The organism is Cognatundibacterium squillarum (assembly GCF_014652435.1).
GTDB classification, from domain to species: domain Bacteria; phylum Pseudomonadota; class Gammaproteobacteria; order Burkholderiales; family Burkholderiaceae_D; genus Undibacterium; species Undibacterium squillarum.
The window spans coordinates 288,358-346,028 of record NZ_BMYU01000002.1 but is presented as its reverse complement, the minus strand read 5'-3'; the positions used below and the strand labels follow the sequence as shown (position 1 = coordinate 346,028).

General features: G+C 53.1%; 43 protein-coding genes and 3 pseudogenes (2 of these 46 only partly in view). 28 read left to right on the top strand and 18 right to left on the bottom strand.

Annotated elements, in window-relative coordinates:
- The 6 genes from IE092_RS05760 to IE092_RS05735 form a co-directional block, all read left to right on the top strand.
- A protein-coding gene (locus IE092_RS05760) for an ROK family protein (protein ID WP_229793081.1) crosses the window boundary here: on the top strand, positions 1-710 show its 3' portion. 169 nt of this gene lie to the left of the window's left edge; only the last 710 of its 879 coding nucleotides appear in the window; the start codon falls outside the window, past its left edge; the stop codon is at positions 708-710.
- Complete coding sequence (locus IE092_RS05755; RefSeq protein ID WP_189356078.1) at positions 707-1,822, top strand: sialate O-acetylesterase; 1,116 nt, start codon at positions 707-709, stop codon at positions 1,820-1,822. The genes IE092_RS05760 and IE092_RS05755 overlap by 4 nt, the downstream gene beginning before the upstream one ends.
- A gap of 17 nt (positions 1,823-1,839) precedes the next feature.
- Positions 1,840-3,474 carry a methyl-accepting chemotaxis protein gene (locus tag IE092_RS05750; protein ID WP_189356077.1) on the top strand — a complete coding sequence of 545 codons (1,635 nt, stop codon included), beginning with the start codon at positions 1,840-1,842 and terminating at the stop codon, positions 3,472-3,474.
- Positions 3,475-3,905: 431 nt separating this feature from the next.
- Positions 3,906-4,271 carry a GntR family transcriptional regulator gene (locus IE092_RS05745; protein ID WP_189356076.1) on the top strand — a complete coding sequence of 122 codons (366 nt, stop codon included), beginning with the start codon at positions 3,906-3,908 and terminating at the stop codon, positions 4,269-4,271.
- Complete coding sequence (locus IE092_RS05740) at positions 4,271-5,128, top strand: ABC transporter ATP-binding protein (RefSeq protein WP_189356075.1); 858 nt, start codon at positions 4,271-4,273, stop codon at positions 5,126-5,128. The genes IE092_RS05745 and IE092_RS05740 overlap by 1 nt, the downstream gene beginning before the upstream one ends.
- Positions 5,125-6,111 carry a hypothetical protein gene (locus IE092_RS05735; protein ID WP_189356074.1) on the top strand — a complete coding sequence of 329 codons (987 nt, stop codon included), beginning with the start codon at positions 5,125-5,127 and terminating at the stop codon, positions 6,109-6,111. The genes IE092_RS05740 and IE092_RS05735 overlap by 4 nt, the downstream gene beginning before the upstream one ends.
- A gap of 153 nt (positions 6,112-6,264) precedes the next feature.
- On the opposite strand, the gene IE092_RS05730 is transcribed toward IE092_RS05735, so the two are convergent.
- From IE092_RS05730 to IE092_RS05695, 8 genes are all read right to left on the bottom strand, one after another.
- Positions 6,265-7,476, bottom strand: a complete 1,212-nt coding sequence (locus tag IE092_RS05730) for a sialidase family protein (RefSeq protein WP_189356073.1) — start codon at positions 7,474-7,476, stop codon at positions 6,265-6,267.
- A 165-nt stretch (positions 7,477-7,641) separates the two neighbouring features.
- Entirely contained in the window at positions 7,642-8,790 is a 1,149-nt protein-coding gene (locus IE092_RS05725; protein ID WP_189356072.1) for a sialidase family protein, read from the bottom strand.
- A gap of 252 nt (positions 8,791-9,042) precedes the next feature.
- Positions 9,043-10,065, bottom strand: a complete 1,023-nt coding sequence (locus IE092_RS05720; RefSeq protein ID WP_189356071.1) for an SIS domain-containing protein — start codon at positions 10,063-10,065, stop codon at positions 9,043-9,045.
- On the bottom strand, positions 10,049-11,155 hold the full coding sequence (gene nagA, locus IE092_RS05715) for an N-acetylglucosamine-6-phosphate deacetylase (protein WP_189356070.1): 1,107 nt from the start codon (positions 11,153-11,155) through the stop codon (positions 10,049-10,051). The genes IE092_RS05720 and nagA overlap by 17 nt, the downstream gene beginning before the upstream one ends.
- 134 nt (positions 11,156-11,289) lie before the next feature.
- Positions 11,290-12,441: an N-acetylneuraminate epimerase gene (locus tag IE092_RS05710; RefSeq protein WP_189356069.1), complete on the bottom strand. Its 1,152-nt coding sequence runs from the start codon at positions 12,439-12,441 to the stop codon at positions 11,290-11,292.
- A gap of 139 nt (positions 12,442-12,580) precedes the next feature.
- Positions 12,581-13,717 (bottom strand): porin, encoded by a 1,137-nt coding sequence (locus IE092_RS05705; RefSeq protein ID WP_189356068.1) that lies wholly within the window; start codon positions 13,715-13,717, stop codon positions 12,581-12,583.
- 672 nt (positions 13,718-14,389) lie between these two features.
- Complete coding sequence (locus IE092_RS05700) at positions 14,390-15,109, bottom strand: hypothetical protein (protein ID WP_229793054.1); 720 nt, start codon at positions 15,107-15,109, stop codon at positions 14,390-14,392.
- A gap of 2 nt (positions 15,110-15,111) precedes the next feature.
- Complete coding sequence (locus IE092_RS05695; RefSeq protein WP_189356066.1) at positions 15,112-15,756, bottom strand: DUF4291 domain-containing protein; 645 nt, start codon at positions 15,754-15,756, stop codon at positions 15,112-15,114.
- Between the two features lie 527 nt (positions 15,757-16,283).
- Between IE092_RS05695 and IE092_RS05690 the strand changes: the two genes are divergently transcribed.
- The 6 genes and pseudogenes from IE092_RS05690 to IE092_RS05660 all read left to right on the top strand — a co-directional run bounded on the left by IE092_RS05690 (position 16,284) and on the right by IE092_RS05660 (position 23,067).
- Entirely contained in the window at positions 16,284-17,912 is a 1,629-nt protein-coding gene (locus IE092_RS05690; RefSeq protein ID WP_189356065.1) for a DUF418 domain-containing protein, read from the top strand.
- A gap of 194 nt (positions 17,913-18,106) precedes the next feature.
- On the top strand, positions 18,107-19,063 hold the full coding sequence (locus tag IE092_RS05685; protein WP_189356337.1) for a DMT family transporter: 957 nt from the start codon (positions 18,107-18,109) through the stop codon (positions 19,061-19,063).
- 317 nt (positions 19,064-19,380) lie between these two features.
- Positions 19,381-19,698: pseudogene (locus IE092_RS18770) on the top strand (IS3 family transposase); the annotation flags it as partial.
- A 740-nt stretch (positions 19,699-20,438) separates the two neighbouring features.
- Positions 20,439-20,839: pseudogene (locus IE092_RS18765) on the top strand (IS5 family transposase); the annotation flags it as partial.
- Between the two features lie 318 nt (positions 20,840-21,157).
- Complete coding sequence (locus tag IE092_RS05665; RefSeq protein ID WP_189356062.1) at positions 21,158-22,087, top strand: lipase family alpha/beta hydrolase; 930 nt, start codon at positions 21,158-21,160, stop codon at positions 22,085-22,087.
- Positions 22,087-23,067 (top strand): lipase secretion chaperone, encoded by a 981-nt coding sequence (locus tag IE092_RS05660; protein WP_189356061.1) that lies wholly within the window; start codon positions 22,087-22,089, stop codon positions 23,065-23,067. The genes IE092_RS05665 and IE092_RS05660 overlap by 1 nt, the downstream gene beginning before the upstream one ends.
- An 80-nt stretch (positions 23,068-23,147) precedes the next feature.
- On the opposite strand, the gene IE092_RS05655 is transcribed toward IE092_RS05660, so the two are convergent.
- On the bottom strand, positions 23,148-23,414 hold the full coding sequence (locus IE092_RS05655) for a hypothetical protein (RefSeq protein WP_189356060.1): 267 nt from the start codon (positions 23,412-23,414) through the stop codon (positions 23,148-23,150).
- A gap of 308 nt (positions 23,415-23,722) precedes the next feature.
- Between IE092_RS05655 and IE092_RS05650 the strand changes: the two genes are divergently transcribed.
- The 3 genes from IE092_RS05650 to IE092_RS05640 are packed head-to-tail and all read left to right on the top strand — an operon-like array spanning position 23,723 to position 26,881.
- On the top strand, positions 23,723-24,937 hold the full coding sequence (locus IE092_RS05650) for an efflux RND transporter periplasmic adaptor subunit (RefSeq protein ID WP_189356059.1): 1,215 nt from the start codon (positions 23,723-23,725) through the stop codon (positions 24,935-24,937).
- Between the two features lie 11 nt (positions 24,938-24,948).
- Positions 24,949-26,163 carry an ABC transporter permease gene (locus IE092_RS05645; RefSeq protein WP_189356058.1) on the top strand — a complete coding sequence of 405 codons (1,215 nt, stop codon included), beginning with the start codon at positions 24,949-24,951 and terminating at the stop codon, positions 26,161-26,163.
- A gap of 10 nt (positions 26,164-26,173) precedes the next feature.
- Positions 26,174-26,881 (top strand): ABC transporter ATP-binding protein, encoded by a 708-nt coding sequence (locus IE092_RS05640; protein WP_189356057.1) that lies wholly within the window; start codon positions 26,174-26,176, stop codon positions 26,879-26,881.
- 76 nt (positions 26,882-26,957) lie between these two features.
- On the opposite strand, the gene IE092_RS05635 is transcribed toward IE092_RS05640, so the two are convergent.
- Positions 26,958-28,160, bottom strand: coding sequence for an MFS transporter (locus IE092_RS05635; RefSeq protein ID WP_189356056.1), 1,203 nt, complete (start codon positions 28,158-28,160; stop codon positions 26,958-26,960).
- Positions 28,161-28,257: 97 nt separating this feature from the next.
- Here IE092_RS05635 and IE092_RS05630 point away from each other — a divergent pair, with 97 nt between their 5' ends.
- The 3 genes and pseudogenes from IE092_RS05630 to IE092_RS18760 form a co-directional block, all read left to right on the top strand.
- Positions 28,258-29,172 carry a LysR family transcriptional regulator gene (locus IE092_RS05630; protein WP_189356055.1) on the top strand — a complete coding sequence of 305 codons (915 nt, stop codon included), beginning with the start codon at positions 28,258-28,260 and terminating at the stop codon, positions 29,170-29,172.
- A gap of 138 nt (positions 29,173-29,310) precedes the next feature.
- Positions 29,311-30,177, top strand: a complete 867-nt coding sequence (locus IE092_RS05625) for a prolyl hydroxylase family protein (protein WP_189356054.1) — start codon at positions 29,311-29,313, stop codon at positions 30,175-30,177.
- A 50-nt stretch (positions 30,178-30,227) separates the two neighbouring features.
- Positions 30,228-30,447 (top strand): annotated as a pseudogene (locus IE092_RS18760) (PLP-dependent transferase); the annotation flags it as partial.
- 220 nt (positions 30,448-30,667) lie between these two features.
- On the opposite strand, the gene IE092_RS05620 reads toward IE092_RS18760, so the two are convergent.
- Positions 30,668-31,483, bottom strand: a complete 816-nt coding sequence (locus IE092_RS05620; protein ID WP_189356053.1) for a substrate-binding periplasmic protein — start codon at positions 31,481-31,483, stop codon at positions 30,668-30,670.
- Positions 31,484-31,770: 287 nt separating this feature from the next.
- Here IE092_RS05620 and IE092_RS05615 point away from each other — a divergent pair, with 287 nt between their 5' ends.
- From IE092_RS05615 to IE092_RS05605, 3 genes are all read left to right on the top strand, one after another.
- Positions 31,771-34,068, top strand: coding sequence for a sensor domain-containing diguanylate cyclase (locus IE092_RS05615; protein WP_189356052.1), 2,298 nt, complete (start codon positions 31,771-31,773; stop codon positions 34,066-34,068).
- Between the two features lie 177 nt (positions 34,069-34,245).
- Positions 34,246-36,456 carry a catalase/peroxidase HPI gene (gene katG, locus IE092_RS05610; protein ID WP_189356051.1) on the top strand — a complete coding sequence of 737 codons (2,211 nt, stop codon included), beginning with the start codon at positions 34,246-34,248 and terminating at the stop codon, positions 36,454-36,456.
- Positions 36,457-36,621: 165 nt separating this feature from the next.
- Positions 36,622-37,278, top strand: a complete 657-nt coding sequence (locus IE092_RS05605) for a hypothetical protein (protein ID WP_189356050.1) — start codon at positions 36,622-36,624, stop codon at positions 37,276-37,278.
- 98 nt (positions 37,279-37,376) lie between these two features.
- Here IE092_RS05605 and IE092_RS05600 read toward each other — a convergent pair whose 3' ends face one another.
- A complete protein-coding gene (locus IE092_RS05600) occupies positions 37,377-39,380 on the bottom strand; it encodes a S9 family peptidase (RefSeq protein ID WP_189356049.1) in 2,004 nt (667 codons plus the stop codon).
- A gap of 402 nt (positions 39,381-39,782) precedes the next feature.
- Here IE092_RS05600 and IE092_RS05595 point away from each other — a divergent pair, with 402 nt between their 5' ends.
- The gene (locus tag IE092_RS05595) at positions 39,783-41,267 is read left to right on the top strand and encodes a hypothetical protein (RefSeq protein ID WP_189356048.1); all 1,485 of its coding nucleotides are present in this window, start codon (positions 39,783-39,785) and stop codon (positions 41,265-41,267) included.
- Between the two features lie 224 nt (positions 41,268-41,491).
- Entirely contained in the window at positions 41,492-43,069 is a 1,578-nt protein-coding gene (locus tag IE092_RS05590; RefSeq protein WP_189356047.1) for a sensor domain-containing diguanylate cyclase, read from the top strand.
- Between the two features lie 179 nt (positions 43,070-43,248).
- Here the strand turns inward: IE092_RS05590 and IE092_RS05585 are convergent, their stop codons facing one another.
- Positions 43,249-44,511 (bottom strand): GNAT family N-acetyltransferase, encoded by a 1,263-nt coding sequence (locus tag IE092_RS05585; RefSeq protein ID WP_189356046.1) that lies wholly within the window; start codon positions 44,509-44,511, stop codon positions 43,249-43,251.
- A 183-nt stretch (positions 44,512-44,694) separates the two neighbouring features.
- On the bottom strand, positions 44,695-45,498 hold the full coding sequence (locus IE092_RS05580) for a helix-turn-helix domain-containing protein (protein ID WP_189356045.1): 804 nt from the start codon (positions 45,496-45,498) through the stop codon (positions 44,695-44,697).
- A 243-nt stretch (positions 45,499-45,741) separates the two neighbouring features.
- On the opposite strand from IE092_RS05580, the gene IE092_RS05575 reads away from it, so the two are divergent.
- Positions 45,742-46,134, top strand: coding sequence for a DUF3224 domain-containing protein (locus IE092_RS05575; RefSeq protein WP_189356044.1), 393 nt, complete (start codon positions 45,742-45,744; stop codon positions 46,132-46,134).
- 239 nt (positions 46,135-46,373) lie between these two features.
- On the opposite strand, the gene IE092_RS05570 is transcribed toward IE092_RS05575, so the two are convergent.
- The 3 genes from IE092_RS05570 to IE092_RS05560 all read right to left on the bottom strand — a co-directional run bounded on the left by IE092_RS05570 (position 46,374) and on the right by IE092_RS05560 (position 48,076).
- Positions 46,374-47,369, bottom strand: coding sequence for an alpha/beta fold hydrolase (locus tag IE092_RS05570; protein ID WP_189356043.1), 996 nt, complete (start codon positions 47,367-47,369; stop codon positions 46,374-46,376).
- 114 nt (positions 47,370-47,483) lie between these two features.
- A complete protein-coding gene (locus tag IE092_RS05565; protein ID WP_189356042.1) occupies positions 47,484-47,675 on the bottom strand; it encodes a helix-turn-helix transcriptional regulator in 192 nt (63 codons plus the stop codon).
- Positions 47,672-48,076 carry a hypothetical protein gene (locus IE092_RS05560; protein ID WP_189356041.1) on the bottom strand — a complete coding sequence of 135 codons (405 nt, stop codon included), beginning with the start codon at positions 48,074-48,076 and terminating at the stop codon, positions 47,672-47,674. Before IE092_RS05560 ends, IE092_RS05565 begins: the two co-directional genes overlap by 4 nt.
- 485 nt (positions 48,077-48,561) lie before the next feature.
- Between IE092_RS05560 and IE092_RS05555 the strand changes: the two genes are divergently transcribed.
- The 4 genes from IE092_RS05555 (at position 48,562) to IE092_RS05540 (ending at position 56,196) form a co-directional block, all read left to right on the top strand.
- Positions 48,562-51,846, top strand: coding sequence for a hypothetical protein (locus IE092_RS05555; protein WP_189356040.1), 3,285 nt, complete (start codon positions 48,562-48,564; stop codon positions 51,844-51,846).
- Entirely contained in the window at positions 51,843-53,495 is a 1,653-nt protein-coding gene (locus IE092_RS05550; protein ID WP_189356039.1) for an SWIM zinc finger family protein, read from the top strand. The genes IE092_RS05555 and IE092_RS05550 overlap by 4 nt, the downstream gene beginning before the upstream one ends.
- Before the next feature lie 363 nt (positions 53,496-53,858).
- On the top strand, positions 53,859-55,775 hold the full coding sequence (locus tag IE092_RS05545) for a reverse transcriptase family protein (protein ID WP_189356038.1): 1,917 nt from the start codon (positions 53,859-53,861) through the stop codon (positions 55,773-55,775).
- 142 nt (positions 55,776-55,917) lie between these two features.
- Positions 55,918-56,196, top strand: a complete 279-nt coding sequence (locus tag IE092_RS05540) for a hypothetical protein (protein ID WP_189356037.1) — start codon at positions 55,918-55,920, stop codon at positions 56,194-56,196.
- A gap of 344 nt (positions 56,197-56,540) precedes the next feature.
- On the opposite strand, the gene IE092_RS05535 is transcribed toward IE092_RS05540, so the two are convergent.
- Positions 56,541-57,671, bottom strand: partial view of an acid phosphatase gene (locus IE092_RS05535; protein ID WP_189356036.1) — the 3' portion only. 534 nt of this gene lie beyond the right edge of the window; only the last 1,131 of its 1,665 coding nucleotides appear in the window; the start codon falls outside the window, past its right edge; its stop codon occupies positions 56,541-56,543.

Below are 57,671 nucleotides of genomic sequence, written 5' to 3'. Positions count from 1 at the left end.
CAACCACCGGTTATGTGCAGCAGGGCAGGGTCTTTTCCGTGAATCACGACATTATCGGTTTCTGGAACGGACTTCCCTTGCAGGAAATTCTGCGCGGCATCATGGATGTACCGGTAGTCATGCTGAACGATGCGCAGGCTGCAGCATGGGGCGAATATCTGGCACGTCAGCAGGATGGCAACGGCCCTGCAGATCTGATGTTCGTGACGTTATCGACCGGCATAGGCGGCGGTGTTGTACTGAATCACCGCTTACGTACCGGTCAGTCCGGACTGGCGGGGCATATCGGTCATATCCCCTCGCATTTTCGTAGTTGCGACGGAGAATCGCAGTGCGGATGCGGACAGACTGGCTGTCTGGAACTGATTGCTTCCGGTACCGGTCTCGCAAGGCAGGCCAGTGCCTTATTCGGTGAAGCCTGCGACAGCCGCCGCTTGTTCAGTCTGGCCTCGCAATTGCCCGGCGCAGAGCACTTGATTCAGCATGCGGCAGAGGCGGTGGCAGCGATGCTCGCCGGTCAGCATCTGGCACTGGATTTGCAGGAAATTGTAATCGGCGGCAGCGTTGGTCTTGCGCCCGGTATGCTGGAGCGCATACAACATGCATTCCGTCGCATTCCGGTGCCGGCACCGCCGCGTATCAGCGCCGCACGCTGCGGGGCGGACGCAGGACTGGCCGGCATCATGCACTGGGCAGGAGCCAGTTCATGACACCGCGTCGCTGGTTTGTGCTGGTGATTGCGGGGCAATCGAATGCACAGGGATTTGCCGAAGCATTGCCGGAACCGGCGGATCTGGAAATCTCAGAGCGCATCTGTCAGCTCGGACGTTACCGTGGCATGCGTCCTGACGGCGCAAGGGAAGACCGCTGGAACAAAATTCTTCCGGCAACGCATGTGCTGGATGATGTGAAAGACATGCGATTTGCGAACCGGCGCGGCAATACTAAACTGCGCTACAGCGGCACAATTGGTCCGGGCTTGTTCATTGCACGCAGGCTGCTACCGCTGCTGCCGGAAGATTACGGAATCCTGTTGCTGCCACAGGCACATGGTGGTGCGGGTATGGTGACGGGCCAGCGCGGCACTTATCTTTCAGAGACTGAGTCCGGGCAATACCTGCAACCCGGGGCATCAGTCGGGCGTGCGGTGTATCACTATCCCGGTGTCGCAGATCAGAACAGTAACGGTGCCATGTGCTGGGGTTGCACAGACGCACCTTTGTATCTGGATACGCTGCACCGCATACGTTATGCACTCAATCTGCATCCGGATAACCGTTTGCTCGGCGTTGTCTGGTGTCAGGGCGAAAGCGATGCACATGCAGGAACGGAAGCTGCCCGCCGGCATGGTGCTGCATTTACTGCGATGCTGGATCGTTTCGGGAAAGATCTGGCGGATCATCAGGCGCAGATGCCGCAAAGGAGCTGGGATGCGGTGCCGTGGCTGCTTATGGCAGCAACGTACTGGTGGGACGACTGCAAAGCGACCCATGCCATGGTGCTGAATACTTACCGGCGTCTGGCCAGGCAGAGACCACAACAATGCATCTGGATGGATATGCGGCTGCAAAGCGATGGTCAGCCGCAGACAACCAATGCTGATTTCTGGCTGCCCGCGCACCAGTGGCCTGTGGCGGCGCAGGCGGATCAGTTACCGGCGGCCGTCACGGATGCGCGAACCTGTCCGCCAGAAATGGCACACATCCATTTATCAGCTGAAGCTTATCGTGGTGAAGTGTCTGCACGACTTGCGGCCGCACTGCGTCCTCATCTGCAAGCCCTGCTGGCAGAGGCCGGCAGCACATCCCTAACTGAAATGTGAATCACAGGAGACTGAGCATGGCAGCAGGCATTACCGCATACTGGGCTGAACGCTGGCATCGTATCGAAACCCGTCTGAACCTTGCCACGATGTCGCTGGCCTTGCTGGCGCTGGTCGCGGCGATGACGGGCATCCTTGCTCTACACCATTTTCGGGTTCAGGTCAGGGAGCTGACGGGTACACAGTTTGCGCAGCGCGAACTGTTGTCCGGTCAGCAGCAAAACCTGCAACTGATTGCGGTCAGCATACGTCACCTTGCGTTACTGACCGATGCGGATGCACTTGCCGCAGAAAAAAATAAACTGCGTGATTTGCAAACAAAAGAACAGCATGATTTGCAGGCAATATTGCGCCAGGCGGATTTCACCGACATCAAGGCAGGGGATGTCGCATCATCGCCCTCAGCCCCTTCAAAAGACGCTTTGCTGGTGCATAGTCAGGCCTACGCATCGGCAGTCAGGCAGGCCCTGCAGTACGCTGAGTCCGGCGGCATTATGGAGGCGGCAAACTTTGTTACCCAGCATCTGGAACCGGTACAAAACCGTTACTTTGCCAGTCTGGGTGCACTGATCAGCATGCAGGACCAGCGACTGGATAACAGCATCGCTGCGCTGGAAAAACAGGGCAGTCGTGTTATCAGCGGTATGCTGCTGATCTCTGCATTCTTGCTGATTGCGGGTTTCTTTATTTCACGGCGGCTGGCCGCATCGATTATTCAGCCTTTACAAAGCTGTATGCAGGTGGCAGATGCGATCAGCCACGGCAGGCTGAATCAGCCAGTACGGGTGCAAAGTAAAGGCGAGCTCGGTGAGTTACAGCAATCCATTCTGCGTATGCGTGGTGTGCTGATACAAATGGTGGAACTGATGCAGACACAGGCAGGCGAATTGCAGCATACCGGCAGCGGACTGCAAATCAGCAGTGCGGACAGCCATGATGCCGCTGAACATCAGATCAGCGTACTGCATCAGGTACTTGACGCCAATCAGCGTCTGGAAAACACGGTGCAGGAGAATCAGGCCCGTGCAGTATCGGCCGACGAACGCGCAGGGCAGGCAGCGCGTTCTGCCAGCGGATGTGAAGCAACGATCCGCGATTTATTGCAGACGATGCAGGCGATACAGTCCAGCGCGGAGCAGATCGGGCAGCTCACGGGTGAAGCAGACAGCATCGCGATGCAGACCAATATGCTGGCGATAAACGCGACGATTGAAGCAGCACACGCCGGTGAAGCGGGCAAAGGTTTTGTTGTTGTCGCCGGTGAAGTCCGTGCACTGGCGCAACGCAGCGCCCGTGCAGCCGCGATGATCCGGCAACTGGTGGAACGCAGTCAGCACAGTGTCAGCAGCGGCGATTTGCTGGTGAAAGAGATGCATCAGCGGGTGAGCAGCATTGTGTCCGGCACCGGCGATGTCAGTCGCGACATGGCTGGTATCCGCGAGCGCTGTGAACAGCAGCGCACGCAGATTGATGAAACCTCTGCCTTACTGCGTGCATTGCAGGAGCAGGCAGCGAACAGCATGACAAAACTGCAGCAGCAGCAAATTTCGGCCAGTATGCTCGGCGAGCAAGCTGCCAGCTTGCAGCAAGTGATTGACTTTTTTGAAAAAGAGCACCGGACCCGGGTTTCGCTGCAAACCACCCAGCGCTGACACAGCGGTGCCGGCCGCTGCGCGCCGGTTTCGGCAAATTTTGTGACTGCTGATCCGGACACACCGTGCTCAGCATTGTGCGTTAATCGTCATTTCCTGTTTTCCGAAGCCCGGACTTTCTGCCGACGACCGCCAGATTACTATGCAAAAATCCGCATTTTCCCCTTTTTAGCCCGGTTCGGGCCGCATGCACTCCCTTTCTGATTCGGCCGTCATGACATATGGCAGAGCCGTATTGCTTTCTTCTTTTTTCACCCCCGCGAATCCGGCAATGGCATCACCCGGTTGCACACGACGAGCTTGTTTAAAAATAAATATTGCAAATAATCAATTGGGTAATTTGCAATTCGATGTAATGGTGTTATAGTTAACTAACACACCAACACAACGGGAGTACGGGAATGTTGCATGGATAAGCGAAAAGGATAGCGATGGGACAAAACTGGCATGACAACGCACCGATTTACCGGCAGTTAAAGGAAAAAGTGGTGCAAATGATTCTGCAGGCACAACTGGCACCGGGTGATGCTTTGCCCTCAGTCAGGCAGATTGCGGCAGATTTTGAACTGAACCCGCTGACCGTATCACGGGCGTATCAGGAATTAGTGGATGAAGGGATCATAGAGATGAAGAGGGGGCTCGGGATGTTTGTTTTAGATGGTGCAAAAGACCGCTTACTGCAAAGCGAACGCGAGCGTTTCCTGCAGGAAGAGTGGCCTGCAGTTCTGAAAAAAATGCAGAGTCTGGGTATCAGAATTGATGACCTGATTGCTGACAAAGACCAGGGAGGCATCTGATGGATGTGATGATCTCCGCCAGTGGTCTGAGCAAGTCATATGGCAAGACGGAAGTTCTGAAACAATTGAATTTCAATATTGAGCGCGGACGCATACTGGGCATCATTGGCCCGAACGGCTCCGGCAAAACCACGCTGCTGAAAGCCATTCTCGGTATGACACCGTTTAATGGCGAGTTGTCAGTACTCGGTCTGAACCCGGAAACGCAGCGCGATGCTCTGATGAATGACGTATGTTTTGTCGCCGACGTTGCCGTCCTGCCGCGCTGGATCAAAGTCAGTCAGGCACTGGATTTTGTGCAAGGTGTGCATCCGCGCTTTAACCGTGCCAAAGCCGAGCGCTACATCGCCGCGACCAAGTTAACACCGTCAATGAAAGTCAAAGAAATGTCGAAAGGCATGCTGGCGCAATTTCATCTGGCACTGGTAATGGCAATTGATGCGCAGTTGCTGGTGCTGGATGAGCCAACGCTGGGGCTGGACATCATGTACCGCAAAATGTTTTACCGGCATCTGATTGAAGATTACTACGATGCACAACGTACCATCATCATCACCACGCATCAGGTCGAAGAAATCGAAAACATCTTATCGGATGTGATGTTTATACAAAACGGCGAAATCGTTTTGCACGAAACGATGGACAAACTGCAGCAGCGTTTTATTGCAGTTGCTATTAAACCGGAAAATCTGGAACAGGCGCTGGCTTTAAAACCGGTTGATCAGCGAAAAACACTGGGCAGTCAGATCATGTTATTTGATGGTGTCGATGCGGAAACGCTGATGGCGCTGGGAGAGTTGCAGACATGTAATGTTGCAGATGTATTTATTCAGGCTATGAAGGGAAATTATCAATGAAGACTTCATCGGATCTTGGAACCCTGAACCAGATGGCGATTCCAAAAAATAATACAAGTAATCGTCGTTTCAGCCAGATACATGTATTCAAGCAATTGCTGATAAAGGAATTTTGGGAAAACAAGCAGTTTTTTTTCTGGTTGCCAATAATATTTTTCGCAGTTTTTTTGGCATTTTTTATATTTACATGTATATATTTTGCGCCAGTTGATCTGTATAGAAATTTGATAACTGTATTCAACGAGCGTTTGGTAAATGATTTATCTTACGAACTAATGATTACGGCTTCTTTCAGCGCGATGCTTTCTTTAATGTATGTGATGGGGGGCTTACATTCGGATCGCCTTGATCGCAGTATCTTATTTTGGAAGTCGCTGCCTGTGCCGGACTGGCTTACCGTACTGTCAAAGCTGTTTTACCCATTACTGTATGGGCCTGTCAGCGTCATTCTGGTTTGCCTGCTGTTATTCTTTGTGAAAAGCATGGCATTTCTTATCCTGACTCAGCAGTTAAGTCCGGCACAGATTGCCAGCGTATTGTTCAATCCAAAAATATGGCAGGATTTCACTCGAATTTTTGTGATGCTTCCTTTGTACATCCTTTTCGCACTGCCGTCAGTTTCGTGGATGCTGATGATGTCAGCGCTGTGTAAATCACGTGTTTTTCCCTGGGCGGTCGGAGTGCCATTTCTTTTTGAATTTGTAGTGCTTATCTCAGATGCAGTGGAGAAACTCGGATGGAATACTTTCGAATTTACATACCAGATATTTGTACGCGGTATCTGCAGTTTAATTCCGGGTAGTTGGTATTTTGCTGCAAATGTAACTCGAAAAAATACGACTGTACCGGGGTTTACTCTGGAAAACACTTATCAGCAAGCGTTGATCGAATATGTTAGCCCGGGTTTATGGATCGGTGTCCTGTGTTCTTTTATCATGATTGCGATTGCCGTCCGCCAACGCCGCTACGCAGACGTGATCTGACTCCCAGAAATTTATTAATCCCCGTTTTCACCGTGGTTTTTCCCGTTCAGTTGAAAAAGCTGAACGGGCTTTTTATTGCACAAATAAAAAAACGGACAAAGCCCAGTCAAGCTTTGTCCGTAACCCACTTTGGAGAAGTTGGAGGCAAAAAAATTACTTAATGATTGAGTTCAGTGGCACACGCATGAAACGGATACCGTTACTGCCATTTTCGTAAATAACACCAATGGTATTCGGGTCGACCAGCGTTAAATCGCTGTAGGCGGAGGCATCTGCGGTTACGAGCATGCTGTAAGGCCAGCTTTTACCATCGTCGGGGCTGATTCTGATGGTCAGACGGTTCCGGCCCGAGGTACTGGCCGGATTCGAAAACGCCAGATATTTTTTCCCCTGCCAGACGATATTGAGTAAGCTGCCCTCACATACCGGGTCGGGCAAAGTGCTGTCGGGCATGGCGGTTCCGAAATTCGCACCGCCATCGCTGCTGACTGCGACGATACGGCGACGGCTGGCACCGCTCTGGTCACGACTGTTCAGCATGACTTTGCCATCACTGAGTTCTGCAGCAGTCGTTTCATTAGCGCCCGGATAAGCTGAAGGTTCTCCTATCTTAAAACTGTCGCCGTGATCATCGCTGTAAAATACATAGGCACGGTTGTCAGCATAGGCCGCCAGCGGTGGGCCAGCGGTGAAATTGCCGGGTATGACCAGTCTGCCGCCGGAGTGCATTAAGCCGTGTCCGGGGCCCATGGCCAGGGTACGCCAGTCTGCCGCATTGTTATATGGTGCTGCGCCGATTTTTGCGGTCTGACTGGTGATATTTCGTGGGGTGCTCCAGCTTTGTCCGTTATCTGTGCTGGAAATAACATATTGCTCGCGCAGACCGGCTCCACCGTTGCGTATAGTGGATTCCGGCGCATTTCCGGTGTTATAGAAGAGAAACAGCCTGCCACCGGGAAAGCGCGGATCTTTCGTGTCCAGTAAAGGAACGGCATTGCCAGCCTGCTTACTGGCGTTGCGTGCCACCACGACCTGCTCGGACCAGCTTGCGCCGGCATCAGTGCTGCGCTTCATAACAATCTGAATATTGCCATAATCAGCACAACCTGCAGGGCGTCCTTCGCTGAATGCAAGAATATCGCCGTTCGGCATGCGTATGATGGCAGGGATCCGGTAGCAGCCATAATTCGCATCTGATGCCGGAAATGGGGTGCTGCTGAGCGCGGTCAGGGCGACTTGCTGATTCCCGCCAGCAGAAGAGTTACCGCTCCCGGTATCAACAGGAACAGGATTATTGCTGCTCCCGCCACCGCAAGCACACAGAATAGCTGCAGTAAGGGAGATGGTGACTGATCTGATTTTCATGTGGGTATCAAAACTAAAAAACCAGTTTATACAGGAAACGCCGATCAGCGGATATTGTACTAACGTGCAGTATCCATTTTTGAATAAAAAAACGGACAAAGCCCAGTCAAGCTTTGTCCGTAACCCACTTTGGAGAAGTTGGGGGTAAAAGGAAAAAACAGGTGATTACTTAATAATCATGTTTAAAGGCAGGCGCATGAAGCGGATACCGTTGCCACCGTTCTCATAGATGATGCCGACATTGTTGGCATCCACCAGTGTCAGATCGCTGTATGCGGAAGCGCCGGACGTGATCAGGATGGAGTAGGGCCAGGTTTTGCCATCGTCGGCGCTGGCGCGTATGGTCAGGTTAGAGCGGCTGGTGGTGGAGGCCGGATTCGCGTGCAGCAGATATTTTTTACCGTTCCAGACAATATTCAGCAGGCTGCCTTCGCATACAGGATCAATCAGATTCTGATCCGGTGCAGCCGTAGCAAAATTCTGGCCGCCATCAGCACTGTTTGCAACGATACGGCGTTTGCTGGTGCCACTCTGATCGCGGCTGTTCAGCATCACCATCGTGTCGCTGAGCTCTGCGGCTGTGGATTCATTCGCGCCCGGATAGGAGGCAGGATTGCCGATTTTGAATGTGTCGCCGTGATCATCGCTGTAAAACACGTAAGCGCGACCGTCGGCAAAACCTGCAAGCGGCGGACCTGCAGTGAAATTACCCGGCACGATCAGACGTCCGCTGGAGTGTTGCAAACCGTGACCCGGTCCCATTGCCAGCGTGCGCCAGCCTGCCGGATCGTTATACGGTGCCTGCGCCATTTTTGCCGTTTGTGCTGTGATATTGCGCGGCGTATCCCAGGTCAAACCATTGTCGGTGGACGTGATGACATATTGCTCGCGAGAGCCTTTCCCGCCATTACGCAGCGTGCTTTCTGACACATTGCCGGTGTTATAAAACAAAAACAAACGGCCGTTCGGATAGCGCGGATCTTTCATGTCCAGCAAAGGCACGGGATTTCCAGCCTGCACTGTGCCGTTACGCGCAACGACGGTTTGTGCAGACCATGTTGTACCGCCGTCTGTACTGCGTTTCATGACGATCTGAATATTGCCAAAATCGGCGCAACCGGAAGGACGGCCTTCGCTGAACGCCAGTACATGACCATTCGGCAATGTAACGGTCGCCGGAATGCGGTAGCAGCCGTAGCTGGCATCCGATGCCGGAAATGGTGTGCTGGCCGGAATCCCGGCGCTGGCATTCAGGCTGATGCTGGCTGTTGCAAAGAATACGGCGATTGCCGGAATACTCATCTGAAATTTCATTATTGTCTCCTCCCCCTGACTTGCGGGATGCGTTAGGTATAGCCCATACCTCCGTACAGCGATATTGTCCTGATGGGCAAAGGACAAAATTCTGTGCATTTTGTTGTCAGCAAAATCTGTTTTCGTTGTATGGCGCAAACAGAGCATCCGCTCAAACCGCATATGCTGCATGGGTTGATGATTTTGCTAACGGTTGGTGTGTCGCGGGAGAAGCAGGCAAATTCGCTGTTGCGATTTGCCCGTCAAGCCGTTTCAGACGGTCTTGGTAATTTTTTTCAGATAGGCTGGTGCATCCGGGTCCATACCACGTTCGCGGGCCAGTTGTTCCACCATCAGATAAAAGCTCTGTACTGCAGAGACAGGGTCAAGATGGGCATCATCGGTGCAGGTCACTGTCAGATCGCGTTCTGCAATATCATCCGGCGCTGCCAGTAACACCCGTGCGCCGCGTTCGCGCATATCTCGGGCAAACTGCAGGCATCCCGCTTGTTCAGGACCGCGCAGAGCCAGTACCAGTACCGGATAGCCCGGCTGTATCACCTGCATAGGGCCGTGCCTGACCTCAGCACTGGAAAATGCTTCCGCCTGAATGCCGCAGGTTTCTTTCAGCTTCAGCGCACATTCACGGGCCACCGGTTCGCTGAGGCCGCGTCCTATCACATAGGCTTTATCGGCCTGACGTAATTCGCTGATTGCCGCAGACCAGTCTTGCTGACAGGCTGCTTTCAGTTTTTCCGGCAACGTTTGCAAGGCATTGATCAGGCTGGCATCGTCGCTGGCATAGGCCACAAACCGCGCTGTTGCTGTCAGCGATGCAATAAAGCTCTTACTGGCGGCCACGCTTTGTTCCACGCCGGCACATAAAGGGATATGCCACTCCGCAACTTGCTCCAGTGCGGAATGCGGCAGATTCGTCAGACTGACTGTGCGTGCGCCTTGCTGACGTAACTGGCTGATGCTGGTGATCAGATCCGGACTGGCGCCGGATTGAGAAATCGCAAACGCCCATTGCTTTTGCACCGGAAACTGGGTCTGATGCAGCGTCAGCAGGGAAGGCGGCAGCGATAACACGGGACGCTTCAGTTTCAGCATCGCCAGATAGGCAAAGTAGGCAGCAGCATGATCAGAGCTGCCGCGTGCAATCGTGATCAGGTAACAGGGCGGGCACTGATGGTAGGCAGCGCACAAATCGCGCAGTGCTTCGCTGGCCGTTTCTCCCTGAAACTGCACCACATCCGGCGCACTCAGCGCCTCTTGTTTAAGCAGTGAGCTCAATGTTTTCTCCTTCGACCCAGACTTGCCGGATCTTTAAATCGTTGTCCAGCACCACCAGATCAGCCATCATGCCGGCAGCCAGCTGGCCCCGGTCAGTCAGACCCAGATAACGGGCAGGACGCAAAGACAGGCAATCCGATGCTGTTTGCAAAGGCAGACCGATTTTCACCAGATTGCGTAAGGCCTGATCCATCGTCAGGCAGGAACCGGCCAGCGTGCCGTCTTTCAGACGCACACCGCCCATGCATTTGTGGACCTGATGGCTGCCAAGCAGATAGGTACCGTCCGGCATACCGGTTGCAGCTGTCGCATCGCTGACGCCGTACAGGCCGGGAATACTGCGTAAGGCTGCCAGTACCGCACCGGGATGCACATGCAGCAGGTCAGGAATAATTTCTGCGTATTCGGCATGTGCCAGCGCTGCGCCAACCATGCCGGGTTCGCGATGATGCAAGCCGCTCATCGCGTTAAATAAATGGGTAAAGCCACTGACACCTTGTTCCAGCGCACGTTTGCCTTGTTCGTAACTGCCGTTGCTGTGTCCGATTTGCAGACGGATACCGGCGGTGCTCAGTTCTTGCAGTAAGGCTTGATTGCTCAGCATTTCCGGCGCCAGTGTCAGAATCCGGATCGGCGCCAGTTCACATAATTCACGGATACGACTGGCATCTGCATGCTGAATCTGATCCGGCTGCGCGCCGAGTTTGACGCGGTTCAGATAAGGTCCTTCCAGATGCACACCGAGAATCCGGGCGCTTTGCGGATGTCGCGTATCGCATAAAGGCGCAATAGCAGTCAGCACCTTTTTCAGATCTTCATGCGCAGCGCTGACTGTGGTTGCCACCAGCGAGGTCGTACCGAAGCGGGCATGGGTGCGGCTGAGGATATGCGCGGCATCCGCGCCTTCCATCAGATCTGCACCGCCGCCGCCGTGGACATGCAGATCAATAAAGCCGGGCAATATCAGACGGTCCGGTACCTGATCCGCCGGTAAGCGGGTAATGCCGGTAATGCGGCCGTCTGCGCCGGTGTGTAAGCGGCCGGGTAGCATTCCCTCACGGGTATAGAGATTGCCTTCGATGGTACGCATAACGGGAAAGAATCTGAAAATTCAAAAACGGGTGCGCAGAAAAAGACGTGGTGCGTGTGCGTTGCATCACGCACCACGAAACTCGCAGCACCCAACCTACTTTGGGTTCTTCAACAACAAGCCGGAGCGACGGTTTAACGAACGATCTCGACTTGCTTGTCTTTCATACGCAGCAGAAATACATCTGCACTGGCAGCACCGCCTTGCAGCTCGCCGCCGACAATCAGCACGCCTTCATCCAGCTGAAATGCCGAGCCGTAACCCAGAGCCACCGGCAGTTTGCCAGCCAGTTTCCACTGGCCTTTGCTGTAGCTGTAGATTTCATCACGCCAGGTTTTCTTCAAACCTTTATGCGCAAAGTTTTCACCGGCGCTGAATTGCTTCCATGCACCGGGGAAGTTCGCACCGCCCGCGACCAGCAGCGTACCCTGCGCGTAACCGGCAAATGCACCGGCAGGGCCTTCCTGTGCTTCGGTCGCTGAGACAGATGGCAGCGTCTGCTGCGCTTTCCATTCCAGCTTGCCGTCTTTCAGAACCACGGTTTTGCTTTCGCGTGAACGCAGACCCGGTTTGATTTCGCCACCGGTAATGGTGATGGTGTTGCCGCTGACCGCCAGTGCCGCGCCTACGGTACCGGGATTCGGATCAATACCGACAAAGCGCCACTGGTTAGTGACCGTGTTATACGCAAGCACATACCGGTTAAACAGATAATCCGCCGGTTTGCGATCGAAGTAATGCTGCGCCACTGCATCCTGCTTTTCTTTCTGGCCGCCAGAATGCACGAAATAATCGAGGAAATAGCCGTTAAAAATTTGCTGATTCACACCGCCAAAGAAAATCACTTCCTCTTTACTGACAACAGCAGAGCTGGCCAGCAAACCGACCGGTGTGCGGGTAGGGAGTTTTTCCCAGCGGTCTTCTTTGATCAGATAACGGTAGACCGTATCAAACATTTGCAAATGTTTATCCGCCGGATCAGCTTTGCCCTGACCAGCGAAGACATAGATGGCGTCGCCCACAGTAACGGTCGTTGCTGCATCACGCGGCTGATCCGGAAACTCGGCCAGTGCCGTCCATTTGGCATCTTTGTCAGACAAATCCAGTTTGTACCAGGCTTTCCCGGCGGTACCCAGACCCACATAGATCACATTGCCGGCTTTTGCGCCGGCAGTCATTTTTGCCGCTACCGGAAAGGCCGGATAGCGTGTGCCATCTGCCAGTGCGGGCAGGGCAGTTTGCAACAGCACAGCGGCGAGCACAGTGCTCAGAAATACTTTCTTCATTGCGTTCATCTCCACAGGAAACAGCAATCAACAGAAAATTGCGAACAGAAAAGATCAGCCGAAAACGATCAATAGCAAAACGCGATCATCCTGATGCTTTTAAACATGCGGAGCGCATTCCTGCGCTCCGCCGCATGCATCAGAAGTTGCTGGTAAAGCCAACGCGCAGTTCGGTGAATTTTTCGCCGGTTGCCCATTTGCGGTACATAGGACGCGCCCACAATGTCGTAGCGCCATGCTTTTCGCCGATATTGAACTTGTAACCCAGTTCCACACGTACTTGCTGGAAGTCCGCTGTGTTTGCACCGATGCCGTCAACCTTATGATTGATGTAGACAGGGCGCAGATGGAAAGCCGGTGTCACCGCAACGTGCGCCCCCAGAATCAGCTCGGTATCTTTTACTGTATTACCGGATGGCAGCTTGGTTTTATCCTGATTGATCAGGAAACGGACTTTATGATCACCGACAGGCACCATCGCGCCCAGCGCCAGTTGTGTGGTGTCATACACGCCGTTGCCAATCACCACGCCGTCAGTCGCTTTCGCGCCGCTGAGATTTTGCTTCTGACCGCCAAAGCTGGCGTCGATACGTACCGCCGGAATTTCGTAGCGTGCAGCCAGCACATAACCGTTTGCACCTTTGGTATTTGGCGCAACGTTCGGTGCTGTGCCGGAAGCCAGTGTCTCATCATTGAAGCTGACACCATTCCAGTAATACTGACCGCGGATGGTAGTGGTGCCTGCCAGTTTCGGGCTGGTGTAGGTCAGGGAATTGTCTGCCCAGATCGCATTCGAAATACGGGTCAGACCTGCCGGATAGCCTTTGGCAACACCAGTGCCCAGTTCACTCATTTCACCGATGTTACCGCCGGAAGCATACGGGTCCATGATGTTGATATAAGTATCCACCCACTGACGACCGAAGCGGAATTTACCGAATTCATTACTGTTCAGCGCGCCCCAGGCTTCGCGGTTACCAACAGAATTGGTCCAGCTCGGGTTCGCATCGCCGGACACCAGCTTGGTCGATACAAAAATCTCGGTAGTGAAGCTGCTGGTTTTCAGCGGCAGCTGACTGCCCAGTTCCAGCAACAAGCCCGGATGGCTGCGCTGGCGGTGCTGATTGTCACCTTGCTCCTTGATACCGGCGCGGTCGCTGATCGAATACTCAAACTGGCCAAATACAGTGAACGGCAAATTCAGATCCGCTGCCAGCGCGGATGTGGAACTCAGTGCAAGGATACTGCTGCAAATCAGCTTACGCTTCAGATTCATGGTCATTCCTCTAGGTTCAGTTGTCTTGATTTTTGGTGATATTCAGTCTCCGGCCCGGCCTGCAGCAGCAAACTGTGAAACCAGTGTACAGATATATGACATCTAATGTCAAACAACAAGAAATGCGGTGTTGCGAAATTCAGCCACTTTCATGTGAAAATCCGCACCACTTCAGCGGGAATGATCAAAACTTCATGCAATTTCGCTTATTTACAATGAAATTTCGCTAATAAATCGGGTGTTTGAGCGGATGCAGAACGCGAGAAATGACTTTGTCAGACCGGACAGCAGCTATTCAGCCGCCTGTTAACTGTAAAGACCGGTGTGGCGTGTCAGATTAACGCTGATGGATAGCCTCATAAATGCGCGGTGTTCAGCACAGGAAGCTGCCGCCAGAAGCGCGCTGAGTCATCTGCGCTCTGTCTTCCGTCCGCAGCCACCATGCAGCAGATGCGGCAAGTTGAAACCCCTGTGAAGGTGTCCTGTCAGTGCCCGGTATTGTGCAAAAGTCGTCATTTGCCATTTCCGGAGAGCCGGACTTTCTGCCGACGACCGCCGGATAGCTGTGCTGAACACCGCATTTGGGGCATTTTCGGGCTTCCGAAACGAGTTTTTGGTCTTCGGACAATATCCGGCGTGCCCGGCAAATCAGGGTAGTTGTGCAGTCAGTACCTATTTTTGCTTCTTATTTTCTAATGTTGGTACGCGTTGCGTACTGGAAATACGGGTTTTAACCAGGTGTAACTGCAACTCAACAATCGCACGCTCTTGATTTTCCAGAGCAGGATCACTGATAAGGGTCTTAAAGCGCGCCTCAGCCGCTTCCCATCGTTGCAAACGACGCTCGAGCTCACCTGCAATCAACTGACGGAATATACGTTCTCTGTCATCCTTCGCTGCAATCTGTTCGAGTTGCAGGAACGCATTCAGCGCTTCTTCTGCGTAGGCCGGATATCGTTTGTCATCCGCTTCCCAGCTCGCTTTCAGCAACGCATCGGCAATCGCTTCTGGCGAGTCATTCATGTATTTCAGCAACTGCGCAATGAGGTAATAGTTTGTATGGCGTTTTGCCATCTGTTGATACCGGTCGCTGGCGACGAAAGGTTTGAGTTGCGCCAGTTCTTCATTCGTAAATTCGTCCTTGTAGATAATGAATCCATTAGACGGGCAACGGGCAACCGGCCAGGGCGAGATAATGGGGCCGTAATGCCGAAAATCCAGATTCTGCCCGTACGAAGTCCCCGAGCCTGCCAGGACTGTTTCGAATTTTTCGCCGCCAACCGGGCAGGTCAGCTTTACTTGCCTAATGGTGCTCGCACCGGCATGTGTGGCAAACATTAAGCTGGCACTTGCCAAGAGTGTTTTTAATCGCATAAAAATTCCTTTCTTCACTGTTATGTATCCGACCGGCAAGCGGGTGACATTCCGGCTGAATCAGATTGTACAGCCTGTAAATTTTCACCATACAAAGGCATGTACTCGCGTTCCTGCGGCAGCAAAGCAGCTGCCGCTGCTGTATCACCCGCCTGTAACAAGGCATATATCTGATGCGCGAGCGGTGTGACATCGCTGATGCTTTTGGTCCATGTGTTCACATACAAATTCACAGCTTCACCACTGAGGCCGATCTGAATGGCGCGGTAAGGCAGGGCTTGTAATTGCAGATCGCGTTCCGGGTCCCATTGCACACGCACCGGCTTACTGTGCTTCAGATTCAGCCATTCCTCTTTACTCATTGTGCCTTCCGCATGACTGAGGCAGCTGTGCTCCAGTGCCCATGCAAAGCCTTCGTGCGTGATATCAATCGCCAGTATACGTTGCTGTCCGCTGTCTTTGTATCCCCAGCCGGCGCGATACATCATCCATAAAAATGATGGCTTAATCCAGGTCATGCGTTCCAGTTTGAAGGGCGGCGTCACGAATTTTCCGGCACGCAAAGCCGGTTCTGCGATCTCATCAGAATAAGCCTGATAAACACGAATAGTGTGCGCGTCATATTGCGCGCGGATCTGGTGAGATGGAATATTGGTTAATGTCATGGTCTGAATCAAAGAGACGAAGGCCTTATCATGCCATGCATACTCGGCATTCGGATAGCGGCAACGCTGCGTCTGTATTTTTTGATTCAGTCATTCTTTTTCCGGAAAAATTTCCTTTCAGGGATGGCTGATTTTCTGATGGCTTTTTGTAAAACTGCATACCAGACGACACTGGCCGTTTAAGCTTGATCCGGGCTGAGCGGTAAATAGAGTTGTTTTTCTATATACCACCAATATGAATATAAATGAATTATTATTAATGATTTTTAAAGTGCGGTGTAATAGTGAGGTCGTTTTCAGCCAGCGCAGTATTTGAGAACCTGCTTCACATTTCAACATCGCACCGGTTCAATTTTTAACGCTGGCAGTGTGTCAGCGTCAGATATTTTTTTGAGAAAAATTTTATGCAGTCAGATGGACTTAGTTTAACGATGGAAGTATCCGAATCACCATCGCAGCAAAAGCAGACAGAACAGAATCAAACCGAGCCAGTGACGGAAGCGAAGCCGGTTCAGCAAACATCCAGAATGGCACCGATTGCCGGCAATGAGCGTATTGAAGTACTGGATGTGATACGCGGATTTGCGCTGATCGGTATTTTTCTGATGAATATCGAGTTTTTTAACCGCAGTACAAGTGAAATCGGAGAAGGAATTCCGCATGGCTTAACGGGACTGAACTGGCTGGCGGCATTTTGCATTGAATACTTTGTCACGGGTAAATTCTGGACTATGTTTTCTGTCCTGTTTGGTATGGGGTTTGCAGTGATGCTGACCCGTGCGCAAGCCAGAGGCAGTGAATTTTTAAAACCGTATGCCCGTCGCGTTGCTGTGCTGGCAGTGTTTGGTACCTTGCATAATATTCTTCTGTGGTCTTGCGATATCCTGCTCAGCTACGCGGCGACTGCCAGCATGTTACTACTGATTTTATTTGCGCCAGTCAGGGTTTATGTATTAGGTACGGGCTTGTTCGGCGCACTTGCTTTCATACCTGCTACGGAGAATTTTTATAGTATTGCGGCCGTATTTGCGATGGCGGGCTGGATTGCTTTGTACTTACGCAATGACAGAGGCATTGTGCATGGTTTTTATGCCGTTATTGCTTCTCTGTCTCTGTTATTCGCAGCCGGAATGGCGGTGTTTTCAGAGAAAAAGGATGTTGCGCTGATTGCTTTCCTGATTGCGGTATTTGGTTTTGTCTTGAGCTATACACTGAAACGTTTTCATCGCACGCCCGAGCAAAGACCGCTTGCCGCTGGCGTGATTTATTATCTCGGTATCTTCCTAATAGCCGTTGCAGGATACACCTATAAGTATGTGACCTTTCATTCCGAGAAAAATACCGTAGTGCAGGTTAAGCGAGATTCACAAAGTGATCAAAAAGTCGCAATTCCGGTCACGACGGTTCAGCAAGCTGAAGATAGACAAGTTCAGAATACTCTTCCAAAGAAGGAACAGAAAAATATTGAGGCGAGTGATGGAAAAAGCGGCGAGTCCGGTGAGGAAAAGCAGCTCAATCAGAAAAACTCGTATGTCGATTTGGTGAAGCTTCGCGCACGCGATTTAGCTGAAAGTTATGACGGAAGAATTTTTGCGGCACTGACGGCGATTGCCATGTTTTTAATCGGGTACGGTGTCATGCGTCTGGGAATCATGGAAAATGCAGGTGCCTATATTCCGCAGTTTAAGAAACTGGCATGGGCAGGAATATCAATCGGATGGAGTATTAATTTAGCTTCTGCCTACTTTGCGACGGAACATTTTCCGGGAAAAAATGACGAGGCTTTTGACTTGGCAAGCAGCATGCATGATCTGAGCGATTTACCTGCCTGCTTAGGCTATCTCTCATTGCTGGTCTGTTTAATGCACACCCGCTGTGCGAAGTATTTGCTCCAATTAGCCCCTTACGGACGCATGGCGCTGACCAATTATCTAGGACAAAGCCTGATCGCCAGTACGGTTTTTTATGGCTATGGTCTGGGCTGGTATGGCATGGAGCGCGCTAAACAAGTGGTCTTCGTGTTCGCCGTCGTTCTGTTGCAAATCGCTTTCAGTCACTGGTGGCTGGCACGTTTCCGTTACGGGCCGATGGAATGGGTATGGCGTGCGATTACCTACTGGACTTTGCCTGAGAACCGGATAACGCGCACCCGCTGATCCATCGGCTGTGCCAGTATCGTCATTCACGCTTTACGGAGCCCCGCACTTTCTGCCGACGACCGCCGGATCGCTGTGCTGAACTCCGCATTTTGGCTGTTTTTTGCCTGAAAACCGGTTTTGCTGGCGGTCTTACGCGGGCTTCTGGTATGTTGGGGGATTGTGCCAGCGGGCAGGCTAGTGGCGGAGAGGGTATGGCGGCGGGGATAGGGTTTGCGCTGATTGCGGGGATGTTGTGGGGGCTGGTGTTTATCGCGCCGCTGATGCTGGCGGAGTATCCGGCGATGCTATTGTCTGCCGGGCGCTATCTGGCGTTCGGGCTGATCGCATTGCCGCTGGGCTGGCTGGACCGGCACAATCTGCGGCGTTTGTCGGCGGCAGACTGGCGCGAGGCGCTGAAGCTGGCGCTGGTGGGAAACCTGCTGTACTACCTGTGTCTGGCCAGCGCGATTCAGCGTGCCGGCGGCGCATTGCCGACCATGATCATTGGTACTTTGCCGGTGGTGATTGCGATTACCGCGAACCGGCGCAATGTGCAGCGCGACGGGCAATTGCCGTGGCGTTTGCTGGCGTTTCCGCTGGCGCTGATTCTGAGCGGCATTCTGCTGGTGAATCATGCAGAAATGCAGGGTATGCAGCAGAGTGGCGAATGGTCGCTGCAAACCTATGGCAGCGGCGTGTTGCTGGCCTGTCTGGCAGTCGTGTGCTGGACCTGGTATCCGGTGCGCAATGCAGACTGGCTGCGTAACCACCCCGACCGCAGCCCGCGCTCATGGGCCACTGCGCAAGGTTTGATGACGCTGCCGCTGTCGGCGATTCTGATGGCGGGCATCGGTTTGCTGCCGGAAAGTGGCGGCGTGGCATTTCCGTTTGGCCCGACACCGCAGAAATTCATCCTGCTGATGCTGGCGATGGGTTTACTGGCATCGTGGCTGGGCACCCTGTGCTGGAACGAAGCCAGCCAGCGCCTGCCAACTGCGCTGGCGGGACAGCTGATCGTGTTTGAAACCCTGTTTGCACTGCTGTACGCCTTTGTTTTGCGCGGTGAATTTCCACCTTTGCAGATTCTGGCAGGCATCGCTTTGCTGGTGCTGGGTGTGATTCTGGCAGTACGGATACGTCCGGTCGGTGCCGTGGAATCGGCACATTAGAGATCATTTCATAAATACCCGCGAGATGCGTTTGACCTTGCGTTGCTTCTTTCTGACTCACGGCGCAAGCGCGGCTGTGAATGAAAACGGAGTGAACTTTCTTCCCAACTGACTTGGCGCTGATGCTCATCGAAGCCGAAACCGTCTCGCAACTCCTAACGCTAGCTTGGCGCACTCCTTGCACCGTGCACCTGACCTTTCCTCTGTACGGCTCGCAAGGAGCGTGACAAGCGGATTGATGATCTCCGCAGTAGGCGGTTTTGAGCATCAAATTCACAATACAAGATATGACCCTGCGCTCTTATTCCGTAATGCATCATTCAGATCGTGGTAGTCAGTATGCGAGTAAAGCGTTTCAGAGCAAGCTCACGGAGTTTGGCATGATTTGCTCCCTGATTCGTAAGGGAAATTGCTGGGATAATGCACCGACCGAGAGCTGACTTAACAGCTTCAAAAATGAGCGATATCATGGAATTCGCTATGTAACACATGATGCTATGAAAGCGGCGAGCTTTGCATATATTGAGGTGTTTTATTATCAAACGCGGCAGCATTCCACATTAGGTTACCGCTTGCCGGTTCAATATCTGGAAGATTGGATAAAGAAACAAAATCAAGAGAATCTCGCTGCCTAACATTCGCCTTATAGTGAACTAAATACCGAGGGAAGCCCAATAACCACCTTCACATTTCCTTGAAGCGATGAATAGGAACTCTTTCATACTGAAGTCCGTTCTAAAACTAGCGATCCTTATTACGGCATCGGGAGTCGCTGGTGCGTCAAAAGCACAGGCGGGCTTCGGCACTCGCGCGAGCTCTTTCAGTACGCAGGTATTCACGGCCCCTTCGCCTACCAGCACGGTGGTTGGCGAATTGCCCGCAACCAGCCGGCTAACACGAATGGTGGAGCGAAGTTCCGATGGCCTGTGGCAACGTTCGAATGGCCCAAATGTCCAAGGCTGGATCAGGACTGCTGATCTCAGTAAAGGCGTTGACATGAGAAAAGTAGTTGGCTGCTGGCCATTCAAACAAGTCCATCCTGCAGCCGGCGAGGCAACTTTCGATCACATAGACTTTTCTCTCGATGGCAGAGCTGTACTAGTTGATGTCTACGGAAAAAGATGGCGCTCTCAAGTGTTCATTAAAGATGCGCTCGTATGGGTGAGGCCCAATTCAAACAGAAAGTCTGCACCGTTTGGGGAGTTTTTACGATATTCACAGGAGAAACGGACGTTGGAACCTGGAGCGGAAAAGCCAACTGGTTTTACTATCTATGACGATGAGAGCCTACGTGGATGTAAAGGCATAGTGACTGGGGCTGTTAACATTTAGGTAAATGAGTTTACATTCGGTATTTGAAGTATGAGATCCAGAAATGCGTTCAGTACGCAAGATATTACGCGATGACCAGCGGCAGAAATTAGCACCCTTGTTACCTGGTAAGGCAGGAGATAAAGGCCGCTCAGGGCAAGATAACAGACTTTTTATTGAAGCCGTTCTTTGGATAGTTCGTACCAGCTCGCCATGGCGGAATTTACCAGCAGAATTAGGTAATCGGCACACGACATACACGCGCTTCAAACGCTGGCGCTAAGCGGGTGTCTGGCAAAGAATCGTTGATGCTGTCAGTAATGACAGCGACATGGAGCTATTGATGATAGACAGTACGATTGCGCGTGCCCATCAGCATTCAGCCGGTGCCAAAAAAAGGCAGGCCGGCAATCGATAGGCCGTTCACGTGGAGGATTAAGCAGCAAGATTCATGTTGTGGTCGATGGGTAATCATCCCCTTTTTAATGGACGATAGAAGTAGAAGACGGGGTTGTTGCACTGCAAATAACGCCGGATTGCTGAAATATTCAGCATTTCCGGCGTTTTTGTTATCTGCGACTGGCTGATTCTGTTGCGATGCAAAATCTTTTAACGTCGCTTAAATTGCAGTTAATGTCGCGTAAACATCAGTTAATTCCAGATTAAATACTCTAAAAACACGCCGAAAACGGCATGGGATGTCACACTGTCAACGGGGGCTTCTATACTGACCGCAGCGTCACTTTGCAGTCCGTATCTACCCACAATAAACAGGAGACACCCATGCAAGTTCGTCGTATCGCAGCACTGCTGCTGGCCGCCAGCGCCACTTTCACCGCCGCCCAGACTCAGGCAGCAGGTTACACCCAGACCCGTTATCCGATTGTGCTGGTACACGGTTTGTTCGGCTTCGATAACATCGGGCCGGTGGAATATTTCTACGGCATTCCATCCGCACTGCGTTCCGGCGGCGCAACGGTGTACACGCCGCAAGTGTCGGCAGCCAACAGCACCGAAGTGCGCGGTGAACAGCTCTTGCTGGAAGTGAAAAAAATCGTCGCGGTCACAGGTAAACCGAAAGTGAACCTGATCGGTCACAGCCACGGCGGGCCTACCATCCGTTATGTGGCTTCGGTACGTCCGGATCTGGTGGCGTCGGCAACTTCAGTGGCAGGCGTTAACAAAGGTTCTGCGGTGGCGGATATTCTGCTGGGCATCGCGCCGCCGGGCAGTTTGTCACGCGATGTGATTACGACGATTGCTACTGGCCTCGGTAAATTGCTGTCGCTGCTGTCCGGCAGTTCCACATTGCCACAGAATTCACTGGCGGCCGCGCAATCTTTGTCAACGGCGGGTTCGGCAAAATTCAATGCTGCGCATCCGGCCGGTTTACCGACCACAGCTTGCGGCGAGGGCGCGTATCAGGTCAATGGTGTTGCCTATTTCTCATGGAGTGGCGCATCGAATTACACCAATGTGCTGGATATTCTGGATCCGGCGCTGGCAGTAACCGGTCTGGCTTTCGGCGGCGCGAAGAATGATGGTCTGGTGTCTTCCTGTTCCAGCCATCTGGGTAAAGTGATTCGCGATGATTATGCGATGAACCATGCGGATGAAATCAACCAGAGCGTGGGCATTGTGAATCTGTTTGAAGTGAATCCGGTGTCAGTGTTCCGCCAGCACGCCAACCGCCTGCAGGGCATGGGTCTGTAATGCGCAGCCTGCCGGTATTGCCCGCTGCGGCGGGCGTTTTTCTGACGGTGGCTGGTTTTGTCTGGTTTGTCACCGAACCGGCAGCCGGTGTGCCGGCTGCTACAGTCAGCACGCCGGCGGCGCCGGTCTTTGCTTCCAGCATGCAGGGAACACGACCGGATGGTCAACTCACGGTGCGGCAGGAGCAGTTACAAACCGATCCGGAACTGCTGTATCTGTTTGACTATTATTTGTCGGCACAGGGCGAGAAATCGCTGCCGGATATTCTGACCGCTATTCGCGCAGAGTTACGCCAGCGCTTGTCTTTGTCACCGAAAGCACTTGCGCAGGCGGAGCAATTGCTGAACCGTTATCTGCAATATAAAAAGGCGCTGGTGGTACTGGAAAAAGAAGAAGCAGAGGCGGGCAGTCAGTTATCAACTGCTGCGCGCTTACGCGCAAGGCTGGCGCGTTTGCATCAGTTGCGCGTGACTGTGTTTTCTGAAAAAGATGCGGCTGCTTTGTTTGCGCTGGAAGAGTTGCGCGACACCGATGCCTTGCGGCGTATGGAGATTTTTGAAGACAGCCAGCTGAGCGCAGAACAAAAACTGCAGGCGTATGCAAAACTGGATGCCAGTCTGCCTGCGCGTCTGAAAGAAGAACGCGAAGCGCCGCAACGGATACAGAACGTGGAACAGCAAGTGGCACAAATGCGCGTGTCCGGTGCCAGTGAGCAGGATGTGTATCAGTTCCGTGCCATGCAGTTTTCTGCCGATGCAGCTTACCGTTTACAGGAACTGGACCGCGAAGAGCAACAGTGGACGAGTCGTATTCAGCAATATCAGCTGGCATTGCGCCAGTTACTGCAATTGCCGGATGGCCCGCTGCATTTACCCGCCACGCTGACACCGGCACAGCAAATGGCGCTGCAATCGCTGCGTAATCAGTATTTCAGCCCGCAGGAACAGCAAAGGCTGGCGGCGTACGAAGGCAGAACATAAGCTTCAGCCGGGAAATTGCAGAATGCCATGCGGCATTAAGCACGCATGGCATTCGCCGGTCTGTCAGTTTTTGTGGTGTATCACACAGGTGTGATGTGTGTGATGTGCGGCGCACCTTTCAGCGGCTGATAAATCTGTACGATGGCTTCCCACTGACCAATTGCTTCACCCGGCAAGGTAGCCAGGCATTTATAGCGGTAATTGGTTCCTGCAACCAGTTGTGTGGCAACCTGTTGCGGTGTGTAGTTAACGCCGACGAAGCCATGCAGGGCTTCTGCGAAAATTGTTTTTTCTTCTGGTGTAACCGGACCCCATGCAGACCAGCCGCCAACGGTAGTTGTTGTCATTGCGATGCTCCTTGAAATGGTTAAGAAACGGGTCAGTGCGATCGGTTTCGCAGTCTGACAATACGAGTATTGCAAAGCGCGTGCCAGACCTGCGCTGATGCTATTTCAGAGCGAATTTCTTCCGATTGAATGCCTTTATCTGAAGTTAACGTGTCATTTCGGCATCACTGACATGTCAGTGACATGTGTTAACCTTGTAAATCATCTCAATACCGATTGCATTTTCCAGCTTCATTATTGTGTTGGCGCAAGTGCTTGCCGCAGTGTGACTGAAACAATATCAACAGACTTCGCCGGAGACTCTGCAGATGGAAACTTCCCCGACTACGCAAAAAAAATTTCGCTGGTGGTTTTTGCTCGCGCCTGTTTTGCTGGTGGGTGGTCTGATCTGGTTTAACAGCAGCCATCCGCAACAGGAGGTGTACACCGTACAGCGCCACGATTTTATTCAGACCGTGGTTGCCAGTGGCAGAGTGGAAACGCCACATCGAATCGATCTGGGTTCGCAAATTACCGCGCAGGTATTGCAGGTACCGGTGATGGAAGGGCAGCAGGTCAGCAAAGGGCAGTTACTGATTGTGCTGGATGCCAGAGAAAGTGAAGCTTTGCTGGCGCAGGCAGAACTGCAAATTGCGCAGGCGGAAGCAAAACTCCGGCAATTGCGTGAGGTGGATGCGCCGGTGGCGGAGCAAAGTCTGCGGCAGGCCATGGTCACACGCGACACCGTGCGCAGCCAGCATCAGCGTCAGCAGGATTTATTCAAACGCGGATTTATCGGTCAGGCTGCGCTCGACGAATCGCAAAAAAATCTTGAGGTGGCGGAAGCCGCTTTGCAGGTCGCAGTACGCCACGCGGCAGGTACCGCCCCGAAAGGCAGTGATACCGCGCTTGCGCTGGCAACGCTGGAAACTGCCAGAGCCAGTGCCGCCGCTGCCAGAGCAAGAGTGTCATATACCCGCATTTCCGCACCGGCAGACGGTGTGCTGATCGCGCGGCAGGTGGAGCCCGGAGATCTGGTGCAGGCGGGTAAAATTCTGATGACGCTGTCTCCGCAGGCAACGCCGCAACTGGTGGTGCAGATCGATGAAAAGAGTATGCGCCATCTGCAAACCGGACAAGCTGCAGTGGCATCGCTGGATGCGTTTCCTGAGCAGCGTTTTCCGGCAAAACTGGTGTACATCAATCCTGCGGTGAATGCGCAAACCGGCGCAGTTACCGTCAAACTGGATGTGTTGAAAGTACCGGCAGAAATGCGTCAGGATATGACGGCGTCGGTAGATATTCAGGTCGCCAGCCATCCGCAGGCATTGCTGATAGACAGTGCCGCGATCCGTGAACCCTACAGCCGCGAACCCTGGGTGATGCTGGTCAGCAATGGCAAAGCAGAAAAGCGGGTGATACGCACCGGTGCCAGTGCCGGCGGGCAAACCGAAGTACTGCAAGGGCTGGTGCAGGGTGATCAGGTGCTGTCAGCACAGTCTGCGGTGAAAGCCGGAGAACGTGTGCGGATTGCAGCGCCGTAAGCGGAGGGCACATGAAAAACTGGCTGCCGTTTGAATGGATCGTTGCGCTGCGTTTTCTGAAAGAAGGACGCATGCAGACCGCGTTTATCATGGGCGGTATTGCCATTGGCGTGGCGGTGATTGTGTTCATGTCGGAATTGCTGATCGGATTGCAGGGTAATTTCATCAAACGCGTGCTGACCGGCCAATCCCACGTGCAGTTACTGAATCAGAAAGAACAGGCCAGACCTTTGCGTGAGCAGGAAGCCGCCACGATTCAGGCGCCAGTGCAAAGGGTGCGTTCTATCGATCAGTGGCAATCGGTAAAGAAAACCCTGCAGGCAATGCATGGTGTGCAAGTCGTGACACCGACTCTATCCGGCGCGGCATTGCTGACCCGTGGCGGTGGCAGCCGTTCGGTGTCGGTGGTTGGTGTGGAGGCGGAAGATTATTTCCGTATCGTCGCGATTCCGGAAAAAATCGTGAAAGGCCAGCCGCGTTTGTGGGCCAGCGATATTCTGATCGGCACTGATCTGGCATCTGATCTCGGGGTTTCGCTTGGTGACAAAGTCAGACTCGACACGGGTAACGGCTCTGCGATGGTACTTACGGTGTCCGGTATTTTTGATCTGGGCAGCCGTGGTGCGAATCAGCGCACGACTTTTGTATCCCTGCGCACGGTGCAAAGCCTGCTTGGTTTGCCCGGCGGAGCCACCACGCTGGAAGTCACGGTCATCGATGTCTGGGCGGCAGAAGACATGGCGCGGCAAATGACGCGCATGACCGGCATCGAAGCAGACAGCTGGATACACAATAACGCCCAGTTTTTTGCATCAATCAGCGCGCAAACCACCGCCAACACCGCAATCCGCTTTTTCGTAGGTTTATCGGTGGCATTCGGGATTGCCAGTGTGCTGGTGGTTTCCGTTGTGCAAAAGTCGCGTGAAATCGGGATTTTGCGGGCGATGGGGATTACGCAGGGAAAAATTCTCAGGGTATTTTTGTTGCAGGGCGGGTTGCTCGGGCTGGGTGGTTCACTGATTGGTTGCTCGCTCGGTGCGACCGGATTACTGCTGTGGGAACACTTTGCGCGCAATCCAGATGGCACGCCGATGTGGGTGCTGGAATTTCACACGGCATTGTTCGGTGGAGCAGTTGTTCTGGCGATGCTGACCGGTCTGCTGTCTGCGCTGGCACCGGCCTTACGCGCCGCACGGCTGGACCCTGTGATTGCTATCCGCGCCTGAAAGATGGGATATGAATACGCAGACTGATCAGAAAAACAGTGTGCCGGTGATGGAATTGTCCGGCATTCGTAAATCCTTTAATGTCGGCACGCCGATAGAAAACGAAGTCTTGCATGGTATTGATCTGATTCTGCCGCAGGGAGAATTCTGTGCGGTGATGGGGCCGTCCGGCTCCGGTAAAAGTACCCTGTTAAATATCGTTGGTTTGCTGGACCGTCCTACAGCAGGTGATCTGCGCATTTTAGGCGAATCTACCATCGCACTGGATGATGCTGCGCTGACCCATTTGCGCGGAAAAACCATCGGCTTTGTGTTTCAGTATCACCATCTGATTTCGGCCTTTACTGCTCTGGAAAACGTGATGATGCCGATGCTGGGACAGCGCGGTTTTCCGGATGATGCGATGCGTGCACGTGCTGAATTCCTGCTGGAAAGCGTCGGGCTGACGCGCTGGAAAGATCAGCCAGCCAATCGCTTATCCGGCGGACAGCAGCAAAGGGTGGCTGTGGCACGCGCACTGGCGATGGACCCGCCTCTGCTGCTGGCTGATGAACCCACCGGTAATCTGGATACGCAAAGCGCCGAAAGCGTGTTCACGATGCTGCGCGATGTCAGCCGCGAGCACGGTACCGCGATTCTGTTTGTTACGCATAACCCGGAACTGGCAGAGCGTTGTGACCGTACGGTGCGCGTGGTGGACGGACGTTTGCAGTGCTGAAACGCCGCTGCCAGACCCGTGGTTTCAGCTACGGGTCTGACTTCATTTTCATAAAACGGCGTCGCGTCTGATGGCGTTAATGTGTTTGTGGCCGCTGGCTGTGAAAGTGAACAGATACACCAGCCTTGCGATCCAGCTTGCCGTTAATGAAGGTGATCCATAACGACAGCATCACCACCAGCGCGCCTATCCACGTTGTATGCAGCAGACCAAGGTGTTCGACGATCACGCCACCCAGCCACGCTGCGAATGCAATACCCAGATTAAAAGCTGCGATATTGAGGCCGGATGCAACATCCACCGCCTCCGGTTTCAGGCGTTCGGCTTGTTGTACAACATAGACTTGCAAGGCCGGTACATTACCGAATGCAAATCCGCCCCAGAGCAGAATCGTCGCGATTGCAGCCACCGGTGAGGAGGCAGTGAAATACAGCAGCAACAGAATCGCCGTGAGCGCGGCAAAAATGATTTTCAGCGCCGCGACCGGACCCCGGCGGTCCGCCAGCTTACCGCCCCAGATATTCCCGACCGCAACAGAAACACCATACACCAGCATGACACCGGCAATTGCCCCGGACTGCAGTCCGGTAATTTGTTGCAGAATCGGTGCGAGAAACGTGAACGGGATGAAAGTACCACCGTAGCCAATCGCAGTTTTTGCATACACGAGCAACAGGCGCGGTTCGGTCAGAACACCCAGTTGCTGGGCGATGCCTGCTGGCGGCGTATGGCGCAGTTTTGCCGGCACAAACAGCAGGCTGCCGAAGAATGCAATTGCACCCAGCACAGATACGGCCAGAAAGCTGGCACGCCAGCCAAAATGCTGACCGATCAGCGTTCCCAGCGGTACGCCCGTGACCAGCGCCACGGTCAGGCCGGTGAACATGATGGCAATCGCGCTGGCTGCCTTTTCCCGCGCGACCAGACTGGTTGCGATCGTCGATCCTATGGAGAAAAACACGCCGTGCGCAAGTCCGGTCAGAATCCGGGCCAGCACGAGTGTGCTGTATGAAGATGCCTGCCATGCAATCAGGTTACCGGCGGTAAATAACAGCATCAGACTGAGCAATAAGCGTTTGCGTGCGACTTTACCGGTCAGCGCAGTCAGTACCGGTGCACCAACAGCAACCCCGAGGGCATACAGGCTGACCAGTAATCCGGCGGATGGCAGGGAAATGTTTAAATCGGCAGCAATCGTGGGTAGTAATCCGACAATCACAAATTCTGTGGTGCCGATGGCGAACGCACTCAGCGTCAGCGCAAATAAGGCGATAGGCATAAAACCTCCGAAGAATGACAGGGAGGCGCAGTATCGCAACTTGATTGATGCAAATTAAGACGGTAATCTGCATAAATCTATTGAGTGTGAGTCAATAATGAAGACAAGTACCGAAGAATTGCTGGCCTTCGTCACCGTGGTTAACACGGGGTCATTTACGGCTGCTGCCGATCAGCTAGGTCAGACTGTTTCAGGAATCAGCCGCAGCATGTCGCGACTGGAAGAAAAACTGGCCACGACGCTGCTGCACAGAACGACACGCCGGCTGGCGCTGACGGAGGAAGGCGAATTGTTTCTGGCGCAGGCGAGACAGATTCTGGCTGCGATAGAGGATGCGGAAGAGCAGATCTTACTGCGCCGCCAGCGACCAGGTGGCACCCTGCGGATTAATGCCGCATCACCGTATATGCGGCATGTCTTGTTGCCTGTTATTGCGGCATTCCGCGCCTTGTATCCTGAAATCCGGCTGGTGCTGAATACCAGTGAAGATTTAATTGATCTGATTGAGCAGCGCACCGATCTCGCGTTCCGTATCGGTACGCTCAGCGATTCCAGTCTGCATGCCCGCAGTCTGGGACAATACCGCTTGCGCATTCTGGCAGCACCGGCGTATCTGGAAAAACATGGATGGCCGCAACAGGTCAGCGATTTGCAGCAGCATCAACTGATCGGATTTTCTCAGCCGGAGAGCCTGAATGACTGGCCTTTACAGCATGGGACGCAGCAAATCTACCGGATTCTGCCTGCCCTGACAGCTTCAAATGGTGACATCGTGCGCGAGCTGGCGCTGGCAGGCGAAGGCATTGCTTGTCTGGCAGACTTTATGACGGAAAAAGAGCGGCACAGCGGGCGACTGGTACCGGTGCTGGAAGCCGTGACGCGGGAAATTTTTCAGCCGGTGAATGCGGTGTATTACCGCCACACTGAACTTTCTGCCCGCATCCGCGTATTTCTTGATTTTCTGAGTCATTCATTGGCAGTGAACGAAGACAAGCTTCTGCCAGCGCAGTGAAGTTGACGCAGATGATCTGAAAAAACAAAATTCAGACCGATTCCGGTCTAGATACCGTCACCTGCATTGCTGACAATGCCATTTGCTGCGCGGTTTGCACTCCGGCAACTGCGGCCAGCATGTCAGGAGAGTTCAGCGATGCAATTTACTGAAGAAGTACAGCAAACCCTGCAGCATCTGAAAGCGCAGGGAAAAACCTATACGCAGTGTGTTTTTTTGCTGGCGGGCGAGTTTGGATACAGCTTACCGGTGGCGCACCGGATTACCGAGGCAGTGTGGAATCTGGATGGCAATCAGCAGGAAATTTTCCATATACCACCCGGCAGTAGCGTTGCCTGCCCCGAGATTGATACCCGCCGGCATGGCGCCAGTATTCCATTATCAGACCGGCATGTCCGTGTCGCTTTTGAACAGATCGCGCCGCGTATCGTGTTGCTGGATGATTTCTTATCGGATCAGGAATGTGACGCGCTATGTGCATCTGCAGAGGGATTTCGTGCTTCGGTGGTGATGTCTGGCAATGATGCTGCCACGGAAGTTGACCGTGGCATACGTACCAGTATGAGCGCAACACTGCCGTCATCGAATATCTTTGTGCAGAAGGTGCAGCGGCGTACTGCGGAATTACTGAACTGGCCCCTGCAGCAATGCGAAACACTGCAGATCCAGCGTTATCTGCCCGGTGATCAGTACAAACCGCATTACGATTATTTTCAGCCCGGTGCGGACGATTTCGAACAGATCGTCAGCCGCAGCGGCCAGCGCATCGGGACGCTGATCATGTATCTGAATACGCCGGAGCAGGGTGGTGACACCTATTTCTGGAATCTGGGGATCAAGATCAAAGCGCGTAAAGGGAGTGCATTGTTTTTCAGCTATCCGGATGCCACCACCCGCAGCGGTACTTTCCACGGCGGCGACATGGTGACGGCGGGTGAAAAGTGGATTGCCACCCAGTGGTTGCGTACGCCGCCTGTCCCTTCAACTGCAGTTTGCGATCAGTAAGAAAATCATCAGATGTATTGGCAGCCACTCCTGCCAATGATCCTGAAGCCGGTATGTGTTTTCAGGATGCACGAAAACCGTTCTTTGTCTGATGAACATCGGTAACGTACGCTCGCTGGCTTGCCATCCGGCCACCACCACCTCATGCCAGCTCAATCCCGCAGAACTGCCAAAGCCGGTGTCAGTGATGACACCGTGCGTCTGCCGACAGGTATCGAGTCTATCGGTGATCTGATTGCCGTTCCGGAGCAGGCGCTGGCGGAAGCGTAAGCCTTTCCCTCCGCAACAGTGATTCGTCCGGTGCCGGCCAGACAGTGTTTGCCGGACGAATTTCCGCAGTCTTATATCTGACATTGTGCAACTATCGTCATTCAGCATTCCCGGACGTCCGCAGTTTCTGCCGACGTCCGGCAAACCGCTGTGCTGAACCCCGCATTTGAGGCATTTGGAAGGCATTTCAGGCAAGGGCTGATGGTTTTCTGTGTTCGGGCTATGGTGTGCAAGGCAAAGGCGAATTTTTGTCCAGATATGGCTGAATATACTTTTCAGCCTTGCCGCCGGGATTGAGCGTATTCAGTGCTGCTTTCAGGCTGCTGGATGCCTTATCCAGCCCTTCCGCCTGATAGTTCCTGGATGTCACCAGAAAAGCATCCCGTCCACCGAAGGCAATGGCCGGCTGGGCGACGATTTTTCCTAGCTCTTTTGTAAAACGCAGATCAAATTGTGTAGTGGTGTAACTGGCGATAAAGCCGTCAATACGCTGCAGCATCAGGTTTTGCATATTCTGTTTGCTGGAATTCACTTCGTCACCCGTGATGACGCCGTTTTGTATTGCTTCGATGAATTCCGCCGGGAGAGCATAGCCACGGCTGTAGCCGATGCGTTTTCCCTTCAATGCCTGCAAGGATGTGTATTCGCGTAATTTTTCTTTACGGATAAACAGAGTAGGCACACCCTGATGCACAGGTGCAATAAAGTCGGCAAAACCAGCGCGCTCTTCGTTATAGAACAAGGGCATCGCGAAAGGCACTTGTCCGGTTTGTACCAGGTACAGCACGCGCTTCCACGGATAAGGCACGATTTTCAGGCGAACACCTGCCAGTTTCGCTGCATCACGCAGTAAATCAATATCCGAGCCTCGCACGCTTTGTTGTTTGCAGGAAAAAGAATACGGGGCTAGTGCCTCATCCACGGCGACTTCCCATACAGGATCAGATGCGCGGTTAGATTGCGCAAATACAGTGCTGGTCAGCGACAACAACACCATCACCATCACCGCAAGTTCTGAGCATCGCAATTTCTTCACGTACCGCATCTTCACAGCTGCTGATATTCACTCAGTCGGATGGACACCACATTCGCCGGAAAACAAAAACACGTTTGCATATGGATTAGCAACATGAATGACGCCTTTTGAAAGACTGCGTTCGGTACAGCTGAAAAGATAAAAAACCAGCAAAGGATGTTTCGTTTTCCTATAGTAGAACGAGTCACTTCAGAAGCCAAATTTGCTTTGATGCAATTTGAATTCTGCATAAATTATACGTAGACCGGAATGCCGGTGCACTTTGCGCGTTGCTACAGGAGCTGCGGATGTCTCATCAGATTTACAGCCGTATCAATGGAACAGAATTGTTGTATGCAGTGACAGAACAGGAATTGAATACGCTCTGTGAGCTGGCCGCCAGTTTTTTTGCAGTGCAGTCCTGCGTTGTCAAAATTCAGGATAATGGCCATTTCTGGATCAAGGGCAGTTCCGGCATTCCGGAGCAACTGAGCGATCACGAAGCACAGTGCTGCCGTTGCGTTATGGAGACATGCCGTCCATTGCTGATCAGCGAGGCACCGGTACAGGAAAGTTCTTTCCGCGCTTATGCAGGATATCCTTTGCAGATCGAGCGGCAACTGGTCGGGGTTTTGAGTCTGACGGACATGTGTGTCCGTCCGGATTTTCAGGAAGCCGGATTCGAGTCAGATTTAGGCCGGTTTGCCGCACTGACGTCCTCAGTGCTGACAGCGGCCTATCTGAAAATGCGTGCTGCCGCCAGACCGGATATTTTCCGGCACAGCCCCTTTGGCATGCTGGTCTGGAGTGCAGGCCCGGTCATGCGGATAACCTACGTCTCTGAACAGGCGCGGGTGTTGCTTGGTGATGATTTATTTATTTCTGCGACGGATACCGGTTTTCTGAGTTTATTGTCTCAGAATGATGCGCTGGCCTATCAGAAAGTGCTGAGTCTGCACCGCGCGCCGGACACGGCGGAGCAGGAAATCACTTTCCGGCTGAAAGATAAAGCGGTATGGATCAGCCAGTTCAGCTATCCGGAATACGATGCTGACGGGCATCTGCAGTCGGTTTATTGCTATTTGCTGAATGCAACAGCGCAAAAAGCTGTAGAACAGCAACTGGAGCGTGCGCGGCTGGAAATGTATGTGCGACTGGATTCTGTCGCGATTGGTACGTGGTCATATGATCCGCAAACAGATATTCGCCGTGTCAGTCCGCGTATGGCGGAAATGCTCGGTTTCGCACCGGAAGAATTGCGTATTGCGCAGCGCGACTGGGTAGAGCTGATACATCCGGATGACCGTGCCTACGTCAGCGCTGCAACGCGCGAGGAACTGCAGAACCGCCAGCGTCATCCGAACGAAAAGCTGCGTTTGCGCTCTGTTGAGTACCGTATCCGCAATCGTGACGGCGTGTATCTGTGGGTGCAAAGTGGCGGTGCGTTTATTGAAAGTACTGAAACGCCCGGGAGGTTTGTGCTGCTTGGATCGTATATCGACATTACCGCACGCAAACAGGCAGAAAGCGCACTGAATGAACGCAGAACCCTGCTGAACATCATCCAGCAGGCGCAGCAGCAATTTATGCTGACACGGGATTTGCAGGCAGCTTTTGCGCTGATTCTGAATCAGTTGCTGAACTTGTTGCAATGCAGTCTGGGATGTATTGCTCTGGTGAAACACGGAGCTGATGGCCGTCCGGATTACTTTCTGAGTACGGTTCTTGATGTTTTCGGTGAAACTTCATATCCGGTTTTCTCTGGTCATACGCCAGTATTCAGCGGAAACGAAAAGACCAATTTGCTGACTGATTTATTGCATGACAGCCGTGCCACGTTTTTTAACGCACCTGCACCGGAGAACGCCTGCCTGCCGGATGGCATGCCGCAGCCAGAAAACTATCTCGGCATCCCGGTATTTTTTAATGGTGAACTGACAGGATTGCTGGTACTGGCGAACCGCTCAGTCGGATTCAGTGACGAAACTATCGAATTATTGTCGCCGGTCGTGCTGAGTCTCGGTGCGCTGATTCATACGCGCGATGAAGAAGAAAAACGGATGCAGACAGAAGCCCAGCTTGCAAAGCTGGCTGTCACCGATACGCTGACCGGCATTCTGAACCGGCGCGGTTTTTTTGAGAAAACCAGCGATTTTCTGGCTTTATTCCGGCGCTACGGAACCCCGTCCACCATTGCGATTATTGATATTGATTTCTTTAAGCGAGTGAATGACCGTTACGGTCATGCTACCGGTGATGAGGTGTTACGTTCCGTTGCATCAGTACTGGCGGGTGGTGTCCGTGACACGGATGTGGTGGCGCGCTTCGGCGGCGAAGAATTCGTGATTCTGTTTGCCGCGACCGGCATCGCGCAGACTCAGGCAGTGATGGAGCGCATTCGTGTTGCAGTCGCCGGTGTTTCATTTTTTGCGCAGGGAAAACAAGATGAATTTTTCGTCACCATCAGCGCCGGACTGGCTCAGCTGGCGCAGGAAGAAAGTACCGTCGATAAGTGGATCGCTGCAGCCGATGTCGCCTTGTATCAGGCGAAAGCGCAGGGGCGCAACCGCGTGGTGTGTTATCAGCCCGGAGCGTCGGGTAACTGATCGAAACGCGCTGAATCTTGGGTTCGTCCGTATTGGTCGTCGTGGTTTGCGCTGATGATTTTAAACAGCAAAACGAAAAAGCTATTGTTTTTATAGTTAAATGCAATTGGAAGTTGCCATTCGATTTGCCTAATCTATCGATGTTGTCACACGAAACCCGAATAAAGGAAGCAAATCATGAGTACACCATCCAAATGCCCGTTTGCTGCACAACATGCCAATAAAGCCGTCGCCAGTGCGCGTTCCAACAGCGACTGGTGGCCGAATCAGTTAAATCTCGCCATTTTGCATCAGCATCATCCTGCATCGAATCCGCTTGGCGGCGAATTCACCTATGCGGAAGTGTTTGCGCGTCTTGACTACACTGCACTGAAACAAGACCTGACCGATCTGATGACCAGCTCTCAGGACTGGTGGCCGGCAGACTGGGGACATTACGGTGGTTTGTTCATTCGTATGGCATGGCACAGTGCCGGTACTTACCGTACTGCCGATGGCCGTGGTGGCGCAGGGACTGGCAATCAGCGCTTTGCACCACTGAACAGCTGGCCGGATAACGGTAATCTGGATAAGGCACGTCGTTTGCTCTGGCCGATTAAACAGAAGTACGGCAATCAGATCTCCTGGGCAGATCTGATGATACTGGCTGGTAATGTGGCACTGGAGTCCATGGGCTTTAAAACCTTTGGTTTTGCCGGTGGTCGTGAAGATATTTGGCAGCCTGAGGAAGATATTTACTGGGGTTCAGAAAAGCAATGGCTGGCCAACAGCAAAGCAGAAAACAGTCGTTACAGCGGTGAACGCGAACTGGCGAACCCGCTGGCAGCCGTACAGATGGGGCTGATTTATGTGAATCCGGAAGGTCCGGACGGCAATCCTGATCCGGTTGCCTCGGGGCGTGATGTGCGCGAAACCTTTGGCCGGATGGCGATGAATGATGAGGAAACCGTCGCACTGGTTGCCGGTGGTCATACCTTCGGTAAAGCCCACGGTGCAGGCGATCCTGCACTGGTTGGCCCTGAACCTGAGGCAGCACCAATCGAAGCACAGGGGCTGGGCTGGATCAATCAGTTCGGCAGCGGCAAAGGTGTGCACACCACCACCAGCGGTATTGAAGGTGCATGGAAACCGAATCCTACCCAATGGGATAACGGTTACTTCGACATGCTGTTCGGTTACGAGTGGGAACTGACGAAGAGTCCGGCCGGTGCGCACCAGTGGGTGGCGAAAGATGTGAAGCCGGAACACATGATTCCGGATGCCCATGATCCGTCCAAAAAACATCCGCCGATGATGACGACTGCTGATTTGTCGCTGCGCTTCGATCCTGCGTATGAAAAAATTTCGCGCCGCTTCCATCAGGATCCGGCAGCATTTGCCGATGCCTTTGCCCGTGCCTGGTTCAAGCTGACGCACCGCGATATGGGCCCGAAAGCACGTTATCTTGGCCCGGAAGTGCCGCAACAAGACCTGATCTGGCAAGATCCTTTGCCTGCAGTGAATCATGTACTGATCGGTGAAACAGAAATCGCCGCGCTGAAGCAGGACATCTTATCCAGCGGCCTGACGATTGCAGAACTGGTATCGACAGCCTGGGCGTCGGCATCGACTTTCCGTGGTTCCGACAAACGCGGTGGTGCGAACGGAGCACGTATTCGCTTAGCACCGCAGAATGAATGGGAAGTGAACCGTCCGCAGCAATTGCAACGTGTATTGTCCATGCTGGAAGGCATACAGACACGCTTTAACGCCAGCCGCAGTGACAATATCCGCGTTTCGCTGGCAGATCTGATCGTGCTGGCCGGTACTGCGGCAGTTGAAGCCGCCGCTGCAGCTGCAGGACAAGCAGTCAGCGTGCGCTTCACACCGGGTCGTACCGATGCAACCGCAGAGCAAACCGATGCAGAATCGTTCACCGTCATGGAGCCGGTGGCTGATGGTTTTCGTAACTACCAGAAGCAGACTTACCGTATGCCTGCCGAAGCCTTACTGGTTGACAAAGCCCAGTTGCTGACACTGAGTGCGCCGGAAATGAGTGTACTGGTTGCCGGTCTGCGTGTACTCGGTACCAATGCCGATGGTTCTGATACCGGTGTGTTTACCAGCCGTGCCGGTCAGTTGACGAACGATTTCTTTGTGAATCTGCTGGACATACAAACCAGCTGGAAACCTGTGAATGAGTCTGCACAACTGTTTGTAGGCACAGACCGTAAAACAGGCCAGCGTAAATGGATGGCGAGCCGCGTTGATCTGGTATTCGGCTCAAATTCCCAGTTGCGTGCGATTGCTGAAGTGTATGCGCAACAGGATAACGCAGCGAAATTCGTACGCGATTTCGCCAGTGCGTGGAGCAAAGTCATGGAGCTGGATCGCTTCGATCTGCGATGATTCCCCCTGTGCAACCCGCTTCCCCCGGAGCGGGTTTCAGCACCATCCCGCTGCGGCGGGATTTTTTTATTTCCGGCAAACCAATATCGCCGATATGAAGTGCGCATAGCCATTCGGGTAAAATATATCCGTTTTCCTTGTTGCTGATTTTTGGGTGGAAGCCAGATGAAAAAGCAGATTGAAAAAATCGGACAGGTCGTTGTGCGTTCGGCGAATGTTGCTGGTCGTGGCTTGTCCGGTGTACAGCATCACGCGCAAGACCTCGGGCAGGTCATTACCCATACCGTCAGCAAAGGTGCGCAGGATGTGCTGGCAAAGGCAGGTTCAGCCGCAGGTTCGGCAGTCAGTACCGCTGCCAGTACGGCATTGCAGGCAAAAGACCTTGCTGTGCAATCTGTAACCGACGTGATCACGCACGAAAAAACCAAAGCGATTGTTGAACAAGTGATAGACGTGAGTACCACGATCGTTGACGGTGCAGGACACGGCGCAAAGGTCGTTGGAACGCAGGTTGTCGATTGCGTGAAAAAAATCGACCAGAGCCTCGAAGAAAATCATCACGACATCAAAGAAAAAACAGAAATGGTTTCCATGGGCTTTGGTGTTGCCGCCGGCGTGACCGCCGGTGCCGCCATCATTGGCCCGCCGGTCATTGCAGCAATCGCGCCTGTGATTGGCGCTGCTGCAACCGTCTCCGGCGCAGTGGCCGGTACTGCTTACTTTTATTCGAAGTGGCGGGATAAGAAAACACCGTTGGATGAAAATACGGTTGATCCGGCGCACACACCTTCTGCTACAGAGCCTCAACAGAAAACTGACTAAGCGGGAATTGCCGGTATTGAGCTTGTCATTGATTGAAAAGTTCAGCAATGAACTTTGCTATCCGGTCCCGTCAGAAAGACAGGACCGGACTTGCCGGCTCAGGGTTTCTCAGTATGTTTTTTAAGAAACTTTTCAACGCGGGTCCAGAAGTCGATATTGTTTTCCAGTCGCTGCCAGCCATGGCCTTCATTCGGATAGCTGACCCATTCCACTTGCTGGTTATGCTGCATGACTGCGTCGCGGAACTTGGTGCCATGTATCATCGGCACGCGCAAGTCTTCTGCACCATGTGCATAGAGTAATGGTTGCCGGAGTTTCGCCGCATTTTGCAGCGGTGAAGTGGCTTTGAATTGTTCGGCATCTTTGACACGATCACCGACTTTCAGGGGCAGAAAGAATTTCTCTACATAGTCGTTAGAATCACTCCAGGTCACGCTGTAGCGCAAATCGATATCTGTGACTGCAGCCCATGCAATGCCACAGCGATACAGCGCCGGTTCTTTGATTAAGCCCATCAGGGTGGCGTAACCACCATAGCTTGCACCGGCCAGACAAATGCGGTGCGGATCTGCGATACCTTGCTGAATTGCCCAGCGCGTTGCATCGGTGATGTCGTCCTGCATGGTCAGGCCCCACTGTTTCCAGCCCAGACTTTCATGTTTTTGTCCGTATCCTTTGCTGCCACGGAAATCAACCTGCAAAACCGCGTAGCCGCGTGAAGCCAGAAATTGTGCTTCAGGGTCCCAGTGCCAGTATTCTCCTCTGAGATTCGGGCCACCGTGAATTAACACCACCATAGGAAGCTGTTTGTTCTGACCGCGTGGCAGCGTCAGATAGCCCGGCAGAATCAAGCCATCTCTGGCGGTGATTCTGACCGGATCGCGATATGCCATGCGTGCAGGATCTATCCACGGTTGCAGCTGACCGACGGTAGTGATTTTTTTACTGGCTGGATGGTAAATGTAGAAACTGCCGGGGTCATTGTCGGCACTGGAATACACCAGTATCACATCCAGATCACGGCTTGGAGACAGGATATTCGACTTCCCTGGTATTAACTGATCAATGGTTTCCTGAATCTTTTTCAGTTCCGGATTGAACCACAACGCACCGGGCGCATCGGTTTCATACTGCAATCCTAACCACTCACCATTTTTACGACTGATCAGAACCTGACCGTTGTAGTCGTAACCATCGAAAGCGATCACGGGTTCAGCCGATGTCTGCAGCGTCTCTGTGTCAAAGCTGTACAACTCGCGCAGGTCGTGGTTTCTCAGTTTGCTGACGTAGAGTTTGCCATGCTGGTCAAAGAATTCTGCGCGGAGTCCATCATCCTGAAACAGTGCTTCGTCAAACAGTTTTTTCTTACTGCCGTCCGTATTCAGCAGGTAGGAGACACTGCGTCCGTTTTCGGACACGCTGACGAGGCGCGGAAATTTGTTCTGATCCAGCAGCCAGCCAAGGGCTTCTCCGGGACGCGGAATCAGTACCTGTGCACCGGTTCTGGTATTCAGACGTAATAAGTCATTTGTCGGCGCACGACTGCTGTCGTTGTGGTACTGCACTTTATAAACATAAATATCGTCCGGATAGGCATCACCGGCGTTGCTGACAAAACGATGATTCCACTCCAGCACGCGCTGCATGCTGCCACTTTCTTTCCAGCCGCGCAGAATCAGCTGGCGCTGGTTGTTGCCGTCCGCATCAATCGCCCATAAACCGGGGCCACGGTTCGATTCATCTTTATCCAGTTGATAATTGCTGACGGAATAAACCAGCCGCTGGCTGTTTACCCAGTGAAAACTGCTGATATCGACATTTGAAAACTGTGCCAGGATGCGCGGCTTTAAATCTGCGACTTCCATGACAGCCAGTACATGGCGCTTTCCGGCACCTTCTGCCAGCAATGCAATACGCTTTCCGTCAGGTGACAGCTGTGCTTTCGTCAGAGCTGGCGTACGAAAAAAGTCAGCTACCGGAACGGCTTCATGCTGAGCGGTCGCAGCTGCTTCGCTGCTCGTCATTGCGTGAGCCGGTGCATTGATAAATGCAGAAGCGATGAGTGTAACCAGAAAGAGTTTATTGAAGACAGGCAGTTTCATGGACGTTTTTTGCAGAATATGTTGTGCAGGCTGCTGACTTTGCAGATGTGCTGAAATGCGGAGTATGTGCCTGAAAATATTAAGAAAAAAGACGACATCCATGCATATTCCGTGCGCTGTGCGTATTTCGGATAATTCGGTGCTGCTATTAAAGTCAGGCTGTTGTCTTTTGGATATACAGCTACGGTTTCCGCGCGCACAGTGTTTTGACAATGCACTTCGCAAATGCCTGTGGGATAGGCTTCACGTGCAGCATAGTCCGGTAAAGGGGGCGCTGGGTGAGCCTGACAGCGCAGGGCGTGCTTGTGTAAAGCGTCGCATTGTTTAACGGTCTTTTTCTTGTTTGCCTTGTCGTCCGTTTATAGAATGGTGACTGAATGAAGTCTTAACATGGAAATCTGTATGACAACGATGCTTACCCGGACACAAAACAATGCACTGAGTGCACGACCCCAGGCGCGCTTAATGCAAGCTTTGCTATTTCTGAAAGCGATTCCGCTAGGTATTTTACTGGTGCTGATCTGTTTTTTCGGCTGGTTGCGCAGCGCTGTACAAGTGGCATTTTCAAAACTGATGGGTGTTCCTCATCGGTCTGAGGTGATCGTGTGGAAAGGTTTTCCATCCGTACTCGATATCACGCCAGCCGATAATATGGATTTCGATTTCTGGCGCAAACCCAGTTATATTTTGCCGACACTATCAGCAATGAATCGCTATTTGCTGGATAAGTTGTATCTGGACCAAAGAGTTACTCTTGCTGACGACAGCGACTTCCATTTCTGGATGACTCATGGTCCTTTGAGTCGTTTAGTGAAGACTCAGGGTGATATGCTCAGTATAGACCTGACAGTAATTGCGGATGTCAGTACCGATGAAGGGACGCAGTTACCCGGTATGCTGATACAGGTTGCACGCAATGATCCAATGCAGATCAGCATGCAGTTTGCAGGGGATGATCATGTGTACAGTGCACGGGATGGCGGCTTATGGGTGTTAGCCAAATTGCATGCACAAGCGGCAATTTCCTTTATTTTGCCTGGCCGGTTTCATGGCAACATCCATTTCGGATTGCCTTGTACCGCGGCTGCCGTATTGCAAACATTGCCAGCTGAGAGCGTCTTGTATCAGTTACTGGCACCGCATTTGCGGTTCACGCTGAGGATTAATAATGAGGCATTGCGCGTACAAAGAGCACAAGACCGAAGTAAACCCTATGCACCATTTCCGATGTCCGGTGAAAGTTTTGTGCAAAGTATTGCAGTTGACGTGAAAGAACATGTTGTCGATACCGCATTTCGCGCACCACACTGGAGCATGCAGGGTGAACTGCCGTTCCAGCGATTCGGACAAGCATACTATGAGCCGATTCATGCATTTGTTGCACAGGTGCTGGAACAGGAAGACCCGGCCGTAGTTCGTGCGTATCAGCAAGCGGTAGCGCAATCCGTACCGGGTTTTGACCAGGTACCGGCGGCGGATGCCATTGCAACGCTGATCTGGCAGGTCAGCATACTGCATTCGGCAGACCATCATGCAATGAGCGTACAAATGGGAGAGGCAGGAAAATCCTTTATGGCAATGCGCCTGCCCGTACCTGCAAATAGCCAGATTAAAGCGGAAACCCGTGCAGATGATGTGGTACGTATGGCTTGCTCCGCCGATGCTCGTTACCGTGCCAAAGTGTTTGAACATACTTTCGTGATCGGACATAAGCATCCGTTGTGGTCGAACACCATGGACCAGATTAGCTATCGTTTTCAGCATACGAGTCTGCAGCAACTGGCGCATGACTTCCGCCAGCAATTAATGGATACCGAAGCGAGACTGGAAAGTCAGGGGCTGAACATTTGTCCTTTGCGTCATACTTTCCAGAGTATCTGCTGGTAATCTGTGCGCACAATTTTCGATGTTGAAATCTACACGGCATATGCCTGCAAACTGAATTTTGAAAGAACATTTTCCTGATGCCCGGCTTCTCTGCTCTTTCGCTGAAACTCAAATCCTTTCGTAGTCAGGTAATCGCCCTGTTTTTGCTGACTGGCCTGCTCTGCGTTATCCCAGTTTACGCTTATCTTCACCATATATTCACAGAGCAATTACAGTCAGATCGCGTGAAAGCGTTAAATGAACTGGCTGTTTCAGTGTCTGCAGTGCTTGGCGAAAATTTGCATGAGCGCGAGCGTGAAATTTCATTTCTTGCTGAAATCGCATCGCGCGAAGTCAGTGCAGGGCGGGAGCTGGACTTACAGGCGTCTATCGACAGACTACAGAAAAGCCATCCGTACTATTCCTGGATTGGTTTTGCAGATACAAATGGCACGGTAAAGCAGGCGACAGGTGGCATGCTGACGGGGCAAAGTGTAATTAAACGCCCCTGGTTTCAGCACGGTATGAAGGGGCCATTTGTCGGTGATTTGCATGAGGCAGTCTTACTCGCCAAGTTGCTGCCGCAGGCGGCGGGTGTCGGTCCGGTTCGTTTTATCGATTTTGCTGCCCCTGTCACCGATCAGCAACAACGGCTGGTTGGTGTGCTGGCGGCACATGCGCACTGGGTCTGGGCGGAAGAAGTAATGAAGGTTCTGACGCCGGGCAGCGCACGTGAGCGCGGGTTGTCGCTGTTTATTGTGAACAGTGAAAATCAGATCATCTTTCCGGATCACCAATTTGGCGAAACAGTAGCGATTGGTCAGCAAACGTCGCATTATGCCGTACAAGAAGATGCGAATGGTCGCGCTGTTGCAATGGCCTGGGCACCGGTGAAACAAAGTGCTTTGCAGACACCGATGGGCTGGAAAGTGCTGGTGCGCCAGCCCGTGGATGCCATCCTGAGTGATGTTCTGGTGCTGCAAAATGTCTTTATGTACACGGTAATCGCCGGCGTACTGGTCTTTATCGGACTGGGTGTGTTGATTGCCCGACGCATCAGTGAACCGATAGAAGCAATTACTGATGGCGCACTGGCCATTGCCGCCGGCAATGAAACTGCTACCCTGCGGGTACGTGGCCGGACACTGGAAATCCGGCGTCTGAGCGGTGCAATACAATCGATGGCCAGCCATTTAATCCAGCGAAATCACGCAATTGCTGAAGCAAACAGCGAACTGGAAGCCCGGGTTGCTGCACGTACCAGTGAACTTGCACAGGCGAATCATGCGCTGGAACAACTGGCGCGCCGTGATGCACTGACGGGTATCGCAAACCGGCTGGCCGTGAAAGAGCGTTTGCAGCAGGAACAAGTCAGAACACAGCGCTATCACCAGCCATTCTCGGTACTGATGCTGGATGTTGATCATTTCAAGCGAGTGAATGATACCTACGGGCATGCTGCCGGTGATGAAGTATTGAAGCTGATTGCCGGTCTGATGCAGCAGCAGATTCGTGCCAGTGATTTTTGCGGACGAATGGGGGGAGAAGAGTTTCTGGTGCTGTTACCTGACACCGCGCATCACGAAGCCATGCTGGTCGCGGAAAAACTGCGGCTTGCAGTGCAGCATGCAGCGACACCGATAGAACAAAACATCACGATCAGTATCGGTGTCGCTAGCGACGACAGTACACGTTTTTCAGGTCAGGACTTGCTGCAACTGGCGGATGCGCGTCTTTATGAAGCCAAACGACGCGGCCGCAATCAGGTCATGGGCGAAAACAGCGGTCAGGGCGAGTTACCGGGTACAACAGACGTTCTCTGAAAGTGATCACCCGCCATCAGCCTGAGTCGGTACGCCGGTCCAGCACCAATATCCGATGATGGGAATGCCGAGTCCATACTTTCCAGAAATCATCCATTGATGTTTTCCTTAGCTAAGGCGGGAAAATAAATTTCTTAAATAATTGAGTTATTTAAGAAATTGTTTGCACGATTCGTCGTTTAATTCGCAGGTTCCGTTGCGGGATTTTTCTTGAAAGGATTGCGTTCCGGTGCTTCGTCGTGTTCCATACCCAGCAATAAATGCTTGATCATTTTATTCAGGATAGGCTGGCGATGGCGCAGCAGAACGGAGAAAGCCTGTGGTTTGGCGCCCAGTGCTGCTTTGGGTTCGAGTGCGGTACGGCCAAACGAAATGCGCTGGCAACCCAAAGCCAGTGCGTCTGCAATGGCGGCGTGCAGCAGTCGCAAATATAAGGGTAAGCCTTGCTCTGCTGCTTGCCGGTCGAAGCCGATATGCCATGCAATCGCGGTGTCGCCATCTTTCAGAGTGATAATAAAACCCAGCAATTCGTCGTGACGCCGGAGGCCGCTGATGCGCAATCGCGACCCTGCGACCGCTTGTAACGCGGGAAAATAGCCTGCATCCAGTTCGAAAGGCCGGAAATCGGCATTGATTTGCACCATTTTATAGAGTGCATGAATGCGCTCTGCATCGTGACTGAGATCGGTCAGGCTGACCAACTGGCATTCAGCTTCATGTAAAGGTTTCAGAATGCCATTCTTTACATTACTACGGTATTTGGCATGCAGGCTGGTCAGATAATCTTCCCAGGATTTCCAGGCAGGATCGAACTCTAGCACCATATTCGGTTCGGTTTCCAGCATGCGGTAACTGAGATGCCTGAGTGTCGCGGCGGACTCATGCCAGGGCGCATGTAAGTCTTTGATCATCATGAAATGCGTAGAGCCGGACAATTTTTCAGCGCGACGCACGCGGTATAAAACTTCAGCCACGCCATGCCAGGCTTGTTCAGAATCAGCGTGCTCTGCAAACGCCAGACCATGCTGACCAAATGTCAGCATATTGCCGCAAACGAGTATGCGTTGCCCCGGAGCGATTTTATCGATGGCTTCAGTTAATACGACGGCGCCACGGGATGCATCAGCTGACTGGGTTTGCTGAAGCCGCAGCGTGGCCAGCTGCATCATCATCGCGACCAGCGGTGTCCCGTTCGCATCACGGATGATGGCATAACGCGGCGATAAATTCTGTGGCAAGGCGGTTTCCATCGCCTTCAGATAACTGCGCGAGAGTAACCAGCTGGCATTTGCGGTTAAGGCATCCCACACCGCAGGATTGAGATCATCGATATGTTCACTGATGGTGTAATGCAGACTGGCCGGACCGCGTAAACGCTTACGTGCAGCCTGACGCTGCGTTTGACGTACGATTAAGCTTTTGAAGGCGGTCGGTAATGACATAATTGATCCTGTTTGTCGCGGAATAAATATTGTATATGAGGTATCTTTTATGCAATCATAATTCTGCCCAGCGGTATTTTTGCAAAGGGAGATCAGAATGCCTTCCGGAGCCGTTACTGGCGCCGTCAGCATTTGCCGGTACTGACTGCGTCATACCGGCTCTTTCTCCCTGTAGGCACTGGCTTATTCCTGACACAGGCTTTGCTGATATGCCACCGGTGTCATGCCGGTGAGCACCCGGAATGTGCGCACAAAATGGGCCTGATCGAAATAGCCCAGTTCCAGTGCCAGCGCTGCCCAGTCTTTGCTGTCACCGGCCTGAATACGGGCGATGGCTTCATGCAGGCGATAGCGTTGTATCACCCACTTGGGGCTGACACCGACGTATTGCTGAAACAGACGTTGCAGCGTGCGTTTATGGATGCCGCAGTGCAGTTGCAGATCATCGACGCTGCGTAATGCCGGCTGGCTGATAATGTCCCGCAATATCGTCTGTACCTGCAGCATCGCCGGATCCGGCGCAGGTAAATGCGGTATCAGAACCTGTTCTGCCAGCGTGCACAGAGAAGCAAAAGCTTGTTCATCGCGGACAGCTGACACCAGCACTGCTGAACCGGCAGCCAGTGCTGAAGGTAAGGCACAGATCCGGTTATGGATCGCAGAAACCGGCTGACCCAGCAGCGGATAAAAGCCACCCGCCTGAAATTTGATACCGAACACACGCTGCCTGCCTTGCAATACACGCGTAAAACGGCCGCTTTGTATGCCATAGATCTTTGCTTCACCTTGCTCAATCACCAGATGCACATTCGGATGCGGCAGCGTGGTCTGCACAGGCGGTTCTGCATCGCTGTCATCCCAGGCAACGTACCAGAAATGTTCAATAAACGGTGCCAGCACAGCACAGGGTGCTTGTCGCTCGTGCTGAAAAGCGGCTTCAGGTATCGCAGGTCGTAAGACGCCGCGTGGCGGGCTCAGATTCGTCATTGCTAATGTTGTCGCGTTTTTCCTATCGTTGCGGCGGCAAAAAGCGTTCAATGCGGTTTGAAACGCCCGCAGCATTCCGCTTGCAGGGCGCAGTGTATCAGGGAGAATATGATGATCCAAACCAGCGTTAATGCGATTTCGAAAGCAGTTACGGTATGCGCCGTCTGCGTCATACTGATGTTCAGTGCGGCGCATGCCGAGGCCACGGCCCAAACCACTCCGCAAAACTTAAAGGAAAAAACCATGCAACAGATACGTGGCAGTTTTGATGTGCAATTGCAGGCGCAGCCTGCGGCCGAGGCGATCGCCAGCGCCGCGCTGGGACGACGCACCATCTTGAAACAATTTCACGGCGAACTGGATGCCGCCAGTCTGGGTGAAATGCTGTCAGTACATACAGCAGTGAAGGGTTCTGCCGCGTATGTTGCGCTGGAACGTGTCAGCGGCACCCTGAGCGGAAAGCGCGGCAGCTTTGTGCTGATGCATACCGGACTGATGGATAAAGGGCAGTCATCGCTGACCGTGCAGGTCGTTCCTGATTCAGCGACAGAGGAATTGCAGGGTTTGAGCGGAACCATGCAGATTGAAATTCGCGAAGGCAAGCACTTTTACGTGTTTGATTATCAGCTGCCATAAGCGAAGTTAGCTTACTGACCGCCTGCTGATTGTGCAATTATCGTCATTTGGCATTTACGGAGAGCCGGACTTTCTGCCGACGACCGCCGGATTGCTGTGCTGAACTCCGCATTTGGGGCTGAAAATGCAAAAAAACGCGCCTGAAAGCGGTTTTCGGGGCAGAACCTGTAGTCAACTAACAGGAGATGTCTGCAAAAACAGTGCGCTGCCGGACATTCACGGACAGCGCACCATCACACTTATTTTGCCAGCGGTGTCACGAAATCACGAATTGCCTGATTCAGTACGGCTGGCTGATCTTCCATCGGGAAGTGGCGTGAGTCGCTGACGGGTTTGACGGTCAGCTGCTGGATGCCTTTGCTGAGTTCAGCCCAGTACGCATGTTTAACAGCTTCGTCGCGGAAGCGGGAATTTTGCATGTCCGGCGCATAGTAAGGCGAGATCAGCAGTACAGGGACGCTGATTTTCGGCAGATCAGCGCGGAAGTCGTTCAGATAAACATCACTCATCCAGCTGGCGACGGTGGCAGGATCGCTTTTACCGGCGCGTTCCGCAATAAAATCTGCATTCGACGGATCAATCATCCCAACGGTACGCATATAGTTTTTTTGTGAAGCGGCAAACGCATCAGCTTGCAGGCTGCTCATCCCTTGTTTCATTTGCGCGGCCATGGCAGTGCGCTGTGCGCCTGCTGCGTTTTCGCTGAACGGGAACACCGGCAAACCATCCACCGCCACAACGCCACGGATCTGATCTGAATGCTGTGTGGCAAACCATTGCGACAGGCTGGCACCGATGCTGTGGCCGATCAGCACTGGTTTATTCAGTTTCTCTTCACGGATCAGTTGCAGCAGCGAGGTTTCAAAGTCCTGACGCGGTTGCGCAGCCAGTTTTTCCGGAACAGGGCGACCGCCAAAACCAGCGAACGTCACCAGATAGATTGCGTAATCTTTCTCAAACGCAGTCAGCACATTGCGCCAGCTGTCCGCATCACAGCTGAGTCCCGGAATCAGAATCAGGGCCGGTTTCTGCGTATTCTGCACGCCGCGTTTCTGCACATAAAACATGCCGGTACGGGTTTCGGCCGCGCTGACGCCAGCGGTTTGCGTTGTTGCAGACGTTCTGGTTTGTCCGGCGGCTTGTGCTGCCAATGGCATTGCGATCGTGCTCAGAGCGCCCAGCGCGAAGCATGTGCTGATCAGGGTATTGCGCAGAATGTGGCGAGTGTTTTTCATGATGTGCTCCGTCAATGTTGTTGTGTATTTCGTTTAACCAGATAAACCAAAGCAAAACCAGACAAAATGAAACCGGTACGACCTGAAACTGCATTGCAGAACGCTTCGTTCTGCTTAATCTTCTGAAAAAATTTCTTCAATCCGCTTGCTGAACAGACGCGCCAGTGCAAACGCCAGTGGCAGACTGGGATCGTACTTGCCGGTTTCAATCGCATTAATGGTCTGGCGCGATACGCTGAGTAAGTCGGCCAGTGCAGCCTGACTCCAGCCTTTTTCTGCGCGTAAATCCTTGACGATGTTTTTCATATTTCACCCCGGTATTTCCGGAACATGCTGACCACCAGCCAGGTTCCCATAAACAGACCGTAGTAGATAAAACCACTGAGGCGCGGAAAGCCGACACCTTCCAGAAAACCGTAGCTGAACGCGAGCAGGGCGGTGAAGCCACCGGAAATTGCCAGTATTTCCAGCATGATCAGGCGGACATAATCATCCATGCGGCGCAGATGGCGGATCACCACCCACAACACGCCGGCAGCCGGTATGGCAGGCAAGAGCACGATGGCGGCACGCATCCATTGTTCTGTGAGACCTTTTGCAATCCAGATCGAGCCGAACAGCACCACCATGTACACGGCGATGCAGCTCCACAATTCTTTACGGTACTGGCGCATGGTGTTGATGTCGTGCTGAGAATAGTCAGACATGATGTTTCCTTTCGTTGTAAAGCAAACTTGACATTGCAGTGTAAGAAAAATGCCGCAGTGCGGCAGCAGTGCCTGACATCGGCGGCGGTGTTAATCCGGCTGTGTGTCAAGCTTCCTTTACATCATAGCGTGAGCAAAAAGAATGTCAAGGACGCTTTACATCATTGTTGGCATTTTGCTGAAATCGTCATCTGCGATTTCCGAAGGCCCGCACTTTCTGCCGACGACCGCCGGATCGCTGTGCTGAACACCGCATTCAGGGGTAAACGGGCATGAATCAACCCTGAAATCGCCCCTGAAATCGTTCCTCATGTCGTCCGCTTGCCGTCTTCGCATGGGGCATGTGTCGCCGGTTGGGATGGCGCATTCTGTCCGAATTTTGCGATCTGCTGCGCAGGGCACACCACTACGCGGAAAATTCGCAAAGTTATATGTTTTGCATGTCATAATCTTCCGCTTTGACTGACCACAGTACTGAGGTTTGCATGGCGGGCATCGTAAAAAAATATCGCTTAATGTTTCTGAATGAACCGTCGCGTTTGCTGGAGATCGAGCTGATACGCGCCCCCGGCCATGAAGAACCGGCGCGCTATCTGGTGAACTGGCGTGAAGGTAAATCCGGCAAAGCCTGGCAGGAACACACCAGAACGCCGTTTCCGGTGTCGCTGGCGGAAGCAGAGCAACTTTGTGATGACTTATATAGAAGCCGTTTGCAGCAGGGTTATGCCTTGAAAGACCTGCGCTGGCCGGAAGATCTGCCTGTGAAACCGGCTCCTGCACCTGATCTGACGCAGACTGCAGTAACAACCGTCACAAAAAACGCAGCCTTACCCGACATCATCACGCCGCAACAACAAGCTTTACTGCAGCAACTGGATCGCTGGCGCAGTCTGTCGCCGCGTGCACGTTCCCGACTGGCGTGGCAACTGGGTGAACACCGTTGCCGCGCTGCCTTACCCGCACTGATTCCTTATCTGCAGAGCGGTTCAGATTTACTCGACTACTGTATCTGCTACGCGATTGTCCGTTGCGAAGATCCGGGTGCATATCCGGCGGTACAGGCTTTACTGACGCGGACTTCATCGCCGATGACAGGCCGCATTGCGCGTCTGGCATGGCTGGTGTTGTGTCCGGCCAGCGAAGCGCAGGACTACGCGGAAAAGCTGGTACAGAGCTGGCCGCAGGAATTGCAGCAGGCATGGCAAACCGGACTGCAAACGCAGGATGCAGAGCCGGTGCTGAAGTCGCTGCTGCATGCCATGCGCTGGGAAAAATGGCGGCTGGACGACTGGCTGGAATCTTTATACCTGATCAGCTTCAGTGCAGAACCGGCTGCCGCAACACTGGCAAGGACGCTGGTACTCAGTCAGTGCCGCAGTTTACCGGTGGATAGTCTGGTGTTCCGCGCCATGCGCCACCTCTGGAAAATTGCAGAAATACGACTGGATGCTGAGTTATACGGCTTGCTGCTGATGCGGTTTGAAGTGACCGCGCCGCGTGTGTTTAATGCAAGCAGCGCAGCGTATATTTATCTGCCGCGCCATCGTCGCCCCGTGCCTTACCGTCAGGCGGTGCAGCAGGAAGAAAATCAGCTGTGTTTCTCGAATCTGACCCGCGATTATTTCCGCCGTCGCGGCTGGCGTACGCTGCGCCGGCTGGCAGTGATGCAGCCGGACGCTTATCCGGCTATGGCAAGCGGCGTGTTGCTGGCAGCGCGTGAACAGGATGCAGCCAAAGCCTTCGTTTCCCGTCATCCTTACTGGGACAGCGATACGCGCCAGTACAAATACACCTCGCGCCATCACAGCAGCTATTCGCGCTGGCTGGTGCTGAGTCAGATTCTGTTCAGGGAAGATGCCGGTGTCTGCTGGTCGAGCAGTGGCCTGAGCTGGTGGCGTACTGAGCCTGAGCAGCAATATGCATTTAAAGATCAGCCACGCACAGAAGCGTTTGCTGCACTCTGGAATGCGCAGCCAGCGCATTTACTGCAATGCCTGTTGCAGTCAGACATCGCCACCGTCCAGCGTTTTGCAGCACGTGCTTTGCACGATCTGCCCGCATTTCTTGCAGAATTATCTGCTGATCAGTGGCAGCAGATTCTGCTTCAGGGTGAGTCCGGGCTGGCGCTGGCGTGGGCTTATCACCAGCCCTTGCTGGAAAGCGGGACGGCTGCACCGGATTGTGCGATCTGGTTTCTGCAGGCCGGATACGCACCGGCCACAGAATTTATCCTGCGCTGGCTGACTGCCCATCCTGAAGTGACGCAGCAATGCCCTGCGATCTTGCTGCATCTGGTTCTGCATCCGGATCAGCGTTGTCAGCACTTATTGCAATTACTGATGCCGCGTCTGCAAGCCGCAGAGAATTCTGCATTGCTGGATGCAGTCAACACATGGCTGAGCGGCAATCCGGACATTTCTGCAGAAGCACGCGACCGTGCGTGCTCATGGGTACAGGACTGGCTGAGCACTGCCGCAGCGAACGCCGGTATCGCTCAGGCCGCTGTCTGGGAGCGTGTATTACAGGAAGGGCATCCGCGTCTGAAACGTATTGCGCTGCTGCTCATCAGTCACCATCCGCAATGGCAGGCAGAGAGCTGCATTCGTCAGTTGCCGGAATGGATGGCAGATGCCGATCCGGATTTACGCATACTGGCAGCAACGCTGTGTACGGTTTTGCCTCCCGCCATCATTTTTGCGCGTCCTGACCTGATCAGTTTTTTAGCCTGTACAGAACACGCGCGTGTTCGTCTTGCAATCTGGCCATTGCTGTATCGCCTTGAAACGGGATCCTCCGTCATTCCGCAATTGGCACGCACGCTGATTGATGCCTTGTTCCGCGCATTGCCGGATGATGCAGAACCGGACAGTAGCGCGAACCCCGGACATCATCTGCATCAGGAAATTCTGCGCTGGATGCAGCACTATCAGTCGGATGTGCTGCCGGCACTGGATACCGATTTGCAATGGCGCTTGTTGCAAGCGCGCAGCGGTGGTGCGCAGCTGGCAGGTTTCTGGCTGCTGGAAACCGAAGATTCAGGATTTGCGGTGGCAATGACTCCGGCGCGCTGGATTGCACTTGCGCGCCATCCTATGGCTGCAGTGCGTCTGCATATGCTGCAGCATTTTCAGCGACTGGCGTTGCATGACCTGACAGAACGGGCGCAATGGCTGGATGCTTTTCATACGCCGTGGCCGGAATTCCGTGCCGCACTGATGACTTGCTGGGAACAGCAACTGCGCCCCGGTGACTGGACTTTGTCTGAGCTGATGCATTGTTGTGATCATCCGTATGATGATATCCAGCGCTTTGCACGCCAGCTACTGACGGAACGCTTCCGCGCCGAAGAAGCGGCGCAATGGCTGGCAGATCTGAGTCAGCATCCGTCGGAAAGCATGCAGTTATTTGTCAGTCAGTGGCTGGAGCAGGTATTTCAGCTGACGCCGGTGCCGGAAAAAGCTGCGCTGCTGAACAAATTGCTGCCGTATTTCCTGAACGTGCTTTCACGCGTCAACCGCAGTCGCGTCACGCGATTGCGCAGTCAGCATTTACTGCACGGACTGGCAAAGCAGCAAGCGGATCTGGCACATCTGGTAATTCCTTTGTATGTGCGTCTGGTGGCAACGCAGGCAGTGCAGGATAAAGCCAGTTATATCCTCGGATTGACAGAGATTCTGCAAATCCATCCGCAACTGGCAACACTGGCGGAAGGCATTGTCAGCATGCCACCGGCAGAAATCCGTTCACACCGCCGCGGAGAAAAAGTATGAAATTCCGTTATCGCTATTATGGTCAGAGCCAGATTCAGGATACGGCGTACAGCACCAGTATGCAGTTCGCACCGGATACCCTGCGGGCACCGGTTTACTTTGACGGCATTCTTCAGCCTTCTGCTGCATTGCATTTCCGCGAAGCGATCAGCAGCCTGCACGATGTGGTGGTTTCTGATCTGAAAACACGCCCTAAAGACCGGAGTGCTTATCAGCAATGGCTGCAGGAAAACCAGCAATCCATGCTGAATCAGTACATGGCGCGATCTGAAAATTTGCGCGCAGAAAGCGCAGGAATTCAGAAAGAGCTGACACAGTTGCAGCAGCAGAAAGGCCTGTTACTCAAACCTTTCTATGCAGCTCGCCAACAGTATTTTAATGATTTATACCGGCAGAACCGCGATATGTGGCTGGTGCTGGATCCGGTGATTAGCGTCCATCCGGATCAGATTCTGTTTGAATGTTTCAGTCGCGATGAAGCCAGCTACGCCAGCTTATCCTGTTCACACAATGTGTTCGGACAGCATGGTGATATGGCCTGCGGCACAACCAATATTGATTACTCAGACGCGCTTTACACCGAATTTCAGAAAATCCGTGACTATAAACAGACACGCTTCGGTATTCAGCAGGCAGGCTTTTCTGTCACCAGCGGACAGGATGAACAATGGCAGGAACCGGAAATTGATTTGCCCGACAGCTGGATCAGAGGTTTTCTGCAGGTCAGCACCGCAATGAGTCTGCCAGCCGTGCAGTTGCAACTGCATCCTATGGATATTCACGGTATCTGCCTCGCTTTGCGTCGCCGTAAAGAAAAGAATGGCCCGCGCTCACTGCGCTTTATTCTGCAACCGGGAAAACCGGTGGAGGTGCTGATCGAACCCTGGAATCAGCGTTTGCAGTTTGCACGCTCGGTATTTCAGGGCGATGCGGCGCAGGAAATCCGTATCTGGGGACGCCGCCGCATACTGACGCTGGAACGGCTGATTCCGGTTGCGCAATCATTTACCGTACATTTACTCGGTACTGGCATGCCGAGTTTCTGGGTCGCAAATATGCCGGATATGGCATTCACACTGGGCTTATCCGGATGGACTGCGAATGACTGGTCCTCTGGCAGTCAGCTGGCGCTGATGGCCCCGCGCACCGCTTACAGTAGCGCGACCATGCAGGCGGTCACGCAGGCGCTGAATACGCAATGGCAATTGCCGGTGGCCGGTTTCAGCCAGCAACATGGTTTGCCTTCCGGCGAAGTGGCGGCAGCGACTGAAGCACTGATACAGAGTGGCAGAGCGGTGTACGACTTGCAACTGCGTACTGTCCGCTGGCGTGATCTGGTGCGCGAACCTTTACAGATGGACAGTCTGCGGTTTCAGAGTGAGCAGGAAGCGCTGGCGAGCCAGCTGATGTCGGCGGGACTGGTAAAAGACGCGGGGCAGGAGGGTAGTGGTGAACATGTACTGTGGCGCGCCCGGGTTGCGGAGAGCGCGCGTAATCCATCGCGATGGTTGCCGGTATCGCTGACAATGGATGCTGATTTGCGGATACGTGATGCGCAGTGCGGCTGCGACTACTTTTTCCGGCATCAGTTAAGACGTGGCCCTTGCGAGCACATACTGGCTTTGCGTCAGCAGGTGTATTGTAAGTAACAGCAATGCAATTCAGCGCATTGCAGAGTAGTGTGGTAATGCTACTTAAGAATTTTTTGTAAATTAATATTTCAGGCTTTGGTTTACATGGCCGCAATCAGGCAGTAGAATCGCAGACGGCAGGAAGGCTCTTGCAACCCGAATGATGTTTCGTCATTCTTGCAGTATGTCTTGTTATGCATCACTGAGCCGCTCTTCACTGTGCCGTATATGACTACCGGCGCAATGACGATGCGGGGTCCGTGACCCTCATTGGCGCCGGTAGTCATATACGGCGTCGAGTGGAGCTTCTCAGTACCAGAGGCTCTTCGATGAGCTTCCTGCCCTCTCTTCCTGATTGCTGTCGTTCAGATTATTTTGACTATGACAGCAAACTCTACGTCTTCCGCTAAACCTTTGTCGCAAATGACGCGCGACGAACTGTATGCCCATGTCAGCGCACAGGGTAAAGATCTGGTCGTCTTGCGCGAAATGCAAAGACTCGGTTACTGGCCGCAACAGCAGGATATCCCGGCACCCGAGCAGGCTTTGCTGGAACGCGAGCAGGTGCTGACAAAACGCTTGCGCGACATGCAGTCTGAACTGGCGCAGATCAGTGATCCGGAAAAAGCTTTGCGCATGTTGCAGCGTGAGCGTATGCAGGCGGCCCGTGAGCAGCGTGAGCAGACCAAACGTCAGCACGCGCAACGGCGGTTTGAAAAAGCACATGCGGTATGGCAGCGCCGCCAGACCGACATTGATTACATAGGCGACAATCTCAGTGCTGGCTTATTGCAGCGCACGAGTGACACGCAGCGTTTGCAACGGCATGGTCTGCCGGAGATTCACGATGCAGCAGGTCTGGCGGCTTTTCTCGGCATCAGCCTGCATGAATTACGTTTTCTGAGTTTTCAGCGCAGAGTGAGTCGGTATTCGCACTATCAGTATTTTTCGCTGAAAAAGAAAACCGGTGGTTTGCGCGAAATTGCCGCGCCTATGCCCAGGATTAAGCGGGTGCAGTACAGGATTCTTGATGCCTTACTGCAAAAAGTGCCGGTCCACGATGCTGCTCACGGTTTTGTGTATGGCAAATCAGTATTAAGTAACGCGCAGCCCCATACAGGTAAGGCTGTCGTCATTAATCTGGATGTGAAAGATTTTTTTCCCAGCGTCGGATGGCGACGGGTGAAAGGGATATTCCGGCAGCTTGGCTACAGTGAACAGGTTGCGACGCTGCTGAGTATGCTTTGTACCGAGTTACCGGTTTCGCCGGTTGACATTGACGGTCAGCGCTGGCTGGTCGCACGCGCTGACCGCAGATTACCGCAGGGCGCACCGACAAGTCCGGCGCTGACGAATTTGCTGTGCTTCGGTATGGATCAGCGTTTACAAAAACTGGCGCAGCGTCTGGGATTTCAGTATTCCCGTTATGCCGATGATCTGACATTTTCTGCTGCTGACCCTAAGGCACCGGTCGGAAAGTTACTCTGGCGCGTACAACAACGGATGACAGCAGAGGGCTTTACCCTGCATCCGGAAAAGCAGCGCGTGATGCGGGCGCACCAGCGCCAGGAAGTGACCGGGATTGTGGTGAATCAGCATCCTGCCCTGAATCGCGAAACCTTGCATCGTTTCCGCGCTTTGCTGAACAAGCTGGAAAAGCACGGACCTGCAGGTTTGCACTGGAATGGCAACAGTGATGTATTGCGTGCGGCAGAAGGTTTTGCGCGTTATCTGATGATGGTGCAACCGTCAAAAGGTGCGCCGGCTTTACAGCGCATACATCGTATGAAGCAACAGTGGGGAGCTGCAGCGGCTGGCACGGCGAATGTCCTCTGGCGAAAAATTGCCGCGGATGGCGGTGTGCCGCCGCGTAGTGAGGGGCAGGCCTGGTGGTCTGCAGCACTGCCGCCTGAACCTGTACCTGAATTAACTGATTTACAGCGACGCGAGCAACGACGTCAGCCTGCCGGTACTGAGAAAATATCTGAACCCGTTTCGCAAAGCCGGTCCGGCACTGATTACGATGCCGGTTCGCCGGATGCAGCACCGGCGCAGGTATTTCCGGAGAATGCAGAACAAACCAGCATGAACCTGTCCAAACTACCGCCTTCTGTCAGTGCCGGGACCATGCTGACGGATCTGATTGCAGGGTTGGTACTGAGCATTTTGCTGAAAGGCGCTTTACCACTGATGATGAGTTTGCTGTCGTTATACGCAAGTTTCCGATGGAAGCGTAGTTTCCGGCCACTTCTGGCGCTGGCCTTTGTACTGTTGTGGTTATGGCATCTTAGTCGCTGAATTTTCAGGTATTCAGGTGGTATTGTCATATTCCCGCCTGAATATCTGCTGAAAATTGCCTAAACGATATTGCCAGCTGTCGATTCGTCTTTATCCTGTAGTAATGCCCGCGTCGTCGTACAGGGGGTGTCGGAGAAAGTGTATGGACAGAATTGCCAGTATGTTGCCGGGTCTGATTCAGGAGCTGGAAAGTTTTCAGCGTGTCTTGTCAGAGCTGGCGATTGAAGAGTTTGAATTGCGGAAAATCGAATCAGCACTGGAAGCCCGCAGCGCACATCCTGCCAGCTTTCCTGATCTTGCAAAAAAACGCGCGCAAGTCAGTGCCCTGAAAGAAGCTGCAGCACATTTGCATTCCCGCCTGAGCGGACGCGTAGAGCAAAGGCAGAGGGATTTGTTCGATCACATGCCGACTTTCCATTAGGCCTGCCAGATACGTCCGTTAACGCAATGGATGTGTATCTGTTTTGGGTACTGGTCGTTTTTGATGTCTGCGGATGTGTTTGTGACGGCGGTCGTCACACGGATCGGGCAGGAGATCTTTTTCCGTCGCAGAAAAAAATGAAGCCCGCTGGAGGGCGGGCTTAAATCCAAACCGATTAAGTTTTGGAGGAGACAGGTGTAACTATACTGCGCCGCAGCAAAAAGAACTAATTCTTTCTGTGAATGGGAGATATGTGCTGAGGTGATGTCTTGCGCCAGCGGGGCAACGCGAAGAAAAAAAGCGGCTTTTCGGCCGCTTTTTTTGTCATGTGAAGCGAATTAAACTCAGAATTTCAGTGTACTGGTCAGGTCGCCCGGCGGTAATGCACGCTGTGCTGCAAATGCAGCATTACGCACTTGCAAGCCTTCGAGTAAAGGCAGGTCAAATCGGCGTGTCAGGAAGCGCAGAATCGACGTGGTATCGAAGAAATTATGATCAACATGTTTTTTCTTGGCAAACGGCGAAACAATGATCGCAGGTATGCGAGAACCCGGGCCCCAGCGATCGCCTTTTGGTGGTGCAACATGATCCCACCAGCCGCCGTTTTCATCGAAAGTAATAATCACCAGCATATTTTTCCATTGCGGACTGTTTTTCAGATGCGCAAGGATATTGGTCACGTGCTGATCACCGGATTCCACATCCGAATAGCCTGCGTGCAGATTCAGATTGCCCTGCGGTTTGTAGAACGTTACCGCAGGTAATTTGCCGGCTGCCGCATCGGCCAGTAAGCGGTTTGACATCGGGCTGTCGCCGGTGCCGCCATCGCGCAGGTGTTCTGCGCGCGCTGCCGTGCCCGGTGCGAATTGCTGGAAGTAATTGAATGGCTGATGGTGATACTGGAAGTTCGGTTTTTCACCGCCGCCACGGTATTCCAGCGCAGCTTGCCACGCAGCGCCATACCACGCCCAGCTGACGCCTTTGCGTGACAGCAAATCGCCGATGGTGTCGTAAGTTTGCGGTGGCAAGGTTGACTGATCCGCCGGATCGGCCAGCAGCGGGTCTCCGCCGGGTGCAGGTTTGATATAGCTTGGCTGATACGGTGGTGCCATGGTGTTGACCGCGTAGCCATCTGGCGTGATCGCTCCGTCATTCACATATTTGGGTTTGCCCTCCAGCGCAGATGCAGGGGATGCCGGATCTAAGGCAAGGCGCGAACCCGTCGGGCCGTCTGCCGTGACCGCGATTTTGCGTTTCGCTGCAGTCGTCGCAGCATGGAAGTATTCCGGTGTTCGACCGGAAATCAGGAACTGGTGATTCAGATAAGAGCCGCCAAAGGCTGCCATGAAGAAGTTATCGCACAGCGTATATTCCTCTGCGACTTTCCAGAGTCCCAGATGGCTGCTGGTCTGACCGTAATATCCCATCACCAGTGCGCCGGAATCTCCGTAAGCAACAAACTGATCGTTTTTACC

Coding starts and splice junctions, on each gene's coding strand:
- IE092_RS05755 (WP_189356078.1), top strand. CDS start 707: ATGACACCGCGTCGCTGGTTTGTGCTGGTGATTGCGGGGCAATCGAAT.
- IE092_RS05750 (WP_189356077.1), top strand. CDS start 1,840: ATGGCAGCAGGCATTACCGCATACTGGGCTGAACGCTGGCATCGTATC.
- IE092_RS05745 (WP_189356076.1), top strand. CDS start 3,906: ATGGGACAAAACTGGCATGACAACGCACCGATTTACCGGCAGTTAAAG.
- IE092_RS05740 (WP_189356075.1), top strand. CDS start 4,271: ATGGATGTGATGATCTCCGCCAGTGGTCTGAGCAAGTCATATGGCAAG.
- IE092_RS05735 (WP_189356074.1), top strand. CDS start 5,125: ATGAAGACTTCATCGGATCTTGGAACCCTGAACCAGATGGCGATTCCA.
- IE092_RS05730 (WP_189356073.1), bottom strand. CDS start 7,476: ATGAAAATCAGATCAGTCACCATCTCCCTTACTGCAGCTATTCTGTGT.
- IE092_RS05725 (WP_189356072.1), bottom strand. CDS start 8,790: ATGAAATTTCAGATGAGTATTCCGGCAATCGCCGTATTCTTTGCAACA.
- nagA (WP_189356070.1), bottom strand. CDS start 11,155: ATGCGTACCATCGAAGGCAATCTCTATACCCGTGAGGGAATGCTACCC.
- IE092_RS05710 (WP_189356069.1), bottom strand. CDS start 12,441: ATGAAGAAAGTATTTCTGAGCACTGTGCTCGCCGCTGTGCTGTTGCAA.
- IE092_RS05705 (WP_189356068.1), bottom strand. CDS start 13,717: ATGAATCTGAAGCGTAAGCTGATTTGCAGCAGTATCCTTGCACTGAGT.
- IE092_RS05695 (WP_189356066.1), bottom strand. CDS start 15,756: ATGACATTAACCAATATTCCATCTCACCAGATCCGCGCGCAATATGAC.
- IE092_RS05690 (WP_189356065.1), top strand. CDS start 16,284: ATGGCACCGATTGCCGGCAATGAGCGTATTGAAGTACTGGATGTGATA.
- IE092_RS05685 (WP_189356337.1), top strand. CDS start 18,107: ATGGCGGCGGGGATAGGGTTTGCGCTGATTGCGGGGATGTTGTGGGGG.
- IE092_RS05665 (WP_189356062.1), top strand. CDS start 21,158: ATGCAAGTTCGTCGTATCGCAGCACTGCTGCTGGCCGCCAGCGCCACT.
- IE092_RS05660 (WP_189356061.1), top strand. CDS start 22,087: ATGCGCAGCCTGCCGGTATTGCCCGCTGCGGCGGGCGTTTTTCTGACG.
- IE092_RS05655 (WP_189356060.1), bottom strand. CDS start 23,414: ATGACAACAACTACCGTTGGCGGCTGGTCTGCATGGGGTCCGGTTACA.
- IE092_RS05650 (WP_189356059.1), top strand. CDS start 23,723: ATGGAAACTTCCCCGACTACGCAAAAAAAATTTCGCTGGTGGTTTTTG.
- IE092_RS05645 (WP_189356058.1), top strand. CDS start 24,949: ATGAAAAACTGGCTGCCGTTTGAATGGATCGTTGCGCTGCGTTTTCTG.
- IE092_RS05640 (WP_189356057.1), top strand. CDS start 26,174: ATGAATACGCAGACTGATCAGAAAAACAGTGTGCCGGTGATGGAATTG.
- IE092_RS05635 (WP_189356056.1), bottom strand. CDS start 28,160: ATGCCTATCGCCTTATTTGCGCTGACGCTGAGTGCGTTCGCCATCGGC.
- IE092_RS05630 (WP_189356055.1), top strand. CDS start 28,258: ATGAAGACAAGTACCGAAGAATTGCTGGCCTTCGTCACCGTGGTTAAC.
- IE092_RS05625 (WP_189356054.1), top strand. CDS start 29,311: ATGCAATTTACTGAAGAAGTACAGCAAACCCTGCAGCATCTGAAAGCG.
- IE092_RS05615 (WP_189356052.1), top strand. CDS start 31,771: ATGTCTCATCAGATTTACAGCCGTATCAATGGAACAGAATTGTTGTAT.
- katG (WP_189356051.1), top strand. CDS start 34,246: ATGAGTACACCATCCAAATGCCCGTTTGCTGCACAACATGCCAATAAA.
- IE092_RS05605 (WP_189356050.1), top strand. CDS start 36,622: ATGAAAAAGCAGATTGAAAAAATCGGACAGGTCGTTGTGCGTTCGGCG.
- IE092_RS05600 (WP_189356049.1), bottom strand. CDS start 39,380: ATGAAACTGCCTGTCTTCAATAAACTCTTTCTGGTTACACTCATCGCT.
- IE092_RS05595 (WP_189356048.1), top strand. CDS start 39,783: ATGACAACGATGCTTACCCGGACACAAAACAATGCACTGAGTGCACGA.
- IE092_RS05585 (WP_189356046.1), bottom strand. CDS start 44,511: ATGTCATTACCGACCGCCTTCAAAAGCTTAATCGTACGTCAAACGCAG.
- IE092_RS05580 (WP_189356045.1), bottom strand. CDS start 45,498: ATGACGAATCTGAGCCCGCCACGCGGCGTCTTACGACCTGCGATACCT.
- IE092_RS05575 (WP_189356044.1), top strand. CDS start 45,742: ATGCAACAGATACGTGGCAGTTTTGATGTGCAATTGCAGGCGCAGCCT.
- IE092_RS05570 (WP_189356043.1), bottom strand. CDS start 47,369: ATGAAAAACACTCGCCACATTCTGCGCAATACCCTGATCAGCACATGC.
- IE092_RS05565 (WP_189356042.1), bottom strand. CDS start 47,675: ATGAAAAACATCGTCAAGGATTTACGCGCAGAAAAAGGCTGGAGTCAG.
- IE092_RS05560 (WP_189356041.1), bottom strand. CDS start 48,076: ATGTCTGACTATTCTCAGCACGACATCAACACCATGCGCCAGTACCGT.
- IE092_RS05555 (WP_189356040.1), top strand. CDS start 48,562: ATGGCGGGCATCGTAAAAAAATATCGCTTAATGTTTCTGAATGAACCG.
- IE092_RS05550 (WP_189356039.1), top strand. CDS start 51,843: ATGAAATTCCGTTATCGCTATTATGGTCAGAGCCAGATTCAGGATACG.
- IE092_RS05545 (WP_189356038.1), top strand. CDS start 53,859: ATGACAGCAAACTCTACGTCTTCCGCTAAACCTTTGTCGCAAATGACG.
- IE092_RS05540 (WP_189356037.1), top strand. CDS start 55,918: ATGGACAGAATTGCCAGTATGTTGCCGGGTCTGATTCAGGAGCTGGAA.